This window comes from Xenorhabdus yunnanensis, from assembly GCF_028598805.1.
Classification (GTDB): domain Bacteria; phylum Pseudomonadota; class Gammaproteobacteria; order Enterobacterales; family Enterobacteriaceae; genus Xenorhabdus; species Xenorhabdus yunnanensis.
Genome location: NZ_JAQRFI010000040.1, coordinates 1 through 43136, shown reverse-complemented (window position 1 = coordinate 43136; position 43136 = coordinate 1). Strand labels below are relative to the sequence as shown.

The 43136-nt window shown below is 43.8% G+C and carries 21 protein-coding genes; 11 read left to right on the top strand and 10 right to left on the bottom strand.

Annotation, left to right across the window (positions count from 1 at the left end):
* Positions 1-267: 267 nt before the first annotated feature.
* From PSI23_RS15350 to PSI23_RS15340, 3 genes are all read right to left on the bottom strand, one after another.
* Positions 268-11886: a non-ribosomal peptide synthetase gene (locus PSI23_RS15350; protein WP_273555903.1), complete on the bottom strand. Its 11619-nt coding sequence runs from the start codon at positions 11884-11886 to the stop codon at positions 268-270.
* Between the two features lie 1017 nt (positions 11887-12903).
* On the bottom strand, positions 12904-14577 hold the full coding sequence (locus tag PSI23_RS15345) for a condensation domain-containing protein (RefSeq protein WP_273555902.1): 1674 nt from the start codon (positions 14575-14577) through the stop codon (positions 12904-12906).
* Positions 14578-15081: 504 nt separating this feature from the next.
* Positions 15082-15915, bottom strand: a complete 834-nt coding sequence (locus PSI23_RS15340) for a MurR/RpiR family transcriptional regulator (RefSeq protein WP_273555905.1) — start codon at positions 15913-15915, stop codon at positions 15082-15084.
* Positions 15916-16199: 284 nt separating this feature from the next.
* Between PSI23_RS15340 and PSI23_RS15335 the strand changes: the two genes are divergently transcribed.
* Positions 16200-17711, top strand: a complete 1512-nt coding sequence (locus PSI23_RS15335; protein ID WP_273555901.1) for a CoA-acylating methylmalonate-semialdehyde dehydrogenase — start codon at positions 16200-16202, stop codon at positions 17709-17711.
* A 7-nt stretch (positions 17712-17718) separates the two neighbouring features.
* Complete coding sequence (iolD, locus tag PSI23_RS15330; protein ID WP_273555900.1) at positions 17719-19668, top strand: 3D-(3,5/4)-trihydroxycyclohexane-1,2-dione acylhydrolase (decyclizing); 1950 nt, start codon at positions 17719-17721, stop codon at positions 19666-19668.
* A gap of 134 nt (positions 19669-19802) precedes the next feature.
* On the opposite strand, the gene PSI23_RS15325 is transcribed toward iolD, so the two are convergent.
* Together PSI23_RS15325 and PSI23_RS15320 are read right to left on the bottom strand one after the other, a co-directional pair.
* On the bottom strand, positions 19803-20306 hold the full coding sequence (locus PSI23_RS15325; RefSeq protein WP_273555899.1) for a peptidoglycan DD-metalloendopeptidase family protein: 504 nt from the start codon (positions 20304-20306) through the stop codon (positions 19803-19805).
* Positions 20307-20529: 223 nt separating this feature from the next.
* Positions 20530-21531, bottom strand: a complete 1002-nt coding sequence (locus PSI23_RS15320) for a serine hydrolase domain-containing protein (protein ID WP_273555898.1) — start codon at positions 21529-21531, stop codon at positions 20530-20532.
* 400 nt (positions 21532-21931) lie between these two features.
* Between PSI23_RS15320 and iolG the strand changes: the two genes are divergently transcribed.
* The 7 genes from iolG to PSI23_RS15285 all read left to right on the top strand — a co-directional run bounded on the left by iolG (position 21932) and on the right by PSI23_RS15285 (position 30592).
* Positions 21932-22918 (top strand): inositol 2-dehydrogenase, encoded by a 987-nt coding sequence (gene iolG, locus PSI23_RS15315; protein ID WP_273555897.1) that lies wholly within the window; start codon positions 21932-21934, stop codon positions 22916-22918.
* Between the two features lie 288 nt (positions 22919-23206).
* Complete coding sequence (locus tag PSI23_RS15310; RefSeq protein WP_273555896.1) at positions 23207-24886, top strand: solute:sodium symporter family transporter; 1680 nt, start codon at positions 23207-23209, stop codon at positions 24884-24886.
* A 33-nt stretch (positions 24887-24919) separates the two neighbouring features.
* A complete protein-coding gene (locus PSI23_RS15305) occupies positions 24920-26824 on the top strand; it encodes a bifunctional 5-dehydro-2-deoxygluconokinase/5-dehydro-2-deoxyphosphogluconate aldolase (protein ID WP_273555895.1) in 1905 nt (634 codons plus the stop codon).
* Positions 26825-26877: 53 nt separating this feature from the next.
* Positions 26878-27768: a myo-inosose-2 dehydratase gene (gene iolE / locus PSI23_RS15300; RefSeq protein WP_273555894.1), complete on the top strand. Its 891-nt coding sequence runs from the start codon at positions 26878-26880 to the stop codon at positions 27766-27768.
* A gap of 21 nt (positions 27769-27789) precedes the next feature.
* Complete coding sequence (gene iolB / locus PSI23_RS15295) at positions 27790-28653, top strand: 5-deoxy-glucuronate isomerase (RefSeq protein ID WP_373567343.1); 864 nt, start codon at positions 27790-27792, stop codon at positions 28651-28653.
* A 483-nt stretch (positions 28654-29136) separates the two neighbouring features.
* Positions 29137-29751: a helix-turn-helix domain-containing protein gene (locus PSI23_RS15290; protein WP_273555893.1), complete on the top strand. Its 615-nt coding sequence runs from the start codon at positions 29137-29139 to the stop codon at positions 29749-29751.
* Positions 29735-30592 carry a queuosine precursor transporter gene (locus PSI23_RS15285; RefSeq protein WP_273555892.1) on the top strand — a complete coding sequence of 286 codons (858 nt, stop codon included), beginning with the start codon at positions 29735-29737 and terminating at the stop codon, positions 30590-30592. The genes PSI23_RS15290 and PSI23_RS15285 overlap by 17 nt, the downstream gene beginning before the upstream one ends.
* A gap of 690 nt (positions 30593-31282) precedes the next feature.
* On the opposite strand, the gene PSI23_RS15280 is transcribed toward PSI23_RS15285, so the two are convergent.
* Positions 31283-31768 carry an AraC family transcriptional regulator gene (locus PSI23_RS15280; protein WP_273555891.1) on the bottom strand — a complete coding sequence of 162 codons (486 nt, stop codon included), beginning with the start codon at positions 31766-31768 and terminating at the stop codon, positions 31283-31285.
* A 794-nt stretch (positions 31769-32562) separates the two neighbouring features.
* On the opposite strand from PSI23_RS15280, the gene PSI23_RS15275 reads away from it, so the two are divergent.
* Positions 32563-38991 (top strand): TcdA/TcdB pore-forming domain-containing protein, encoded by a 6429-nt coding sequence (locus PSI23_RS15275; RefSeq protein WP_273555890.1) that lies wholly within the window; start codon positions 32563-32565, stop codon positions 38989-38991.
* 197 nt (positions 38992-39188) lie between these two features.
* On the opposite strand, the gene PSI23_RS15270 is transcribed toward PSI23_RS15275, so the two are convergent.
* The 4 genes from PSI23_RS15270 to loiP all read right to left on the bottom strand — a co-directional run bounded on the left by PSI23_RS15270 (position 39189) and on the right by loiP (position 42659).
* Positions 39189-39509, bottom strand: coding sequence for a heavy metal-binding domain-containing protein (locus PSI23_RS15270; protein WP_092517886.1), 321 nt, complete (start codon positions 39507-39509; stop codon positions 39189-39191).
* A 291-nt stretch (positions 39510-39800) separates the two neighbouring features.
* Positions 39801-41090, bottom strand: coding sequence for an arsenic transporter (locus tag PSI23_RS15265; protein WP_273555889.1), 1290 nt, complete (start codon positions 41088-41090; stop codon positions 39801-39803).
* 81 nt (positions 41091-41171) lie between these two features.
* Entirely contained in the window at positions 41172-41519 is a 348-nt protein-coding gene (locus PSI23_RS15260; RefSeq protein WP_273555888.1) for a metalloregulator ArsR/SmtB family transcription factor, read from the bottom strand.
* Positions 41520-41906: 387 nt separating this feature from the next.
* On the bottom strand, positions 41907-42659 hold the full coding sequence (gene loiP / locus PSI23_RS15255) for a metalloprotease LoiP (protein WP_273555887.1): 753 nt from the start codon (positions 42657-42659) through the stop codon (positions 41907-41909).
* Between the two features lie 317 nt (positions 42660-42976).
* Between loiP and PSI23_RS15250 the strand changes: the two genes are divergently transcribed.
* The coding region (locus tag PSI23_RS15250; protein WP_306309602.1) for an IS1 family transposase at positions 42977-43136 on the top strand (160 nt) is incomplete at its 3' end.

Below are 43136 nucleotides of genomic sequence, written 5' to 3'. Positions count from 1 at the left end.
ATCGCCCTCGTAAAACACGAGATTACAAAACACCGAATGAGTTATTTAAAGGAGTACCCACTCATTTACTTCGTTCATTACGGTGTTGCGCTTAATATGTGAATCCAAGTGATATAAATAGGTTTCAAATTGCAGCCAACAAAGCCACAACTTGAAAAGATGAAGGATATATATTTCCTAATCTGATTAGGAAATAATCAGGCGAAATTAATAGGACTCTCACCCTAAAAATTACGCCTTTTTTACCAAAAGATTACTAAAATCGACTTAATCAGCCAGTTCTAACGTTCCCTCAATACTCTCAATAATCTGTGACTTCTGCTCGATAATATTGTGGTGATCGCAAAGCAGTGGAATAACAGACAGATGCTGGCAAGCTTGCCCGATATGGTTGTCACTGGCGTACATTACCTCTGCTGCCGATGTCATTCCGTGTTTATTTAATTGGGAATGAAATTTCGGCAGTCGGGTGGCTTTGAACAGGGTGACCTGGCTATGTTGCAAGCGTTGGGAAAGGTCACTCTGGCAAATGCCATCATCCGCAGGGCCGGCTTCCAGTGCCCGTGCTGCGGCATCACCTTCAAGCCCCAACTCATGCAGTAACGTTTTCCGCCAGCTTGGGTGCATGGAACTTAAGCTGACCCGATAGAAACTGTCCAGCAGATAGAGATGGATATCAGTAACCCCTCTGGCTTCCAGTTGGGCGGCAATTTCCAGCGCAATCAGCCCTCCCATTGACCAACCCAAAATATGCACAGGGCCTTGTGTCAATGGCTGATAGTGTTCCATTTGCTCCAGATAGAAGCGGGCAATGTCATGCAATGACGTGATTAACGGTCGGTGGTACAGGTTGTAATTATCGACTCCCAGACAATGCAGTTGCCCTTCTAGTGTTTTAGCTATATCCAGATAAACTTCACACCCCGCCATTGCTGGATGGATCATCCACAATGTTTCCTGAGCTGTTTTCTTGTTCAACGGCTGTATCAATTGATATTCCAGACTGTCCAGAATGCCACGGATATTGCGTTGCCTGAACAATTCCATTACAGGGATCGGCTGTCCCAGTAAGGCGGACATCTGTTGGCAGACAGGGATTGCCAGAATAGATGTGCCTCCACATTCAAAAAAGTCATCGCTCACGCCAATATGATCCACCCCTAGTTTCTGCTGCCAGAGCTGGCAAAGTTGCTGCTCTTGTTTGGTTTGTGGTGCTTGATAGTGAAGCTGTTTTGGCGCGAAGTGATGGAGTGCCGACAGTTGCTTACGGTCGATCTTGCCACTGGCATTCAGCGGTAATTCCGGCATCTGTACCAATACAGCCGGCACCATATACGGCGGTAGTGTTTGGGCAAGACGTTGGCGCAAGCCGGTTTCATCAAGCGACACGTCACTGATGTAATACGCAGCCAGACTATCAGATGAACCACTCACTTTGACCAATGCACATTGGCGGATCTCCTCCACTTCCATCAGTGTATTTTCAATCTCTCCCAGCTCGACCCGATAACCATTGATTTTAACTTGACTATCTATCCGGCCTAAGAATTCGATATTGCCATCTGGCAGCCAGCGGCCTAAATCGCCTGTGCGATACAGGCGCTCACCACTTATCGGGTGTCGGATGAAGCGTTCTTCTGTGCGGATCGGATCTTGATAGTAACCTATCGCCAATCCGACTCCACTGATATACATTTCACCAATGGCTTGGGCCGGTACAGGTTCCAGATCATTATCCAAGATCAGGAAGGCCTGATTGGTTAATGCTTTGCCATAAGGAATGCTCTGGTTATAGCTGGCACTTTGTGGTACTTCGAATAAAATCGACCAGACTGAGGCTTCGGTAACACCGCCGCCGCTGAATATACGGCAGTTAGGAAGCCAATTACGGCAACGCTGTACATGGTTAACAGGTATCCAATCACCGGATAACAACACTCTGTCCATGACAACTAATGTTTCTACTTTTTGTAATACTTCTACTTCCTGCAATGCTTCTACTTCCTGCAATAGAAGCTCGAACAACGCGGGAGCCGCATTCCAGATAGTGACGTTGTGTTCACGGATCAGGGACAATAAGGCGTCAGGTTGGTATCGTTGCTCCTCAGTAGGAATAACCAGTCTCCCTCCCACACCCAAAACGCCGAAGATGTCATAAACTGACAGATCAAAGCATAGGGCATTGAGCGCCAGCAAAGTATCTCCCCGCACAACGTTGAGTTTGCGGTTGATGTCTATCAAGGTGTTATTCGCGGTGTCATGCCGGATAGCAACGCCTTTCGGTGTTCCTGTCGATCCAGAAGTGAAAATCACATAAGCCAGACTGTCACACTGAATAGGAACAGGAAGTGACATGGGCGCAGGTGCTGGCAGGAGCAATGCATATCCATCAGGAGCAATTTGGATTATTTCACAGGTGTCTGTTGTCCATGATTTGGTGCTGATCATCAACTGGGCTCCAGTTTGTTCAATGATCTTCTGGCAACGCGAATGAGGCCAGGATACATCCATCGGCACATAAGCCCGTCCCGCCAGTAGAATTGCCAGAACAGTAATGATTTGCGCCCGGCCTTTGCTGACCTGAACCGCAATCAGCTCAGATTGGTTGTGAGGATGTTGATGAATTTGCGCCGCCAATCTTTGTGCAGACTGGAGCAATTGTGCGTAGCTGCATTGACCGATGGCATCAATCAACGCGATATCATTCGGGTGGCACTCAGCCCAATCGAGGATTCCCTGATACAGCGGATGGCGGTAGAGCGCTGGATCCTGCGTTTCCATTGGCGGTTTCAGTAATGCGATTCGCTCTTTCGGTGAGTACAGGCTGATGTTTTTCACCAATTGCTCAGGATGCGCCACCATCTGCATCAATATATTCTGTAAATGTTTGATCATCCCGTCAATGGTGTCTGGTGCAAACAACGCGGTGGCATAGTTAATATTGCCGGACAGTGCCTCATCACCGTCTTCAAAATAGAAGCCGAGGTCAAATTTGGCAACATCGTACAAATCCACCAGACTTTGCATAACGAAGGGGGCATTGGCATCAAGAACGTTCGCTTTTTGTTCCAGAGAGAAAGAGACTTGGAACAGCGGATGGTGCGATAAATCACGTTTCAAGTTCAGTGACTCAACCAGTTTCTCGAAAGGCATATCCTGATGCTGCTGGCTGGCGATGGTGTTACCGAATACCTGCCGGATTTGCTCCGTCACACTCCAATCTGTCGCGATTTGATTACGCAGTACCAACATATTGACGAACATGCCAATCAGGGGTTCTAACTGTGGATGTGAGCGATTGGCAATCGGGTTGCCGACAATAATATCATGCTGACCGCAGTATCTGACCAACAGGAAGTTAACACCAGTCAACAACACCGCATGCAGGGTGACACCCAATTGGCGTGCCAATTGTCGCAGTTGATGACTCAAGTGTGGCGCGATGGAAAACGTAACCGTGTGCCCACGGTGGTCAAAAATGTTGGGGCGTGGGTAGTCACAGGGTAGTTCCAATTGAGGGCAGTGCTGCAACTGTTGTAGCCAGAACTGTTTTAACGGTTCTAGTTTATCGCCGGACAGCGATTGCTGCTGCCAAGCGGCATAATCCATATATTGAATGGACAGCGGTGCTAATGCTGGTGGACGTTGGTTCAATTCTGCGATGTAAAACTCGGCCAATTCCCTCAGCAATACATTCAGTGACCAGCCGTCAAAGCTGATGTGGTGAATGTTAATCAGACAGAAATAGGAGATGTTCCCACCGGCTTCAATCCTTTGCAGTAGTTTGGCCCTAATGGGATACTCGTGGCGCAAATCAAAGGCCCGGAAAATCTCCTGATGCAAGAAATCGGACCATGCATCGGCCTGCAATTCAGCACGGGGAACCTGCAACGCTTCATCATGAGCTTGCAGGAAAAAAGCCTCTTTATCATCTTGCCCACAATCACCTTGCCCACAATTATCTTGCCCACAATCACCTTGCACTAAATCATCCTGCACTAAATCACCTTGGACAAAAGTACAGCGCAATACCTGATGACGGCGGACGACGGCTTGCAGGCTACGGATAAAACTCTCTATTTGAGTATCAGCCCGCAGACTGAATAAGAGTGGGATATGATAGACATGACTGTCCTGCATCAGCGTTTCAACGAACCAGAGCCGCATTTGTGAAAAAGACAGGACGCTGCGTTGCAAACCTGCTTTTGATATTTCGTCAAGCTGTTCAATGTGGCTTGAGTGACTTGACAGGAAAGAGCACAGTGATCTGATGGTAGGGTGTCGATTCAATGCGGCTAAAGGTATCTGACGTTGTAATGCCTGACTGAGACGGTTACTCAGCTGAATCGCCATGATGGAATTGCCACCCAGTTGGAAAAAGTTATCGTCTATACCGATCCGCTCAGATGGCAGTAATTCTGCCCAGATATCGCAGCATTGCTGTTGTAAAGGTGTTTCTGCGGGGGAATATCCCTGCTGTAAATCAGTAAAGGTCGGTGCAGGGAACTTGCGGCGATCCAGTTTGCCATTGATGGTCATCGGAATGAGAGGCAACGGAATCAAGGCACTGGGTTGCATATAGTTGGGCAACTTTTGTGCCAGAGATTTACGGATTTCTGCGGTGTCTGCGCCACTGACTGATGTGTAGTAACAAACGATTCGGGGGGACTCTTTGCCATGAATGATGGCGACCGCCTGATCGACACCAGATACAGTAGCGAGTACACTTTCAATTTCCCCAAGCTCAATCCGATGTCCGCGAATTTTCACCTGACTGTCGTTACGGCCAAGGTATTCCAATGAACCTTCATCCATCCAGCGAACAACATCGCCAGTGCGATATAAGCGTGAATGATCTGTGTGTTGCTGGTAAGGATTGGCAATGAATTTTTCTTGACTCAATGCGGATTGATTCAGATAACCGCGCGACAATCCTATGCCCGACAGGAACAATTCACCCGGTACGCCGACAGGCTGTGGTTGCAGATTGGCATCCAGCACATAGACGCCATCCTTAGCCAACGGCTTGCCAATATTGGTAGCACCATTGTAACGATAGGGGTTAGTGGTGGAACAAACACTGGCTTCGGTTGGGCCGTAACAGTTAAACACATTGCGCCCCTGATCAGCATAGTGATCCAGCACATCCTGAGACACCGCTTCGCCGCCGACTAACAGCCATTGCAGACTATCCGGCAATGTTGGTTTGAGTTTGAGTAAAGGGGGTGGCAGCATCGCGTAATTCACTTGCCTCTTTTGCAACATCGTTTGCAGTTCCTGCAAGTCATAACGCTGTGTGTCAGATGCCACAACCAGAGTGTGACCGCCGACAAATGCCGGGAAGCTCTCCATCAAGTGGGCGTCAAATACAAGGGAAGAAAATTGCAGGAAGCGAAGGCCCGGTTGCGCCGATCCCAATCCTGTTCTGGATAGCAGACTGCGCGCCATGCTCGCAGGGCCACGGTGCTCTATCAGTGTTCCCTTCGGTTTACCGGTTGTGCCAGAGGTGTAAATCACATAGGCCAACTGATCTGGCTCAACCTGCGGTAGAAACGACGTTATATCGTCAATGGTTTCTGTATCCGCCAATTCGCTCAGGTAAAGCTGTTGCAGGTTAGGGTGTTCAAATAAGGATGCCAAATCCGGCTCAGTCAGTACTAATCGCATTTTGCTGTCTTGTAAGATGTAATCCAGCCGTTCTGTCGGTGATTTGGGGTCCATCGGTACATATGCCGCACCAGCTTTTAGAATGGTCAATAAGGCGATAATCATATCAATGCTGCGCTTGCAGCACAGGCCAATCAGTTCACCGGAAGCCAGTTCACGCTGGAAACGCTGGCGGTATACAGCACGAAGCTGAACCGCATAACGTGATGAAATATCATCCAACTCTTGATAGCTCAATGTCCGTTGGTCATCCATTAATGCGGAGTGATGAGGTGTCAGTCGTGCTTGTCTTTCCAGTAAACCATGCAGGGTACTGGGTTCCCATGTTTCTGATTCTGGTGCAGCAAAAGCCCACTCTTCTAAGAGTTGTCTGCGCTTGTCGTCACTTAGTGCCGATAATCGTTGGTGCGAATAGTGGAGATGAGAAGGCAGGCGGGCCAGCAATATGCTTAACATTTCCAAAATAGCATTGGCCCGTTCTGCATTCAGGCAACTGGGTTTGTAAGCCAGAGAAAGCTTCAGGCCTTGTTCTACATCACCTTCTGCAATCAGGTTTAGCGGGTAGTCAGTCTCGCCCTTGGCAGTCCTTACACTGGCCTGCATGGTATCCAATTCTGTTGTGGGATAGTTTTCATAAACAAAGAGTGTCTGGAACAGTTTTTCACCGCTGAATGGCAATTCTGCCAGAGGCTGATAATTGTAGGCATCCAAATCAATCATGCGCTGATGAAGGGTACGAAGCTGTTGCAGGCAAGTCAGTTGTGGCTCCCAATCCATCGCCAGGGGTAATGTATTGATAAATAGACCGACGCTATTTTCTATTCCTGCGACAGGGTGATTTCGGCCAGACAAGGTAATGCCAATGATGGTTTGAGTTTGTTGGCTAAACAGGTGCAGTAATTTGTGCCAAGAGAACTGCAACATGACATTGAGTGTCAGGCCATGATTGCGGGCGGTTTCCTGCAAAGAGAGGGCAACAGCATGGGGTAATGTGTGATGCGCTGTAGCTTGGGCTTCTGACGTGCCAGTATCAGGGGCATTCAACAACAGGGAAATATCGGTACTCTCCCAATGCTGGGTAGCGAGTTGCTGCCAGTGATTCCGGCACTCTTCCGCTTGACTGGCGTAATAACGCTGCGTAGCCAGATAGGCTGTATCGATGTGGATATCTGGAGCCTGACCCGCTTGCAGTTGCTGGTAAGTATGGTGAACGTATTCCAGCAAGATCTGATTACTCCAGCCATCAATAATAATATGGTGACTGGTATGAATCAGGCTGTACCGGTCTGCTGCCAGTTTAACCAGACAAACGCGCATCAGCTCCGGTTGACGCAGGTCGAAAGGCTGACTGTTTTGTTGTTGGCTAAGCTCAACCAATGCTTGTTCTGGTGTGGTGTGAGCACTCAGATCATGGTATTGCCAGGATAGTTCAGCATGCTGGAACACAATTTGCTGAGGCTGATCCTGCCAGTCAAACCCTGTGCGCAAGATAGGATACTTTTGTTGTGCACATAGCCAAGCCTTGCGGTAATGGCGGGGTTCGATAGGTTTTGTGTAATCCAGGATAAACTGAAAGTGGTAGGTTGAATTATTATGTGGATGGCTCAGGTGATGATGGATGAACCCCTGTTGCAGACTGTTGGCCGCATAGACCCAAACAGGCTCCAACCCTGTCGGCAGCCGCGCCAGTAAAGCCGGATCAATCCCATGATCCGTTTCTTTCAGGATGGTATCGGAAGAAGAGGTTACATTATCGATTAATTGCATCAACTCAGTCTGGAAGTGGTGATCCAAATGCACAAGCTGTGTCTGGCTCAGCAAACCATCCCAGCGATAATGCAGCGCTTGACCGATAAACCAGACATTAAGGGTAAGCAAATCAGTATCACCATTATTACTTGGATGAATTGTCTGACCAGCCATTTCAGCCGTGATTTGCCAATCACTTTCATTTGTCTGTAACTGTCCCAGATAATTGAACACAACCGCCGGATAAGGCAAGGATAATCCGCTGCGCAGAGTACCGTATGAAATACCTGAATCCGGTACGTTGGCGAGGGTAGCCTGGACTTGTGGCAAAGAAATCTCTTTTTCACCATTTGTTTTTCCACTACCAGCAGAAAAATGCAGGGGATACAACGCAGTAAACCAGCCAACAGTGCGGCCAACATCCAACTGTACGGATGGGAGTTGGCGACCATGTCCTTCCAGCAGCAGCGTGTGGTTTGATATCCCGCTGACATGGCCCAGAGTATGCAGCAGCGCAGTCAGTAATACCTCATTGGGGCTATGTTTGACGAAATTGTGTTTATCGGAACTGTGTTTATCAGAATCGAGTTTGTCGATGCCACTTGTTACATTCAGCAGACGGGTACTGGCTGAGGATGGCAAAGTTTGCCACAGGTATTGTCGCGTCTCGCAGGTATCCAGCAGCAGCCTATAGTCATATTGCGATACACATTGTTGTTGCCAGAATGCACGTTGAGACTCAAAGTGAGGAATTTGTTCCGTCAGGGCAGTTTGCCATTGCCGATAGCTGGCTGTCTTAGGGCCAAGCACTTCATTATGATCGAAGGCTTTACTATGATCGAGAACTTCACCATGATCGAGAACTTCATCATGATCGAGAACTTCACTATGATAAAGCTGTTTCAAATCATCCAGCAGAATACGCCATGAGACTGCATCAACAATCAGGTGATGCAGGGCACAATAAATACGTGCTGAACCATCTGGATAGCCATCAATATAAGCAAAACGCCATAGTGGGCCATTGGCGGTATCGAAATCACTTTGCCAGGAATCCAGACGATGATTGAACTCGCTCTCGCTCAATTGATCATAATGGCAAATTTCTAATGCTGTTGGTGTCACCTGTGTAATATCCAGATAACTTTGGCGTTCAACAGAGAGAAAGCGAGTCCGTAGCATATCGTGTCGTTCTGCCAATGCCTGAATCGAGGTTTCTAATTTCTGTGGCAGCAAAGGCGGAACCCGAATCAAGAAAGCCTGATTCCAATGGTTAGATTGGGTGAATTCCTGTTCAAAGAACCAATGTTGAATAGGATGCAGAGGAAAATCCCCCAGTAATATTCCCTGTTCGGCAGGCTGTATCTGAGTTTCGGTTGTCTCTGCCAACTGTGTTGCCAGTTTGGCAATGGTACGGCATTGATGTAATAGCTTGGTGCTGCATGGCAACTGCTGGCGGCGCATTTCTGAAATTAGGCGGATGACGGAAATAGAGTCCCCTCCCAGATGGAAAAAGTCATCATCAATGCCAACTTCATCCTGCCCCAGAATATGCTGCCAGATAGTTTGTAGCTTGTGCTCCAGTTCCGTGTTTGCAGCACGATAAAAGTGATGGCTCTGTTTAAAATCGGGTTCTGGTAACGCCGCTGTATCCAACTTGCCATTGATAGTCATTGGCAGAATTTCCAACTGCACGAATGCAGAGGGCATCATATAATCCGGTAGGGAAAGCTGTAATGTGCGACGGAGATTATCTTCGCTCAGAGTAATGTCTGATACGTAGTAGATCACGATTTGTGAGTGATTCTGCTGCCCACGCACTTGCACAGTACATTGACTCAGCCCCGATGCCGCAATAAATGCCTGTTCGATTTCAGTCAACTCAACCCGATGACCGCGGATTTTTACCTGAAAATCCTTGCGTCCCAGATATTCCAGTTCTCCACTCGGCAACCAACGCGCCTGGTCCCCTGTGTGGTAGAGTCGTTGATCGTCGTCGTGCTGGGTAAAAGGATTGGCGATGAAGGCTTTTGCCGTTAACTCAGGTTGTCCCAGATATTCTCTGGCTAACACTGTGCCGGAAAGGTACAGTTCGCCACCCACTCCCATCGGTACTAATTGCAACTGCTCATCCAACACATAGGCATGAACACCCAGAAGCAGTTGCCCAATATTACGCTCGTTACCTCCACACTCTTGATAATGGTGCATGGCAACACACACACTGGCTTCAGTCGGCCCATAAGCATTGAACACCCGCCGACCCTGCATTGCATAGTGATCCAAAATGGCTTGTGGAGTTGATTCGCCGCCGACCAGAATGGTTTGTAACTTCACAGGCAATTCTGGTTTTGTTTTCAGTAGAGTCGGTGGAAAAATAGCGCCTTCAACCTGATATTGTTCGATTAATTTTATCAATAGGTCGAGATCATGACGCTCTTCTTCTGAAGCAATGACCAAAGTATGACCAAAACATAAGGTGATGAACGTTTCGAACACATGAGCATCAAATGCCACGGAAGCGAACTGCAACCAACATTGGGGCATTCCAATATCTTCATTGAGAACAGCATATTGACCATTAAGCATAGTCAAAACACCGCGATGTTCTAACAAGGTTCCTTTTGGACGGCCTGTTGTTCCAGAAGTATAAATGCAATAGGCCAACGAACGTGATCCTGCGGCAGATTCAGGAGCACAGTCTGGTTGGTTTCGATAATTATCCTTGGGATTATCTAATGACAGCAGAGCCAAATCCTGCCCGTAGTCGCTCAATCTGGTCTGATGCGCCAGTTGCGTAATTGCCAGCCGAGATTGACTGTCTGCCAGAATATAGGCCAATCGTTGGGACGGTATTTGTGGATCAAGAGGCAGATAGGCCGCGCCTGCCTTCATTATCGCCAGCATGGCGATCACCATATCAACCCCACGGTTCAGGCAAATAGGCAGTAAGGTATCAGGGGACAATGATTGTCCTGTTGCCTGTTGATAGCGTTCTTGTATCAGGTGGGCTAATTGGTTGCTGCGTTGTTCCAGTTCCGCATAACTCAATTGTTGTTGATTATCAATCAAGGCAATGCGTTGCGGATATCGCTTCGCCTGCTGTTGAAAACTTTCATAAAGAGTTTTGGCGTGGATATCTATCTGTTTTCCTTGATTCCCGAATTCCAATAATGCTCTGCTTTGATTAGGGGGCAGAAAAGGAAATTGTTGAAGTGGTGTTTCAGGATTCGTCAGGGCATTCACCAACAATTGCTGGAACTGTTCTCCCAATACTGCGATTTGGGTTGGGTGAAAGCGGTCGGGCAGATAGCGAATGCGAAAAGACCATTGATCATCTTGTTGTTGATATTCCAGCACTAATTCTGAATTAGCCAGATCATTGTTGAAACGGTGATTGTAATGAACTTCACAGCCCTCCAGCTCCAGACAAATATCTTTGAGATGGGCTTGAGATAGCGTCACATTCAACTGACAAACAGGGGTAGAACGGAGAACTTGAAAAATCGGCCAGGATGAGAAACGCAGGCCAGGAGCTGCTTTCAGCGATGAAGTATAATTTAGTGTTTGCTGATAGAGCGAAGCAAAACTGGCGGTGTCATCCAGCCGGAGGGGGAAGATGGCGGTATTTATTTGCGCGCCCAGTGAGAGAGATTCACTGCCTGTCAGCGCAAGGGGATAACTGATATGCGCTTTCTTATCAGGGGAATATTGCGCAATCAATGCTGCCCACAATGTTTTGAATATAAGGAAGGGGATGCCGTGCCGCAGAGATTGCTTGAGATGTTGCCACTCACTCAAGGGCAGGTTGAAACGAAATTCTCCGGTCAACTCCTGCTTATCGTCTGTTTTTGCTGATGATTTTGTTTTTACTGATAAATAGGGCAAGGAGTTGCTGGCATTCATGCCATCCAGACAGGTTTTCCAGAATTGTTCAGGATGATGTCCCTCCAATATTTCTACTTGTCTGTGATATTGTGCGAACTTTTCTGCAATTTGCTCTTGCATTAGCGGGGAATGACGCAGTGGTCGTTGATTATAGAGATCGGATATGGCGTGATAAAACTCTTCTGTGCTCTCACCATCCACCACGATATGGTGCAATGCCATAACCAGTTGAAATTGCTGTGTTGCCTGCTGAAATAATCCGAACCGGATTAGTGGCCCTTGTTTTAAATCAAATGGCAATAAGGTGAATTTTCGAATATTTTCTTCGCTATCAAAAATTATCAGAGGATTTTCGTAATTAGGGCAGGGCTTCCAATATAATTCACCATTTTCTTCCTCCAGCCGAGATTTCAATAGAGGATATTGATTCACCAATTCCTGTAAAGACTGACTTAATCTATTTGTATCCAAATCTCCATGAATGGTTTGGTCAACAACCATATTGTACTTAAATGAATCAGGATCGAGAGTCCATTCATTCCAAAACAAATAGGTAAATGGAGAGGCCAAAATGTTATCCATACGAATACTTCCTTCGAATCTAGGGTTAAATAAAAATGTGCTTCTCTGAGCAAAAATCAGGCGAGCGTTTTTTGAATCAATCCTGGTGACACATTGGAAAAGGAATGCCTTAACTAGCCTTTATGCCTAAATTGACTGGCTAGCGAATATTGTTATTTATTGTTGTTATCGATATTTTTAATTGAGTAATTATTCTGTTTTTGAAACATATGCATCCCATTCTTATCTGGGAATAAGCCTCTTTTTCTCTTTATTTTTTATATGGGTTTTCTATATTTCGGCTGTGTCTACTTCAATATTTTTGGAGTTTCCTTGGCATAGAGATATCTTGGCATCGTGATATATATCTTTAAATTTTGCCTGAATTGCAGGCAGCTATTGAACTCATAAAGAAGTGATTGTTTCTGCTAGCAATATTTGGTTCAAATTAAAATGATATTTATCAATGTTTAGGGCTTTAATTCTACGAAGTGCTTTAATTTCACGATTTTGATTATCCTACGTTGCGGAGTGAATGCTGGAAAAGAGAAATAAAAATTAGTTACCAATGATTATTTTAATTGGTAGTTATTATTCTCTGTAAAACAGTTTGTCTTTAAAAGATACTTTCACACTAAAATTAAATAAATATCATTTTAAATAATACGAGAATCATAAAATATTTAAATATATAGATATATTTATAATATATATTGATAATAAAAAATTTATGAGATTATATTTAAATGTAAATATCACATTGGTTTACGAAATTAAAGGGGATTTAAAATAATACTGAGACTAAACACCTTGCCTGCATTACTAACCCGAATTTACCTATCAATATTCCAGCGCTGTTGTTGATAATTGTGCCAAATACAACATTGCAGATTCGGAATCCATTCATTAGCAGGATGGTATTCAAATGATTGAGGGCATAAGTAAGATACAGTCATAACTTAGCGTGAAGAAAGAATCTGGCGTGATCAGTATGTCTGTAAATATCACGATCACGCCTTTGCTTCACAGGGTGTTAGCTTAACTTGCTTCTTTCAGTGAATCGCAGCCCTTTGCACCCAGATATTCCAGCTCTCCATTTGGTAGCCAACATACTTTCTCGCCAGTACGGTAGAGCCACTTAGCATTGGTATGTTGAACAAACGGATTGGCAACCAAGGCTGATTTTTCTAAACAGTTATTGTCCAGTTCTGGCCCTGAGAGATACAGTTCACCACTTAACCCCATTGGCACTAACTGTAATCGTTCATTCAGCACATAAGCCTGAACATTTGATATTTCAGCATCAACGGATTTTGATTGCCCGATTGCCTGTTGATAATGTGTGCGTATCAAATCAGCTGTTAGACTGTTGTGTCGTTTTGCTTCTGTGTCGCTTAGTTGTTGTGGATTACCATATTCCAGTACTGTCTGTGTCTGCTCAGGAGTTAGTAAAGGAAGCTGTGATATCGGGGTTTCGGGATTGGTCAGGGCATTCACTAGCAATTGCTGGAATTGTTCACCCAACGCTCTGATTTGTTTTGCATGGAAAAGATTGGGATGATAGCGGATGCGAAAAGCCCAATGATCCTTTTCCGGATGATATTCCAATATCCATTCTGTAACGGCTAAATCATTATTGAAACGATGACCGTAATTAACTTCACAACCATCTAATTCCAGGCTGATGTCTTTAAAACTAGCCTGATTGATACCGACGTTGAGCTGATTTACGACATTGAGAGGCACCGACTGAAATATAGGTAAATTTGAAAAACGCAGATCAGGCTGTGCTTTCAATGATGCGCTATAGTTCAATGTAGCTTGATAGAGAGAGTTAAAACTGTCTGTATCATGCAAACGCAGAGGAAAAACGACCGCATTGATTTGGGCTCCAAGCGAAAGAGATGTTCCTTCAGGGACGGCTATGGGATAGATGAGATGAACTTTACCGGATGGAATATATTGGGCTACCAATGTTGCCCACAACGTCTTAAACACCAGGAATGGCTTATAGGGATTTAAAGATTGTGTGAGATTCTTCCAATCTTCTAATGGCAAGTTGAAACGAAATTCATTAGGTAATTCAGGCTCACCTATCGCTTGTTGAGGCAGATAGGGCAATGGATTACTGGTAGTTACATCCGACAGGCATTTTTTCCAGTATTCTTCCGGATTATATTTACTCAATAATTTTAATAGTTGGTGATCTCGTTCAAATTTCTCTGACACTTGTTGCAAGGTCATTGGGGAATGACGCAGAGGACGTTGGTTGTACAGATCAGATATATTGTGAAAAAATTCATCTAAACCCTGCGCATCACCGGTGATGTGGTGCAGTACTATGAATAATTGATATTGTTGATCTGCTTCTTTGAGTAAACCAAATCGAATCAATGGCCCTTTTATGAGGTCAAATGGCCGTAAGGCAAATTGATTCAATTGTTCTTCATCATTAGAAAGGTACGTAAATTCAACGATATATGGTTCATCTGAATCAGAAGTCCAATATAACTCATTATTTTTTTCTTCAATTCGATATTTGAAAAAAGGATAAAGATTAATAAATTCTTGTAGAGCCCATTTTAATTTACCTTCATCCAAATTTCCTTTAATACTCTGTTCTATAACGATATTAAATGTAGATGAGTGAGGTTCAATAACCCATGATTTCCAAAAGAACTGAATAAATGGAGAAGCGAGAATCTTATCCATATGAATACTCCGCTATGATTCTAAATTATATTTAATACAGCTTGATCTATGCTTTTTAAGCATGCTCAGACTGTATTTTTGCTAGGTGGAAAACGGTTATTTAAATCAATTACAACAATGAAATTTATTGGATGAATAATCACTATTGTAAGAAGTAACTTATTGACATTAAATGTCATTTTTGTATGGTGTTTTAGATTTCAATAGTCTGATTATTTTGTTGGGCAGAGGAATGGTTTTTTCTGTTAATACATTGATTATAATAATTCTTTTCATTGATAAAGTTGTGTCATTATTAAACTATTCATTTGAATGACTATACCGATAGATTGGAAGCAATTAAATATTATTTTAAATTAGTCAACATTTATAAAATATTAAGAACTAGAATTTTAATGGCAGTTATTTAATCTCTTAGGGTCTAATTCCCCACCGCTTGCGGCGGGGTTCTTCATTATTTTTGATCGCGTGCTACATTTATTTCGGGTTTTTAAAGATAAGTTTTTATTTTGCATCTCCCTGCCGATACGCCAGTGCTACCGTCAATGATTGCGCCAAACACAAGGTTGCAGATTGAGAGCGGAATGCATCAACCTGTGCTTCCTTCACTACAAAGCAAACATCACTGAAACTGGCGAGTGGGCTAATTTGGCTATCAGTAATCACAATTTGCTTCGCACCTGCTTGTGCGGCTCTTTCACTGATCATCACCGTTTCTTCGGCATACGGTGTAAAACTGATAGATACCACGATATCTTTAGGGCCAATCATATTCATTTGCTCCCGGAACATACCACCTAAACCATCGATTAGCAGGGGGCGGCATTCCAGATGACTGAGGGCATAGGCTAGATATGATGCAACACTGAAAGAACGGCGCAGGCCGATAATATAAATAGTGTGAGCATTCGCCAGTAAACTTACTGCTTTATTTAAATCTTCTGCGGGGGTACGGGCTGCGAGTTGCTGCATGGCCTGAGCATTGGAATGGGCAAATTCCTGCAAAATATATTGAGGCTCTTCCGGTATTTGATGATCGCTATCCAGTTCTTTGAACAGCCGCGCCCGATCGGTATAACTGGCTGTTTCTTCCACCAAATTCATGCGAAACAGTTGTTTCATTTCATTGAATCCACTGAAATTAAAGGCATTGGCAAAGCGGATCAATGTAGAAGGTGGAACATTGGCCTCTTTTGCAATAACGGCAACAGTATCAAATGCGACACTATTGGTATTATCTAGTACATATCTTGCAACTTGTTGTAATCGCTTACTTAATTCACCGTAACGGGATCGTACTTGTTCTTGAAGTTCATTCAGATTAGCCGCAGCAGACATCATGCCCCCATAAAGAAATTGTAATGAAATGGATAATTTATTCATTCTCAGGTCATTATGCTTGATGCAGGTGAAGATGCTCGCAAGTTGCCACTGTGTAATGAATGTAATTGCATAAAAATAGCGTGTTGATCACATTAATTAAAGATCATTCCAAATTTAATTGAAAGTGAAATGTATATTTCATATATCTGTATCACCATGATTCACGCTTGTAATTCAATCGTAACTTGCTAGTTCAATCGTAATTAGTTCAATCACAATTGTATTTAGAGAGGCTCAGAATGGAACAGATTAAAAATTTTATTGGCGGGCAACTTGTTGATAGTCAAAGTGATCGTATTTCACTCATTTTCAATCCAGCCACAGGGCAGGAAATTCGACAGGTTGCCTTGAGCACAGTTCATGAGACTGAGCAGGCCATTGAATCTGCCCATCTGGCCTTTAAAGAATGGTCAAAAACCTCTCCATTGAAACGTGCCCGGATCTTGTTCAAATTCAAATCATTACTTGAAGAAAACCGGGACAGGTTGGCAAGGCTGATTTCTGAGGAGCATGGAAAAATCTATTCCGATGCTGTGGGGGAATTGACGCGTGGCCTTGAAGTGGTCGAGTTTGCCTGTGGGATCCCTCATCTGCAAAAAGGGGAACACTCTGCCAATGTAGGGATGGGAGTTGATAGCCATTCTCTGATGCAACCATTGGGTGTCTGTGCCGGCATCACACCATTTAACTTTCCTGCGATGGTGCCAATGTGGATGTTTCCCATTGCATTGGCGACGGGAAATACCTTTGTCCTGAAACCATCTGAAAAAGATCCATCTCTTTCGATTGAACTGGCGAAATTATTGCAGCAAGCCGGTTTGCCGGATGGCGTGTTCAATGTTGTGCAAGGGGATAAAGAGGTGGTTGATGTGCTGCTGACCGATCCTCGCATTCAGGCGGTGAGTTTTGTCGGCTCAACCCCGATTGCGGAATATGTCTATGCCACAGCATCAGTGCATGGCAAACGTTGTCAGGCATTGGGTGGCGCGAAGAACCACAGTGTCTTGATGCCGGACGCGGATATGGATATGGCCGCGAATGCCATCATGGGTGCGGCTTTTGGTGCAGCAGGAGAACGCTGTATGGCATTATCCGTTGTACTGGCTGTTGGGGATGAAATTGCAGACAAATTAGTAGAAAAGCTCCAACGTCAAATCGGCCATATGTCTGTTGGTATCGGTATTACCGAAGGAAAAGAAAACGATATGGGGCCAGTAATTTCCCCGCAGCATAAGGCAAAAATCTGTGACTATATTCGTAGTGGCGTAGAGCAGGGCGCAAAATTGTTGGTGGATGGGCGAGGATATCAGGTAGAAGGTTATGAAAATGGTTATTTTGTGGGGCCGACACTGTTTGATTATGTCACGCCAGACATGAAAATTTATAAAGAAGAGATCTTCGGTCCTGTTCTTGCTGTCGTCCGCGTACCTGACTATGACACTGCACTGAAATTAGTTAATCACCATGAATATGGCAACGGGGCGGCAATTTTTACCCGCGATGGCGAAACGGCCCGCCAATTTAGTGAAGACGTGCAAGCTGGTATGGTTGGGGTAAATATTCCCATTCCAGTACCAATGGCATTTCATAGTTTCGGTGGCTGGAAGCGTTCTATTTTTGGGTCATTGAATGTACATGGAAATGATGGTGTACGCTTTTATACCCGCATGAAAACCGTCACCAGCCGTTGGCCTGCCAGCGTGCGTTTGGAACATCATGATAGCCATTTTGTGATGCCAACGATGGAGTAGCTATTTCATGAAAAACAGATCAACAAATACGAAGAAAATGACGATGGCTCAGGCCTTGGTCAAATTTCTTAACCAGCAATATCTTAATGTTGATGGGGAAGAATATCCTTTTATTCGGGGTGTCTTCACGATATTTGGTCACGGTAATGTGCTGGGATTAGGGCAGGCATTGGAGCAGGAACCGGGACACCTTCGCGTTTATCAAGGCTGTAATGAACAGGGAATGGCGCATATTGCAACGGGGTTTGCCAAACAGAAAAAACGTCAGCAGATTTTTGCCGTAACCTCTTCTGTTGGCCCCGGTGCGGCCAATATGGTAACTGCTGCTGCAACTGCAACGGCGAACCGTATTCCATTGCTGTTATTGCCGGGAGATACCTTTGCTTGTCGCCAGCCTGATCCGGTTTTGCAGCAAGTTGAACAATATGGTGATGGCACCATCAGTACTAATGATTGTTTCCGGCCAATATCCCGTTATTGGGATCGTATTTCCCGGCCAGAGCAATTAATGATAGCCATGATCCAAGCCATGCGAGTATTGACTGATCCGGCAGATACTGGCGCTGTCACAATTTGTCTTCCGCAAGATGTTCAGGGTGAAGTATGGGATTATCCGGCTCACTTCTTCCAAAAACGAGTTCACCGGATTGAACGTCGTCCCGCTTCTCTGGTGCGGGTTCAAGAGGCAATCGCACTGATTCATCGCAAGAAAAAACCGTTGTTGATTTGTGGTGGCGGAGTACGTTACTCCGAAGCTCATGTGAATTTTCGTCACTTTGCTGAAACATTCAATATCCCGTTTGCTGAAACTCAGGCGGGAAAAAGTGCAGTTGTGGCTGCCCATCCGCTGAATTGTGGTGGAATTGGCACGACAGGTTGTTTGGCGGCGAATCAGCTTGCCAAGGAAGCCGATTTGATTATTGGTGTTGGCACACGTTTTACCGATTTTACGACGGCCTCAAAATCCCTGTTCCAACACCCGGAAGTCGAGTTCCTTACCATCAATGTAGCGGAATTTGATGCCTGTAAACTGGATGCCGTAGGTGTGCTGGCGGATGCCCGAGAAGGGCTGAATGCCATTGCACAGGAACTGTCAAAAACAACATGGTGTTCAGAGTGGCAGCAAGAAATTGCACAGGTGAAAGCCGCTTGGCAGCAGGAATTAGAACGCTTGTTTTCCATTCAGTATCAGGCCGGATTCAAGCCGGAAATTACAGGGCATCTGGACGATAAACTGGAAGAATACAGTGAAACACTGCAAACCCATCTGACCCAAACCCGCGTGCTTGGCTTGATGGATCAGTATCTGGAACCCAACGCCATCATTGTAGGGGCTGCGGGGTCTCTGCCGGGAGATTTACAGCGACTTTGGCAACCTAAAGTGCCTGATACTTATCACCTTGAGTATGGCTATTCCTGTATGGGATATGAAATTGCCGCATCTCTGGGGGCAAAACTTGCTTGTCCAGAACAACCCGTTTACGCAATGGTTGGTGATGGTTCATATCTGATGTTGAACAGCGAATTACAAACAGCTATTCAGGAAAACATTAAGATCACCGTGCTGTTATTTGATAATGCAGGATTCGGCTGCATTAATAACTTGCAGATGAGCCAAGGTATGGGAAGTTTTGCCACAGAAAATCGTTATCGCAATCAGCAAAGCGGCAAATTGGACGGTGCTTTGATACCCGTAAATTTTGCCAAGAATGCGGAAAGTTACGGTTGCAAAAGCTATCGGGTGCATAATGAGCAACAACTAATAGCAGCTTTGCAGGATGCACAGAAGCAGCCATGTGCAACGTTGATCGATATAAAAGTACTGCCCAAAACGATGACCCATGATTATGAGTCATGGTGGAGAACAGGAACCGCACAGCTTGCTGATAATCCTAAAATTACTGCATCAGCGGAAAAAATCAGGGCATACTTGGAGAAAAAAGTACGTCAGTATTAACCAGTACTGGGTATCTATTGAATCAGGGCCGTGCTCAAAAACCTCACGTATTGTATTACAATGTACGCTTCGGTTTCTGCACGCAGCCTATTTAAAAAACGGCTCAAATTGGTCGTTTTTGATCATGGTATGATTTATTTTGGGGGTAACAATTTTCGTGGATCAACAGAATTTCCATTTTTCCTTATTTCAAAATGCAAGTGTGCTGAAGAAGCCCCTTCTCCCATGGTTGCTATCTTATTCCCGCGTAAAACAGTATCTCCTTCATTGACCAATACAGTGTTATTGTTCGCATAGGCACTCAGGAAAGTATCACTGTGTTTAATCACAATCAGGTTTTTGTAGCCCCTGAGAGTATCTCCGGCATAGACTACACGACCATTTTCGGCAGCTAAAATATCTTGACCACGTTCGCCGAATATATTGATTCCCGGCTCATTTTCATTAAGCTCTATTTTTGTGCCTGACGTCGGCCATATCCATTGGTTCACTTCAATAGCTTGATCATATATATCGGATTTTTTCTCTTCTGCTCTATTTTGTACCCTATCATGCGTACATGCACTGATTAGCGCAGAAATAAAAACCAGAAAAGCTATTTTTTTACAATTTATTAATACATTAAAAACATTTTTCATTTTAATTTCCTTTTCATAAATTTATAGAACACATTGTTTACTCTGTCCATATTATTGTAAATCTACGACAGCAGATTATTTTTAATATTCCCAGAGGGTTTAATTGCGTTAATAATCCTTACGTAATATGTGTATATTTTGTATAAAAATACATCTAATATGATAGCTGATTGTCATGCCAAGCAGGGTAAAATCAATAAAATGCTATGTCAATAAAATAATGCTATAATTTCTCTATTAGCTTAGGGAGTATATTTTCCTCCAACAATAAAAATAAACTGTTCCATATATCAACTTTATTATATCCGCCGCTGAAAATAACAATGGTAGACTCTATCTCAGGAATAATTAATAACATTTGCCCACCATTTCCAAATGCAGCATACCAATCATATTTATGACTATTTATAGGAGAGGTATATTTATCAATATACCAAAGATAACCATAATATTCTGTCCCTGTAAAAAATCGGGGTTTAAGGGATTCTTTTATCCATGTGGTATGGACGATATTATTCCCTGCCCATTTGCCTTCATTTAATATCAATTGACCTATTTTTAATAAATCTCTTGCGGTTAGGCGTAATCCAGAAGCCGCAGATGCGACCCCATCTATTCCTTTATGCCAATGAAAATGCTTAATACCTAATTTTTTAAACAATACTTCATTGGCAAATTCAGGCAAAGGGTAATCCGTGTATTTTTCTATTATGCGCCCTAAAATAGCCGTGCTTCCTGCTGAGTAACACCATGTTTTACCAGCTTTATCTATCACTTTTTTGGAAAAAATATATTTATACCTATTTTTTCCCAATTCCATACCTATTTCATCATTTCTGATCTCATCATAAGAGCAATCTTCACTCCATTCTATGCCCATTGTCATAGTAAGCGCATGTTTTATATTGATATGATCAAAACTATCGTTCTTACGATATTCGGAAAAGTGTTCGATTATAGTGCTTTCTAAATGGGGAACATTCTTATACTCCAAGGCCAGCCCATATAAAATAGATACAATACTTTTGGTCACTGATCTTATGTCATGTAAGGTATCTTGATTGAAATTTATCTTACCAATATCTTTTCCCCATAATTCGTCATGACCTGAGAAATATCCCTCTGCTAATAATGTTCCTCTCTGGCTGACCAGTAACGCATGTACATGTTCAAAAACTTTGTCATTTGAAGACAAACTTATTTTATTTATTAGGAAATTTTTCATACATAGCCTTAAAAGATATTTTTATGGAAATCTAGCTTTTTAAATTTATTAAAAAATCATATTTACGAAAAAAAACGATAATTTACTCAATATGACAGAGATGAGAAATAATTAACGACGATAACAATTCATTCTTACTTGTGATTTTCTGGTGACATCAAGCTTGATGATGAGCAGATTGTCGCTGGTTATACCAGTCCTCACTTCTAGCCTTCTGTGATGAATCTGGCTGTGCTCATAAATCATGAAGGAAAGTGGCGGTAAGTTGCCCTCAGATGAAAGTTATATGAGCCAGCTCTAAAAAATAAAATTTTCAAATAAAACAAAATTGAAATAAATATTTTATTTGGTATGTTTTTACCCACACCAAAAGCAGATACTGAGGTATCAAGGAGCATTCATGTTCAATATTGCATTATTTGGCGCTGGGCGAATTGGGCAGGTTCATGCTGTGAACATTGCCAACCATAAAGAAAGTCATCTTTATTCTGTGATAGATCCACATCCGGCAAGTGCTGAAGCATTGGCATATCAATATCAGACCAAAATACAGACCACCGAAGAAGCGATGTCAGATCCTGATGTTCATGGTGTCTTGATTGCATCAGCAACGGATACTCATGCCGATCTGATCGAATTGGCTGCTGGACACAATAAAATGATTTTCTGCGAGAAACCGGTTCATCTTGAACTTGAACGGGTTCATCAGTGCCTTGCAACGGTAAAAGCGTGTCAGGTTCCTCTGTTTATCGGGTTTAATCGCCGTTACGATCCGCAATTTCGTCGGCTGAAAAACCTGCTTGATGCTGGTATGGTTGGCAAAGCAGAATCCCTGCTCATTACCTCCCGTGATCCTTCCCCTCCACCCGCAGATTATGTCCGTGTATCTGGGGGCATGTTTCGGGACATGACCATTCATGACTTTGATATAGCGCGTTTTATCATTGGTGAAGAACCCTGTGCTATTTATGCTCAGGGCAGCAATCTTGTTGATCCAGCCATTGGTCTGGCTGGCGACATTGATACTGCATTTATTGTTATGAAATTCCCATCGGGGGCAATGGCGATCATCACTAACAGCCGTCGTTCTGGTTACGGTTATGATCAACGCTTAGAACTGCATGGCGAAAAAGGTCTTCTGACAGCCGGAAATATTAAAGAAAACAGTGTGGAGTTTTGGGGAAAAGATGGCTGTACTGCAGCCAAGCCAGAGCATTTCTTCTTGCAACGTTATCGTGACGCATACATCGCGGAATGGAGCCATTTTGTTGATGTTATGGCTGGCAGGGTAAATCCAGAAACCAGCGGCATTGATGGGGAACGGGCTTTATACCTCGCAGACAAGGCGCTTGAATCCCTGCAATCCGGTAAAGAAATAAAACTATAACGATAAAATTCAATAATAACCATTAATGGAACATTTATTTCATAAAAAACAACATGTCTGTTCCAGCATCCATAACAACTATAACTGTGGCAGACTGTTTCTATGCCTAATAAATGTCGAAGTATGGTGTGACGGTAAGGGAGCGGATTCTCAGGAGTATCGTTATTTACACAAAATAAGAACAGGAAGATTGTTTTCAATAAGTTGTTTCTAATAGCTTGTTTATAGGAACTATCTTTCCTGTCTGCTCCTTGCTGTTGAAAACGGTTAATCAGGGTGGAGGGATATATGGCATCTTTTCTTTCTTTTATTGGTTTTACCTTGCTGGTAGCGGGGTTTGCTTATTATAAAACGCGAAACAAACATTTAAGTGATTCTACCGAAGGCTATTTTCTTGGTGGGCGTTCCCTGACCGGAATATATATTGGCAGCTCCATGTTACTAATGAATCTGTCTACAGAACATTTGGTTGGCTTAAATGGGTTGGCGTTTAAAACCGGATTTATTGTTATGGCTTGGGAAGTGATTGCAGCTTTATCTATTGTCTTATTTGCCATTTACTTCTTGCCAAAATATCTGAAATTAGGCATTTCAACTATTCCAGAATATCTTGAACGCCGGTTTGACAAAAACACCTTACTGATTACATCGATTCTATTTTTGGCGATGTATGTGATCTCATTATTACCTATTGTCCTGTATACAGGAGCGATTGCTCTGGAAAGCCTGTTTCAGGTTACCCAAGTTTTTCAGATTGATAAAACCACCGCGCTCTGGATGATGATTTGGGGAATGGGAGGGCTTGGGGCGGTTTACGCAATCTTTGGTGGGATCAAAGCGATTGCGGTTGCCGATACCATTAATGGTGTTGGCTTGATTGTGGGCGGTCTGATGGTAACTGTGTTTGCCCTATTGTATGTAGGGGATGGCAGTGCATGGAAAGGTTTAACTGATGTCTATCAGGCTCATCCAGAGAAATTCAATTCTATTGGCAGTGAAGACTCACTTGTGCCATTTTCGACCCTGTTTACGGGGCTGATTGTCTCCAACATGTTCTTTTGGTGTACCAATCAATCCATTGTACAAAAAGCATTGGGGGCCAAGAATCTGGCGGAAGGGCAAAAAGGAGTAATGCTGTGCGCCTTATTTAAGCTCATCATTCCTTCCATTATTATTTTACCGGGGATAATTGCATTCCATATTTTCAGTGGTCAAATAGATAATTCAGATAATGCTTACCCTGCCTTAGTGCAATTGGTATTGCCCAAAGCTTTGGTTGGTTTCTTTGCAGCGGTTGTTGTTGGAGCCGTATTCTCGACATTCAGTGGTGGCCTGAATTCTTCCGTAACATTATTTACCGTCAATATCTACAAGCCACGGATCAACCCAAATGCCACTGAAGCGCAGACTGTGGCTGTAGGTAAATACTTGGGGATCGGGCTCGCACTGGCAACAATGATTATTGCCCCACTTGTCGCCAATGCGCCTGATGGTTTGTTCTATCTTATCCAGCAGCTACAGGGCATTTTCAACGCCCCGATCCTCAGTGTGGTTCTGGTTGGGTTGATGACAAAACGTGTTCCCCCGATCGCAGCAAAATTGGGGCTGTTGTTCGGTATGTCGGCTTACATCATTTGCAACTTTATCCTGAACATCAATATTCACTTCTTCCACTTGGTTGGCGTTCTGTTTGTCCTGAATATCATCTTCATGTTGACGATTGGTTATTTCTTCCCTGCCGAATCTTATCAAGAAGTGTATACAGAACAGGTGGATATTGCTCCTTGGTCGATGGTGAAACCGATGGGATGGCTCATTATATTAGCTGCTATCTCCATGTATGTTTTCCTTGCTGAGAACGTGCCAGCTTATGTGATGGCTCTTTACTATGCATTTGTAGCCAGCATTCTGAGTTATGTCTTCTACCAGATAATTAAATTCTGGTGTTTAACAGAATCAAAGAGTTAACGAAAAATACTCTAATCCGGTAAGAGGTGAATCATGGAGCAGCATAGAAAGTTTGATGTTATCTGCATGGGACGTATCGCGGTTGATTTGTATGGTCAACAAATTGGTTCCCGTCTGGAAGATATGGGAAGCTTTTCAAAATACTTAGGTGGATCTTCGGGAAATGTCGCCTATGGAACTGCGCGTCAGGGATTAAAATCCTCAATGTTGGCAAGGGTTGGCGATGAACATATGGGGCGCTTTCTGCGTGAAGAGTTGGAGAGGGTTGGTTGTGATACCAGCCATTTGCTCACCGACAAAGAACGGCTGACAGCTTTGGTTTTACTTAGTATTAAGGATAATGAAACTTTCCCGCTGATCTTTTATCGCGATAATTGTGCTGATATGGCGATCACACGAGATGATTTCAGCGAAGATTATATTGCATCTGCCCGTTGTTTGGCGATCACCGGAACCCATCTTTCCCACCCGCAAACTCGTGATGCTGTCTTGACTGCATTGCAATATGCTCGCCGCAATGGCGTCAAAACCGCCATTGATATCGATTATCGCCCGGTATTGTGGGGATTGACTTCACTTGGCGACGGAGAAATTCGCTATATCGCCTCAGAACAAGTGACAGCACAATTGCAGGAAGTGCTTTCCCTGTTTGATTTGATCGTGGGGACGGAAGAAGAGTTTCATATTACTGGTGGATCTACGGATACTGTCGAAGCCTTACGCCGAGTTCGGGAGTTGACGGCGGCAACATTGGTTTGCAAGCGTGGCGCTTTGGGATGTTCGGTATTTACTGCCAATATCCCCGACACCTTGGATGAGGGGATTACTGTACAGGGCGTCAAGGTAGAAGTCTTGAACGTTTTGGGAGCAGGTGATGCCTTTATGTCTGGCTTATTGCGTGGCTACCTTAATCACGAAAGTTGGGAACAAGCTTGCGCCTATGCCAATGCTTGTGGAGCTTTAGTTGTCTCCCGTCATGGTTGTGCGCCCGCTATGCCAGATAAAACGGAATTGGATAATTATTTAATGCGGGCGACAGAAATACCACGCCCTGATTTAGATTCACATCTCAACCATTTGCATCGGATTGGCAGCCGTCACAAACAATGGGATGAGTTATGTGTCATGGCATTTGACCACCGCATCCAGTTTGTCGAAATGGCACTCAAGGTGAACGCAAGTCTCGATCGAATTCCGCAACTGAAAAAACTCCTGTTCCGCGCTAGTCAGGAAGCCAGCACAAAAGCCCATTTGGAAGGAAAAGCAGGAATATTGTGTGATAGCAGTTTCGGTCAAGATGTACTGAATGCTGCAACAGGGAAGGGGTTATGGATTGGTCGTCCAATTGAGCTGCCCGGTTCCCGACCGCTTTGCCTTGAACACGGTGATATTGGTTCTCAGTTAGTTAGTTGGCCGCGGGAACATATCGTGAAATGTTTAGTGTTTTTTCATCCAGAAGATAACTATCCATTACGTCTGGAACAGGAAAAAACTGTACAGGAAGTCCATGCTGCCTGTTGCCAATCCGGTCATGAATTGTTGCTGGAAGTTATTCTGCCAGTAGACATGCCCCATTCTGATGAGCTTTACCTGCGTGCGCTCCAGCGTTTTTATAATCTTGGCATTAAACCGGACTGGTGGAAATTACCACCAATGCAATCTGCCACTTGGGATCAAATCTCCACATTAATTGAACAACGCGATCCTTATTGTCGCGGGGTGGTGATCCTTGGCCTCGATGCCCCTGAAACGATCTTGAAGGCCAGTTTCAATGCATCGGCAGGTAAATCGATTGTCAAAGGTTTTGCCATTGGAAGAACACTGTTCGGTCAGCCGTCACTGCAATGGCTGGCGGGAGAAATTGATGATGAAACGCTTATTCTGAAAATAAAAACTAACTATCACAATCTGATTAGCTACTGGCGCCAACGTGGATAGAAAAACGATAGAAAAACAAATTATTAACTTTTTTATCTTATAGGAGAACTCTAATGGCTGTTCAACTTGGCATCAACCCCCTGACATGGACCAATGATGATTTACCGTCTTTAGGTGCTGAAACACCGTTGGAAACTTGTCTGACAGAAGGACAACAAGTAGGATTTGCGGGTTTTGAACTGGGCAATAAATTTCCTCGTCAGGCGCAGATTTTGGGGCCTATTCTGGCCGCCCATGATTTGAAACTGGTGTCTGGCTGGTATTCTGGTGAACTGCTGACGCGCAGTGTTGAAGAAGAAATTGCTGCAGTCCAGCCACATTTGGCCTTGTTACATGAATTGGGGGCTACTGTAATGGTGTTTGCCGAAGTGACACATAGTGTCCATGGTAATCAGGATAAGCCAGTTCATCTTCGTCCAGTGTTTCCGACAAAGTGCTGGAAAGAATATGGCGAAAAACTGACAGAGTTTGCCCGTTATACTCAGTCACAAGGAGTACAGATTGCGTATCACCATCACATGGGAACTGTGATTGAATGTGCAGAAGATATTGATAACCTGATGGAAAATACAGGTAAAGAAGTTGGTTTGTTATTGGATACAGGGCACCTGACCTTTGCGGGAGATGATCCATTAGCAGTAGCAAAACGTTGGTGTACACGCATTAATCATGTGCATTGCAAAGACATTCGCCCAGACGTATTAAAAGATGTTAAAAACCGTAAAACCAGTTTCCTTGATGCTGTATTGAGTGGCGTTTTTACTGTACCCGGAGATGGTTGCGTCGATTATCCGGCTATTTTTGAGATCTTGAAAGCGAATAACTATAACGGTTGGTTGGTAGTTGAAGCAGAACAAGATCCTGCCGTTGCCCATCCACTGACTTATGCCACGATGGGATATCGCAACTTGCATAAGTTTGCCAAAAAGGCGGGATTGGTTTAAACGCGGAGATTGGGAGGCCAAATGTCTAATTTATTGTCAAAGTACCCTCTATTGTCAAAGTACCAGGCACCGGATCAGGATAAACGGACGCAACATATTACGCCGGAAACAGCTAAATGGGGGCATGTTTACTTTGCTGTTTATGAACTGAATGCGGAAGAATCGATTATTTTACCCGCCTCAGAAAATGAAACCTGTTTGGTGCTGGTGGCAGGAAAAGCCACGATAGTGACACCCCAGCAGCGGTTTGAAAAAATTGGGGAGCGTATGAATCCATTTGAGCGCAAAAAACCTTATGCCGTCTATGTCGCACCCGATGAAGCGATAGAAATCGTTGCTGAAACTCAACTTGAATTAGCTGTATGTCAGGCGACTGTACATCAGGCGAACGGAAAAGGAAGTTATCCCACCCGTTTAATTGCACCACAGGATATTGGGGCTGAACAGCGTGGTAATGGCAGTAATCGACGCTATGTTCACAACATTCTGCCAGATAATCAACCAGCGCATAGTCTACTGGTTGTTGAAGTTTATACTGATGAGGGATGCACCAGTTCCTACCCTAGCCACAAGCACGATACTGATAACGAACCACAAGAAACGTATTTGGAAGAGACTTACTATCATCGCTTGAATCCATCACAGGGTTTTTGTGTACAGCGGGTCTATACTGACGACCGATCGTTGGATGAAACAATGGCGGTTTATAACAAGGACGTAGTGGTGGTACCAAAAGGGTATCATCCCGTGGCTACCATTGCGGGTTATGACAATTATTACCTAAATGTCATGGCTGGGCCGACTCGCAAATGGTTATTCACTTGGGAAAAAGATCATCAATGGGTTAATGGCGAAGAATATGCTGAGAAACATGCTAGCCGTTAAGTATTGCTCCCAGATGGCGATAAATAGGACGCCTTTTCAATTAGACGTTCCGGTATATAGGGTGAACTCATCTCTATTTCATATAGTTTATATATGTTAATTTACACATTGAAAATAATAACTTTTGTTTTTTGTTTTCTTGCTTTCATTTGTTTCATACTCATAAAAGATAATTCCATGAGGAAATTGGCGTATTTAAATTGAAAAATATCAACATAAGTTATATTCCATTTGTGTATATCTGTACTTATGCTATTTATTATCTGTTTTTGTTGGTTTTCATTGGAAATATATTATTCGGATAATGTTTTCTATGTAAAATAATTTTGCTATATTATTAAGTAATTCTATTAAAAATAAAACCTTCATCAATTTTATTGTTTAATGGCAAGGGTATTGTTCACCCTTTCTTGCTCTCATAAAAAGTGTCTAATTTGGAAGGTCACATAAATTGGTTGGTTATATATTTTTCTGGGCGTTAGTATGTATAAGAAACAAAAAATTGAGCACCTGAGAAAGAATTTGCAATATTTGCTTGATTCCAGAGGAGAAACACGAGTATCGCTTTGTGATCGAACAGGGCTTAACCGTACAACTATCTATAATATCTTAGATGGCAGGGTTCAAAGCGTTCATTCTTCCACAATACAGAAAGTCTCCAATTTCTTTGGTGTATCATATAGTGAAATAGAAGCAACTGATATTGCAGAAAAAGAGCGTTTGGATGGGATCGTCTCCTATGAAGGAAACATGAATCCCTGTGCTGTTCCGTTATTTATGCAGTTTGAATGCATTACTCCTGAATTTTCCGACGGCAAGATAGGCTCTCTGATTGTTGAAAGAAAATTGACTTATTATTTTGGTACAGGACCTAATGTCGTTGCCGTTCTACTTGAGAATGATTTTTCAGGTAAATATAATGCAGGAGATTTATTAATAATCAAGAGAGGTAATTATCAGAATAACAATCCAAAATTATGTTTCGATCCAAAACAGAAGCAGTTTCATATCAAAGAATTTAATAGCGAAAGTTCTGATAATTTGATGGTGATTGGGGATATAATGGAAGAACGGTTCGGATATGGGAAAAAAATATAAGTTATTGGGATTTAATAGTCAGGATAATACAGCTAACGTATTAATTTCATCAACTGGAAAAGTATTAAAAATAAACATAAAGGAGCTTGAAAAGAGTGAAATAGCTGATGATCTAGACAATCACGAGATAAAGTCGCTTTACAGAAAGATATATTCTAGTTTTCCAAATACACCTTCAGTTTATGAAATTGAAGAGCGTAATGAAAAATCTTGGGTTGTTTATTCATTTCTCGCATTATTACTAACAATCTTCTACACATTCAGCAATATAGCGGCAGCCAAGCCCGTTTACATTGAATACCTTGATATTATTGTTACCCCTGGCACTTTCATTTACCCTTTTTCATTTTTAGTTATTGATTTATTGAGTGAATTTTATGGGTTCAGGCTGGCAAGAAAAGCAATATATATGTCATTAGCTTCAAACCTGATCATTGTATCCCTGTTGAGTATTTCAACAAGCTTACCCGCCATTCCAACTTGGGATTTGAATGAGCAATACAATGCACTAATGAATCATATTCTATCGGCAATTTTTGCATCCTCTCTGTCATTTTTAGTTTCGGAACTGGTCAACTCTTATATCTTGTGCAAGCTGAAGAATATGACAAATTCTCGCTTTTTGGCATTAAGAGTGTTTTTCAGTACATTTGTTGCATCGGTGATTGATAGTTTTGTTTTCTGTTTTGTTGCATTTTATGGAAAACTTCCGGTAAATCAAATTATTGCAATGATGGTTGTGCAAATATTAATTAAAATTTTCTTTGCATTATTTAATGTTTTTCCTGCTTACGGTTCACGTTATTTATTTAATAGATGGGTTGTTAAAACAGCACATTAATAAACCGCATGGGGGAACTTCCCTCATGTGGTTTTCTCACTAAGATTTGCCTCATTTTTATAACCAAATCATATTTTAGATTATCTTTTTATATTAATTTATAAACTTGATTGTTATCACATAAATTGGTTATGTGAATATTTATGTAATTTGATAGTAATAATCCTTACTGTTTATAAGAGAAACTATATCATTGATTTTTATCTTACTGCGGAGATTAGATAGATTATGGATTGAAAATATTTCTTTTAATATCAATCTTTTATTTTGTTATTGTTTGATTTTTTGTTTGTGTTGCATTAAATGATGACAGATTGATTCATCATTAAAATCAACATTTGTGTTTTTATATGTTGATTTTAATATTTGTCTGGTGTATTAATTTCATCATCAAAACATAAGTTAAAATTTATATTTTGTCTGAACGTTAGATTAGGGAGACATATCTCCCTTTTTATAGACAAATTATTTTCATTATTTTGAATTATAATTTTACTCGCCTACACCAGGGCAATATTAGTTCATTTTTTGAACTTTTGGTAGCCAGTCTCTTAGCCGAATGTTTTTGGTTAAGGGACTGGAACTATCATCTAGCCAATAGATTACAAGCTAACATAGCAACTATTTTCAAGGTATATCATTTGCAATGTATATCATTTGTAAAGTATAAAAAGTATAAAATGCGATCTTTTACACCAAAGGCAGATAAATATCAGTGATAGTTTTGACTTCGGGCACTGCTGGGAACAACTTTACTCGTTCAAAAAATAGTGGGAAATCCCGAACTTCCTGATTGTGTTCCGACAGCCAATTTTTATACAAGTAATTGACTATGGTGGTTATTCCATCATCTGAGCCAGTATGTCTAATATAAGCACATTTTCCTGATGGGATCGTTTTCAGCGTGATTTTTGAATTTTTAACCTCAAACTTTGGTGAAACTTCCACACATAAATCAAACTGATACTCTTCCGGCCCAATGTTTGCGGGATCTGCATAAACAAGGTTGAAAGTTCTGTAGCGTTCTGGGGGTAATTTGTTACTTACTCTCCATTCTTTGAACTCTCTAATTGTATTGCCAATATTTGATGGTGAGCCTTTGTGCTCCATGACTGCCATGAAGGTTTCTGGAAAATTAACGATTTTTACTGCAACAGAAGGTAGTCTCTCATTCATAACATCAGTCCTAATATCATTTATAATTTGGTAGTGACTATGCCAGATAGACCAATCAGGTTTTCTCCATCCATCTGTGTATCAATATTTTCATCAATATAATGAAGAAGAGCGTTCAATCGTTGTTTAACCATAGTCAAGTATCCAATTTATCTGGCACATGGATATGCTATATAACCTCCTGTGGCAAGACATGATGATAATTGCTGACTTTTGATTTTATCTGTTATCTCCAATCTCCATAGTCTCTGCTGTTTATTTATTGCACTATATCCATATGCGCAAAATAAACGAAAATAAAAAACAATCCGATAACAAACATCACAAAATAAATTAATTCATTGATTTTAAAAGTAATTATTTTTGCAAATATTAATTGATAATGATTATTATTTTGACAATAATTATCAATTGTTATTGATTCCTTACAGGGAAAATACCGCCTTGTGAGAGAAATTTTTGGCTTAAATCTTCCACTCTTAATATGGATTATTGCCATTTACCAATACGTCTTCTTCCAACAAAATGAGAATGGAATCACATGATGGGTGTTACGATTAATAGGAACAATATATCTGCTAATGAATTGTCAGCTGTTCTTGATTGTTGCCGTCTAAAACTTCATAAGCTAATGCCCAATCAGGCTTTGATCCAATCTCCTTATGCCGCTTCGCCTGAAGTGTTCTCCATTAAAACGAGCTTGAAGTCAGATAAACTCGTCATGGACATATTTAAGGTGTTGTAACCAGTAAAGACCGTCAGTAGGACAGTAGGATTTTTTAAGGAAAATTATCATGCCCAATAACAGTTACCAATCGCTGCTTGTATCTGCGCAGGCGACCCTTAGAGAGATGCAGAGCAAACCTGATATTAATACTTCGATCGAGAGAACCCTGCAGGAGCGTGGATACGATATACAAAATCCCGCACTGCTAGCGCAAGCAGTGCGGGATCGTGAACTCAAAGGGGGGCTAGTACCCATAAGTGGTGGAATCGAGTCCCGCGAGGGCAGCGCCAATATTCAGCAGTTTGCCAAAAATCCTAAATTATTCGCTAAATCCAACACTATCAGTACCGAGACATTGGTTAGAGCAGGGCGACTCCCGGCAGAGGGGCGTGCCCAGTTGGTGAAGATTAAAAAAGGCTTATACGAGGTCGAATACTCTGCTCAAAGCCCGAATAATGCTGTTGAGAAGGAAACTAACAGCGTGCCCGCGTATTTCCTCGGCTACAACGGTGCAAATCAGGCCAATGCGTTGCCAGCCTATGTGGATATTCCTAAACATGCAGCTCCGGGGAGTTTTCTGTTCACGGGGTCGTTATCGGGATGTTCGATTGTGGTGACTAACCTTGATGCCAATACTTACCGAGTCTACCACGACGGTCGGGTCAACAGTTCACTGCTGTACGACAATGTGGTCATGGCAGTGGACTATAAGGATTATCAAGTAGCAGGCACCGCTGAAGGCCTCGCTGCGGCGTACATGCAATACGTTAATGATGAATGGCAGCTGGTGTTCCAGCGTCAGGAGTATCAGCGAGACGGTCAGATGCTCTGGCCGAGGTTACGCAATGGTGAAGAGCCAATATCGATCCAGATTGCTGACAGTCAAAGGGCTGAGCGTAACCAGACCCAATTCACAACTTACCGTGAAAGTATTCATCAAAAACTCAAAAAAATCGCTACCCAGTTCGAAGTACCCGTCGAAGGAGTCTTTGATGGTGTATACGAGGGGGGAGAGTTTTCTCCTCATCATCCGGCGATTGCTGCGTGGATTGAGCTGCGTGACAAGGTTCAAGCCAAGATCACAGCAGACACTCAGCAGTTGGTGGACAAGCGAAGCGAACTCTATAAGACTCAGAGTAGCACCAGAGACGAGCAGATAAGACAGCTCAATATCACGCTGGAGTACTACAAGGAACAATACGATTCAGTCTTGCGTGAAGTGTTCTCCGTCGAACAAAGCTGGTTGTGGCAGCAGATCAAGTCCAAGGATGGCATAGATGCAGTGTTGCGGATCAATGATACATCTATCCAAAGTAGCGGTCAGGAACGTGAGCGTAGCTTGGGTGAGCGTTATGCTATTGCCGAAGCTTACCAGCGAAGGGGGCCGAGTATCGAGTTTACTGATGGCCTGCATAATTTTCAGGATATCAGCATCCCAGATTTTAACGATGGGATGTCGATCCTAGAGATGAAAAGTCTGTTCTTGGACGGTCAGCTTACCCCTAAACAACAGGGTGCTTTGAGCGGTCGCATCACTGAAGCCAGTCAGGCCGAATATATCGACAAAGTACTGAAGCAGACGGCGGTGTTTAGTGAGGATTTTCAGCGCGCCGGTAGCAGCTTCAGTCGTCTGGTGCCACAAGATTTTTATCTGTCGTTGGTCGGAGACATATCTGGCGGCCGTTGTTACCCTTTGGTCAGGGCCATGGCGGTGGCGCTGGCCAACAATGGCGAGACGGGTATCAACAGTCTGGTGGAAAAACTCTTCTTGGCCGCAGCCGCTCCTCAGGAAGGCAGTTCTACATTGCTAAAAAACAGTTTGGCAAAATTGCACTCCAATGTTGAAGCTGTGCAGGCGTCAACAGTGCGAGGACAGGTCACGTTGCCTCAGGTCGTTTCCCTGCTGAAGGAAGCGACCGGGACCTCGGTGTTTGCTCTCAATACCCGGAATCACTCAATGATGGTGGGATGTACTGTCGGGGATGAAGGGCGTCGTTACTATTTCTATGATCCAAATGTCGGGATTTTTGCATTCGACGATTCGGCCAGTTTCTCCCGTGGCATAAATAGGCATCTGGTGAAGCGTAATATGGCTGTTTACTACGGCTCGCTTGGCAGTGAATTGGTCCCTGCCTTCAATCTGGTGGAGATCGATCCCGATAAAATGGCAAGGGTACCTGTGGGCAATGGTTTGGACGTCGCTGATTTAACTCGCCCCGATGAACTGGCCACAGTCATAGAGCAACGACAGTGGGTCAAGCAAACGGTCAGTGCCCAAGCGAAGATTGCCGAGGATGCCCAGTTACGTACCGCATTGGCTACCCTTGACGCAGAACAATGGGGGGTAAAATTCGATAAAGCTATAACAAGGCTTGCTCAGGAAAATAAACTTGACCATCGCTGGATGCCGGTAATTGGCAATACCGAGGATCAGGGTGAAGGCCGCTACAGCGTCCAATTCATCAATCGTGATCTCCCTGAAGAGATTCGTTGGGTGAACAGCAATGATGCCACTTTTGTCGAATTCCGCCGCTTCGTCGATGAACATATGCTCACTCTGAGCCAACATTTCACCCTCGAACGCGGTCAGATACGGCCCAAAGGCGGTGTCGGCGAGGTCGCTCCGGTTGATGGGCTGAATGCAGGGTTTGCGGTACAGACGCTGATCCAGTGGTTTGCCGACAAGAACCGCAACGATGCGGCACATGGGATCGCTTCGCCTGATCTGGCTACCGCACTCAAGGTACACAGTTACCTTAACTATGCTCAGATGGTTCATAGTAGCGTGAACGACGTAGCCAAAGTTACCGAGTTGGTACGCACGGCGTTGCGTGGCGAAGTGGTTGTCGCCGAAACTTCGCTCAAAGAGTATTCTTCCGCTTTGGCTCATACCGTCAACGAAGGCATAGGCGTGCTTTTGGGGGGAATCTTTGTTGGATTGGACGCTTATGAATTGGCACATGCCGAAACGGATACGCAGAAAGCGGTATTCGGAACTCAATTGGCGTTCGATTCAGCCAGCTTCGTCACTGGTACTGCCGGAGTAGGCGCTGGACTGATTGGCGCCTCGACGACTGCGGCTGTACTCGGTGGGGCTGGAGTAATCCTTGGCGGGCTTGCGGTGGGCTTTACGGCGCTGGCTCAAGCCTTTGGTGCGGTCGCTGAGGATGCCAAGGCGGTAGGGCGTTACTTCGATATGCTCGACAAGGCTTACAAGGGTAATGGCTATCGATATGACAGTGAGAAGGGAGTATTAATACCTCTGGCTGGTGCAGTGATCAAAACCCTTGATCTGCGCACTGGTCAGATCGATTTCGACAGTCAGTACATTTATCGCACCCATTCAGGCTCTACCGGTTCTGGAGAAATCAATTATTTCTTCTGGATCGGCGATTTTCCAAAGATGGTGCATGATCGTAAACAAGCGATCGAGGTGCGCAGCGGGATCGGTTACAAGGGAGTTTCCCATAAACTTGATCACAGTGACAGCAACGTGCTGATCCTGCCGGGGACACCAAAGTCCTTCATCCGCTACGAATACATGCAGCTGCCCGGTGCAACTACACGTCACGATACTGGTTTTGATGTGATTCGCAGACTCGAAGAGGATAAGCGATTTGACTACGACTTCTACATTTTTCCGGGGGAGGTTACGATCCGCAGGATTCATCAGGAGTATGTGGCGACACCGATCGAAGTCGTGCTCGACCAGCACAGCAGGAAACTGATAGTGCCTGAGCTACCTAAAGAATTGCATGGCTACCTGCATTACGAGATCAAGGGCGCGGGTGGCGAGTACCTGATCGGGCTGAATGAAGGTACCAGCGTGAAGCTCACGAGCGACGTTCCCAATCCGGACGGCAGTGGCAATTTACCATCGCGCTGGATCATCGATAGCAGCCAGCTCGCCAGCGATAATATAAAAGTCTCAAAAAACCGACTGGAAGTAGGTGGGGTGGTTGTTGAACTCGACCCGTCCCGGAACGGACAAGTGCTGGTGGTTAACAGTAAGAACGAAGTGCGCGAAGTCGACTTCTCTAACCAGACAATTCAGGTGGTAAGTGAAGATGCAAGTAAGTGGCAAGTATCCGGCCAGCAAATCGAGCAGCACCTGAGTGATCTGGCCAAGGCGCATCAGTTGCACGGGCAGTATGTGGTAGTGGAGAACTACAACTACAACGAGCGTGATGTTGGTAGAGCTTTCTACGACGTAACCAAGAAGCAGATGCTGTTCACCGACACTACTCACGAGCAAGCCAAACATGCTCAACTGGGAGCCGTGGTGGGTGATCATGCCTATTTCTATGATGCCGACAATGCGGTAGCGTGGCGGGTGGATATTGCCACTGGACAGGTCAACGCACAGTTTGAACCATGGTTCAACGACAATGAGGGCAACATCAGTCGCTTGTGGCAAGAGGGGGATGTGGTCTATCTGGCGCGCCGTTATCAGCTGAAAGATAGGAAAGCAGAGTTAAGCTATCGAATTATCGGTGACCGAATGGAGTTGGTCAGTGCAGTCGGGGATGATGATCTGCTCCAGCTTTCGGCACGTACTGGTCGGCATGGTGATGATCTCAAATACATACTCCGAGGCTATGAGAGTAATAGCACCCAACGTGAGACCCCGAAATATACGTTAGGTGCACGGCTGATCCAGCCGACCAGTGCGGAGTTGGTCACCGTATTCGGCAAGGATGCGGCTGGTGTGGCGCACCGTTACTGGATACGTACCAGCGATGGCACGCTGATCAAGCCCAATCTGGCACCACCGAAAGAGCAGGCCTTGCACTTTGAAGCGCATGAACAAAACCGCAGTGCATGGCAGATCCCAGCCGACCTCGTATTAGCGGGCAGTATTTCCCGATCTACTGGCACAGAAGTGTTCTTCTTCTACAGTAGGGAAAAAAAGGTTCTATTCCGTCAGGAAGGCTCAGGTCAGGCAGTGCTTGATGCTAATCATCCCACAGCATTGCGCGTCAGTACTCCGCCATTGGCCAACGTGGTCAACCTGAATGGCAGTTTGCTTGCCGTCACTGAGGATGGGCGAGTGGCCCAGCTTGATGCGATGGGGCAGCTTAGCTACGAAGCAGTCAACGAGCATTGGCTCAAGGGGCGTGCCCACTGGTGGCAGGATTTAGCCAACGTCGCAGATGGCAAAACTACTCTGGCAGTGTTCGGGGTCAAGGGTTCCGATGGCAAGAGCCTGCTGCCGGTGTGGTATCACAACGGACAAGTGGTAGTAGCTTCGAAGGTACTTCAGGACAAATCGCTTCAATTTCTGGGATTTGAAGCGGATGGCACCTCCGCACGGCTATTCGAATCAGAAAGCGGCAAGCTGTATAACCAGCCAGCCATGACCGGAGATGCGTTGACCGCAGCCTTTGGTGCTGACCAGATGCTTAGTGCCTCGGCGCAACTTCCCGCTGCCAGTGAGTTGACACCTGAGTTACATCTCAAAGCTGTGCAGCAGGTCGATGTCGGCATGCGCCTGACCACGGTCAAGGGTGAGATCTTGTTGCGAACTAATAATGGCGAGTTGCGGTTAGTTGGTGTTGACAAAGACTGGCAGCAGAACAATGTGGCCCGCCTGTCACAAGCACTCACTGAACTCGCTGGTCAATGGCAGGCCAAAGGGATACTGACCTTGCAGGATAGCAGTATGTCAAGCTGGTTCGATGTTGGCAGTAGCCAGATATTTTCAGATAATGGAATCCCCGCCTCCGATAATTTGCATTTTGTGGGAATCAATGCAGAAAATAAGACGGCATATGTGTATGACCAGACGATTCAGGCGCTGTACGAGATCGGTGGCAGCAAAGCAAAAATACTCAATAGTTTCACTGGAATGGAGCGCATTGATTCGTTCCTGTTACTCCAGGGAGGAGAAGCCAGTGACAACCTGACACTGCCGATCATTGACGGTGTTGATAGTCTGGTACTGTATGGCGGGGCCAATAACGATACCTATCAATTCAGTAAGGAGATGTGGAGTCACTACCGTACGGTTATCATCGATAATGATGATCCGAATCAAGCCTTGGATCGCCTGCGCTTACCGATAAACAATCCGGAGAGCGTTCTGGCGAGCCGACGCGGTGATGACCTGATGTTGACCGATTCTAGCAACGGAGCGGCATTGGTGGTACGTCAGGTGTTTGGTAATCAGGCCAAGAACCATCAACATCTGCATATCAATCTGGAGGGAGCTTCGTCGATGATTGATGTGGCGCACTTAGCTAATAGCATGAGTAAACAGGGTAACATCAATGGGGTGTTGATAGATTTATCCTGGGCCAGCAGGCAACCAGCCATGACGGCTAACGCAGTGACCATTGCTTCAGAAGCTGAAAGTTTGAGTCTGGCGAATTTGATTGGGGCTATGGCCTCATTCCCTGATGCTGGCAGTTCCCATGAGAACCTGCTGCAAGGTTTTAAGCCTGCCAAGGCCGAACAGCAGCTTTTGTCACCTGATCTCAATTCAGTCATAAGGTAAGTACGAAAATAACAGGAGAGGCAATTAGCCTCTCCTGTTTCAGATTACTGACAAAGTGCTGGTTTGTTATCCGGCATTTTGTTTTAATTATATATCTCGATGAACCAGATTATCTTCCAAAGATTCGATATCGTATCAATGCAACAATGGAATGGAAGAGGATATATAATAAATAACATTATTAAACTATCACTTCTTTAAACAACCTTCACTGCTGTCCCTGATACCGTGACCATCAACATGCCGCCATTTTTGCCGACGGTTTCATAGTCAATATCAATACCGACAACAGCATTGGCTCCTAGCGCCTGAGCCTGTGCATTCATTTCCGCAAAGGCGATTTCCCGTGCATTTTTCAATTCTTTCTCATAAGCACCAGAACGTCCGCCGACGATATCTCTCACTCCGGCAAAAAAATCCTTAATAATATTGACTCCAAGAATCGTTTCCCCTGTGACGACACCCAGATAATCTGTGATGGTATGGCCTTCTAGTGTAGGTGTTGTTGTATTTTTCATAATCGATCTCCGTTTGATAGCACATCACTTTGATTTTTCTTGGCAATTAGGTGGACTTATTTGCCACCTGAGCTTGATATCTTACCTTGGGATCATCTTAAACACTTTCTCATTTTTCCCAATATATTGGGCGGCAAGATGTTGAATGTCTGCGAGCGTTATCGCTTCAATCAAAGCAGTCTCTGCTTCAACCCGCTGATATTACTGATCATCGCTGGCTATTTGAGCCAGCGCCTCAAACCAATAAGCCGCACTTTGATAATGATAACGTTAGCCATGATATTTTACTTATTAAGCTGTGAAAGATAGACGAAGTGCTAGTGCGGCAAGTGTCACGAACAAAACAGGGAATGTCATAATGATGCCGACGCGGAAGTAATACCCCCAACTGATATTGATATTCTTTTGTGACAGGACATGAAGCCAGAGTAAAGTAGCAAGACTACCAATCGGGGTAATTTTAGGCCCCAGATCGCAGCCAATGATATTGGCGTAAATCATAGCTTCTTTAATCACGCCCTGAGCTGAACTTTCATCAATGGAGAGGGCACCAATAAGCACAGTTGGCATATTGTTCATGATTGAGGACAATATGGCTGTTACAAAACCCGTTCCCAGAGTGGACTCCCACAAACCCTGATTAGCGAATGCACTGAAGATTTGAGCCAGAAACTCGGTTAACCCTGCATTACGGAGACCATATACGACAAGGTACATGCCAAGAGAAAAAATAACAATTTGCCAGGGTGCGTTACGCAGAACCTTTCCGGTATCAATAGATTTTCCTTTTCTGGCAACTAGAAACAGGATTAAAGCACCAATAGCAGCAATTAGGCTTACTGGGACGCCAATGGGCTCAAGTAGGAAAAAACCAGTCAGCAAAAAGATAAGGATTACCCCGCCAGTGCGAAATGTTATGGGATCTTTGATAGCATTCCGGGGAATTTTAAGCTTTGCCTGATCGTAAGCTGCGGGAATATCTTGACAAAAGAAGAGATGCAGCATTAGCAGTGAAGCAAGGGTTGCTACAACATAAACCGGCACCATGACTGAGGCATAGTGATTAAAACCTATGTGAAAAAAGTCAGCAGAGACAATATTAACCAGATTAGAGACTATAAGAGGCAGACTTGCCGAATCGGCTATAAATCCTGCCGCCATCACAAACGCTAGAGTGGTTGCCCGACTGAATCCCAGCGCCAGTAACATGGCGATGACAATTGGTGTGAGGATAAGCGCTGCCCCATCATTTGCGAAAAGGGCTGAGACGACGGCTCCCAGCAGAATGATGAAGGTGAACAGTAATCGTCCATTACCCTTTCCCCACCTTGCAACATGTAAGGCACTCCATTCAAAAAAACCAGACTCATCAAGTAACAAACTGATGATAATAATCGCAATAAAAGCAGCTGTAGCATTCCAGACAATATTCCAGACAACGGGAATATCGTTCAATTGAATGACTCCTGTCAGCAGGGCCAGTATGGCTCCCAGTGATGCGCTCCATCCAATACCTAACCCTCGTGGCTGCCAGATGACCAGAATTATCGTCAGGATAAAGATCGCTCCTGCAAGTAGCATGTTATCTCCTGTAGCAGATATATTTTTCTGCTTTAGTTTGATTTTTATATATGAATTAACATATGTATTTGGGTGGAAATTTTAACGGCAGAGTGCCTTGCCATCAGACGTACAGTTTGAATCCGCTAGTTTATTTACCAGAGTTTTGATTTCTACCTGTTGGCAGTTCCATGATGCTTCAATAATATTGGCCGCCCATGCAGGAATATGAGGTGATAGACGATAATGAATCCATTTACCTTCACGACGATCCAGTAATAACCTTGCATCACGCAATAGTGCGATATGTCGTGAAATTTTGGGCTGAGACGCACTGAGCACGGTACAAATATCGCAGACACACAGTTCATCTGCTTCGCGTAGCAACAATACGATGTTAATACGGGTTTCATCCGCAAGAAGTTTGAAAAGCTGAACGGGGGATAGCACGATTTTATTCTCCACTGATAATTTTATACATATGTTAATTCATATGTGATTGGGTTTAAAGTGGCGCTCATAAAATCAATTCAGAGGGAATTTTCGATACTGATATTGCGGGTAAATTGTCCGTTACTGCTAGTAAGCATCCACCACGCATTCTAATGTTGTATGCAAAATTTGAGCCGCTGGGGCAATTGTTGGGAGCGTCAGTAGTCTCATGGAGCGTTTTTTCAGGAGATTAAAGAGTGGATGGGTTCCTCAAAAGAGGGTTACCAGCATTTTACGGAGGAGTATCAGTCAATCACGAGTTATGTAACGGGTTATTACTTCCAGCTTCGCTGGGCAAACAAAAAAGCGGTGCCACTGACACCGCTGCAATTTGTACAGAACTTATTATTTCTTGTCTGCTGCGATACGATCACGAACGTGTTGAGCACGCTCCTGTGAAGGCGGGTGTGAATTAAACATGCTAGTTTCACCACTGCCCAGTTTAGCCAGTTTCTCGAAACTGGTTACTAAACCTCCAGTATTGATACTGCGTTTTTTCAGCAGATCATAAGAGAAGTCATCAGCCTGACTTTCCTGATGCTGTGAGAACTGCGAGTTGATCAGTTTTTCACCCAGTGCTGCAAGCTGAGAATCGCTCAGCTGTGCTGCTATACCACCAGCTGATGCAGCTGCGGTACGTGCAGCAACTGCGGCATAAGCAACCTGCATTGATTTACGGGTGTGACCCAGTGCAACGTGACCCATTTCATGGCCCAGAACGCCTTCGACTTCATTGTCGTTCATCATGTTCATCAGGCCGCTGTATACACGTACACAACCGTTAGCCATTGCCCATGCATTCACATCATCAGTCAGATAAACTTTATAGTTAACCGGCGTACCGTTAACTTCGCTGCCTAATGCTTTGGCGATTTTGTTCAGACGTTTAGTGTATTGGCTGGATGCCGGTGCAATTTTATTCTGTGCATCCATATCCTTACATGCTTGGTCAGATAATTGTTTGACATCAGAATCACTTAGCGTCGCCGCCTGGAATAATTGCATTCCGGAGTGAGCCAGCATTCCCTGATCAATATTCTTACAACCTGTCAAAATTACAGCAGAAACTGCTACTGCAACAAGAGTTTTAATTTGCATAATGTTGTTTTTACCTTTGCAATACATGCAACTATAATATTTTAAGAGTATTAAAAGATTATGAATTTTGCTAAAAATAACAATAAGAATAAACCCCAATATTTATGATTATGTGAGTTTGATAACATTTTAAACAAAATAATAAAAGCATAAGAAGAATAATTTAGTTTAAATTTACTTAACAAAATAGATTTTTGTCTATTTAAATAATTTCTCAAAATGCTAGATCATTTTCTTACTCCTCGCACCGCGAGGAGTAAGGTCATGTATTGAATAGTTAGTTATTGTGATATGCTTTAACTTTTTAAGGGTGGAGTATGGCTAAAGTTGACGTTTATTGTCGTTATTGTCACACATCAGAACATGTCAAAGGGCATGGAAAAGGAAATGGCGGCCATCCCCGTTATCGCTGTTATGCCTGTTGTAAGGTCTTTCAGTTGGAATACACCTATCAAGCCTGTAAACCCGGTGTTAAAG

What these genes read in the sequence shown, in the direction of transcription:
- PSI23_RS15350 (WP_273555903.1), bottom strand. Translation starts at nt 11,886, where the DNA reads ATGGATAACATTTTGGCCTCTCCATTTACCTATTTGTTTTGGAATGAA.
- PSI23_RS15345 (WP_273555902.1), bottom strand. Translation starts at nt 14,577, where the DNA reads ATGGATAAGATTCTCGCTTCTCCATTTATTCAGTTCTTTTGGAAATCA.
- PSI23_RS15340 (WP_273555905.1), bottom strand. Translation starts at nt 15,915, where the DNA reads ATGTCTGCTGCGGCTAATCTGAATGAACTTCAAGAACAAGTACGATCC.
- PSI23_RS15335 (WP_273555901.1), top strand. Translation starts at nt 16,200, where the DNA reads ATGGAACAGATTAAAAATTTTATTGGCGGGCAACTTGTTGATAGTCAA.
- iolD (WP_273555900.1), top strand. Translation starts at nt 17,719, where the DNA reads ATGAAAAACAGATCAACAAATACGAAGAAAATGACGATGGCTCAGGCC.
- PSI23_RS15325 (WP_273555899.1), bottom strand. Translation starts at nt 20,306, where the DNA reads ATGAAAAATGTTTTTAATGTATTAATAAATTGTAAAAAAATAGCTTTT.
- PSI23_RS15320 (WP_273555898.1), bottom strand. Translation starts at nt 21,531, where the DNA reads ATGAAAAATTTCCTAATAAATAAAATAAGTTTGTCTTCAAATGACAAA.
- iolG (WP_273555897.1), top strand. Translation starts at nt 21,932, where the DNA reads ATGTTCAATATTGCATTATTTGGCGCTGGGCGAATTGGGCAGGTTCAT.
- PSI23_RS15310 (WP_273555896.1), top strand. Translation starts at nt 23,207, where the DNA reads ATGGCATCTTTTCTTTCTTTTATTGGTTTTACCTTGCTGGTAGCGGGG.
- PSI23_RS15305 (WP_273555895.1), top strand. Translation starts at nt 24,920, where the DNA reads ATGGAGCAGCATAGAAAGTTTGATGTTATCTGCATGGGACGTATCGCG.
- iolE (WP_273555894.1), top strand. Translation starts at nt 26,878, where the DNA reads ATGGCTGTTCAACTTGGCATCAACCCCCTGACATGGACCAATGATGAT.
- iolB (WP_373567343.1), top strand. Translation starts at nt 27,790, where the DNA reads ATGTCTAATTTATTGTCAAAGTACCCTCTATTGTCAAAGTACCAGGCA.
- PSI23_RS15290 (WP_273555893.1), top strand. Translation starts at nt 29,137, where the DNA reads ATGTATAAGAAACAAAAAATTGAGCACCTGAGAAAGAATTTGCAATAT.
- PSI23_RS15285 (WP_273555892.1), top strand. Translation starts at nt 29,735, where the DNA reads ATGGGAAAAAAATATAAGTTATTGGGATTTAATAGTCAGGATAATACA.
- PSI23_RS15280 (WP_273555891.1), bottom strand. Translation starts at nt 31,768, where the DNA reads ATGAATGAGAGACTACCTTCTGTTGCAGTAAAAATCGTTAATTTTCCA.
- PSI23_RS15275 (WP_273555890.1), top strand. Translation starts at nt 32,563, where the DNA reads ATGCCCAATAACAGTTACCAATCGCTGCTTGTATCTGCGCAGGCGACC.
- PSI23_RS15270 (WP_092517886.1), bottom strand. Translation starts at nt 39,509, where the DNA reads ATGAAAAATACAACAACACCTACACTAGAAGGCCATACCATCACAGAT.
- PSI23_RS15265 (WP_273555889.1), bottom strand. Translation starts at nt 41,090, where the DNA reads ATGCTACTTGCAGGAGCGATCTTTATCCTGACGATAATTCTGGTCATC.
- loiP (WP_273555887.1), bottom strand. Translation starts at nt 42,659, where the DNA reads ATGCAAATTAAAACTCTTGTTGCAGTAGCAGTTTCTGCTGTAATTTTG.